Origin of the sequence: Gilliamella apicola (assembly GCF_003202655.1) — a bacterium.
Lineage (GTDB): Bacteria > Pseudomonadota > Gammaproteobacteria > Enterobacterales > Orbaceae > Gilliamella > Gilliamella apicola_R.
In genome coordinates this window covers 1-57,671 of record NZ_QGLR01000006.1, presented here as the reverse complement: position 1 = coordinate 57,671, position 57,671 = coordinate 1, and the positions used below count along the sequence as shown (strand labels likewise).

Sequence of the window (57,671 nt, the reverse complement as noted above, 5' to 3'; positions counted from 1 at the left end):
TTTCGGCTACTTCACAACTGGTTTTGGCTTTAACCCAAGCACTACGCTCTGTTCCTTCTTCGAAAAGGCCTAACTCACCTAAAAATTGATTTTGGTTCAAATAAGACAAAATCATTTCATTACCTTCATCATCTTTGATTAATACCGCTACCGCTCCTTTTAAAATATAATAGAGAGTTTCGGCTTTTTCACCTTGATGTATAAGGGTGCTTTTTGCTGGATATTTATGAATATGGCAATGAGATAAAAACCACTCCAATGTTGTATCTGATTGCTGTTTACCAATCATTATTCCTTCCTCTCCATTCAAATTACTACGCTAACACTATAACAAAGTTACTCAATAAATCATATACTCGATAAAACGATTTTAATCATTATTTTATATATTTAATATCTATTGTCTCGTATAATTCAGACCAAAAAATCGCAGCTGAACCATCCATTAAATGACGTTTTACATCATTAACTTTGTCGGCAAGAGATTTTTCTTGTTCTCCGTAATCTGTACCTTCGCGTAAAACAAAGTATTCTATAAGATTAGTTAATGTATCAGGATCTAGGGTTTGCCAAGGAATAATCATAGTTAGGTTAAACCAGTTAACTTATAATAGTTTGAGGAAGCAAGATGATGATTAGTAGTGTACATTAATGATTAACTAAAAAAAACCACTCAATTGAGTGGTTTTGATTAGTTTCGTTAAAATCATTAACGTGCTTCAACTTGAAGCTGGAATCCTTGGATACCTGCTTTATACGCTCCACCATTGAGAGAGTTATAAACTGAGTTATTAGTTCCTAATTCGATTATTCCCCATTTGTGAGTTGAATCTACACTTACCCCCTGAGTCACGTTTTCTGTAGTATTAGCGGCGATTCCGTCAGCTGTTCCGGTTAATGACCAAGTAAAGGTATATGCTTGTGATTGATCGGTATCTGTCGGGCTAGTTTCCCCTAAGTCTGGATAGGAATTACCAACATTTGCCTCAGAAGCCGTCCACACAACAGCAGCTAACTTATCGCCATATTTTGGAATTAAAGCAGGATCGGTTGTACCTGCAGAAACAGACCTATCAGCTAGGTTCTTATCCCAAATTGGCGTACCTCTAGCATCTAATTTAAAGATACCCATTCTAGTTGCATCTGATTCGATAGGACCGATTGGGTTGTCAGGATCTATTTCACCTGGTCCAGATTCATCTATTGTAGGGACTTCCTTACCACCAATAACAACAGGGGGATTTGTTTGCCAAATATTACTAACCTGCAACCATTTATTTTCTCTTGGAGTACCAAATGGAGTAACTTCTTGAAGTGTAAAACCAATGATGTTTGCACCAGCCATTGCCGATGTGATTTGAAAATAGATATGTCCATCTTCACCAGTGTTCCTAGATTGTGCGTTAACATCGACTTGAACCCAAGATGTGTCTCTGAGCGTTTTTTTATAAACAGTTAATGTGTTTGCTACGCTGTGATCAGTATCGTTATCCATGTCGCCATCGGCATCTTTTAATTTATAAAAAATATGAATATAATTTCCGACTTTTGCGTGCACTGTGTTACCAATAGCTGTGTTTCCAGCTTCATCATTAGTGATACGAACAAACATTTTTCGTTGTTGAGTACCGTCTCGATTATAAATCACGGGTGCATTACCCTGTATCGGTGCATTTGCCACTGCCGGGCTAAAATCAGCATAGGCACTAGTTGCAGCATAGCCAGCTAAAAATATGCCTAGCGCTACTTTTTTAATTGAAAGATTTTTCATGTTTAACTTCCTATTTTCATTAATAAATTAACATGTTGTATTTTTTATAACAACAACATTTTTATGGTGTTTCAGTATCAATCATCTTCGATAATTCAAAGATTAATTTAATTTTTTAGTCGCAATTTGTAACTTAAATCCTTGGTCACCGGCACATGCTGGTGATATTGTTTGTTGGCTCAAATCATAATTTGTAAAAGCACCATCTTGAGCTCCGGCGACAGCAGCGATACTTGTGCCTCTCGTCGCATAACTATTTATATTTTCCGGAATGGTATAATGCGCATCCACCCCCATACTTACATTAAACCACGGCCCCTCAGGTTGTTCAATAAAGCTTGGCAAGGTCGTTGCAACATTACTTGGACAAGCCAAACTATTAGTACCGACAAGTGACCAAAGAACAAATAGATCGATAATTTCCACCGTTTCGGTATCATCGATGAAAGCTTTAACAAAATATTCAGTGCCAACATTCCAACCATCAATACCTGGTTCTAAATTAAGATAAGATCCATTTTGTTTGGCAACTAAGGTGCCATCGGCACGATAAACTTTAATGTAACCTGGTTCACCACCGCCAAAATTAACCGATGCTTTATTAAAAGACGTTCCGTAACCATTTAAATTAATCGAAAAATCAACTAAACCACTAAAGTTTGAAGCGACATCCATGGTATAAGTGTCACCAAGCGCAGTAAATCCATATCCGGTTGCTGCATTTGCGGAAACATTTTCGCCCTTTTTGACTTTTTCAAAAGACTTAACTATGACACAACGGGTCGAGCTAGGACATCTTCTTACATTACCAGACGTACCATCAATTAAAGCTACTTTTTTACCATTACTCGTTGCTGTCCATAAATCAACTACCGAGGATTTAAATGTATTATCTATGCTTGCCATTAGTGATTGGTCACTAAAACCAACATATCCATCGCCAAAGTTACCACTTTGGGTTGGCGTTGAAGGAGTAACCAAACTGGCTAATAGTGTTACATAAGTCAAACCATCAGCGGTATTATCGGTATAAGTTGATGGATTATGTACTTCATCAATTACCCAGACACCTACTTTACGAATATCCAAATTAGGTAACACATCAAAAGAAACTGAATTAGATGTTGCTGTTTTACCTCTAGTATCCTTGACTGTCACCGCTAAAGAATAAACACCGTTAGTGCTAGCTTGCAGTTTATTACCATTTTCATCCAAATATTTAGGTGCAACGATTTTCCAATTTTTGACATCAGCTGGCGGAGTTAACCAGTTAGAACTGGTACATGTCCCTATCGCAGAACATAAAAATCCGCCATTAAGATCGATATCTTGCATACTACCTGACCAAGTTACACTTGATACTCCTTTACCATGACGAACACCGATAGCTAGAGCATTAGTGGACCCCTCAACTAAATGAAGTGATTCCAGACCTAAATCAACAACCATTTGTTTTTCTTTATATTCAAGAACAATATAGTTATTACGATCAACTAAATCATAGCGGCTGCCTTTTAAAGAACGCGTAGCTTGAACCATATTTGGATCTAACTGATCTTTTAATGGTGTTCCAATATGATAGTTCATGGTCAACTCAGCTGATGTCGTTTTTTGACCACCTTGCCCTCGTTTATGTTGGGTTTTAAATGTAAATAAAGGTACAGGTGTATAATCGACGCCAACCGTCAACGCTTTAGGATTTTTTTGCAAATTATCTTTACCAAATAAAGCAACCTTATCACCATAGTATTGTTCATACATAAGTGATCCACCGAAATGAGGATATTGAGGCAAATATCCTTGGAAACGAATATCAAATCCTCTAGCTGCGCGTTCGTAAAAATCATCAAAATCTTTCGAATCTTTCCAATCAGATAATGGATTATAGTAGTTAGCAGATAACTTCATGTAATCAGTCCAAGCCTCAAGACCAAGACCTAAACGGTTATGTGATCGTTGGAAGTCATGATCAAGAAAGACGTTATAACCCAATAACCATTTATTATTGGCAACATCCCAACGTTGACCAATACCAAAGTTACCGATATGTCGATTTTTCTCATGTTCTTGGAATGATAATTGGGTAAATATCAATGTTTTTTCTGTATCGATCCAAGGACTAAATAATTTAACGTTGAGATTGCTCAATTCAGCCTTGTCACTTAAATCAAATTGTAATTGTGCTGTACCAAAGTGCCCTAAAAAATTTTGCGTGGCATCACGTACGGGAACAATAACTTGTGAATTGATACTATTCCTAACATAATTTTCGGCATAATCTTTACCTTTATTTTTCAAATGACCGGCAATACCACCGTTTTCTGCTGAAGTAATGTTTTTCCAATCTTGGGATGCAAGGGTTTGCAAAACGGTAGCCACCTGACTAGCTAATGCATCTTTATCCTTCTTTACATCATAACTATCATCAGAACCTAGTGTTGGTAAATTTGCATATTTATCTTTTTTACCTTTATTTGCAACAATCGCCGGTAGTAAAGGAGAGTTTTCCGGTAAAACTAAACGTTCATCAACTTTGACTATATCTCTTTTATCAAAACGACCAGCATTCATGGCACGTAATTCAGAAATCGAAATATTGCTCAACAATGCAATTTGGTACAAACTCCGTTGTTGGTTATTCACCATTTCACGAACTTTTGTGCCATTTTTCAGCTCAATGATTTTATTGCTATCAATAGCATTTGTTAATTGTTGTTGGGTATCAGTTGCATAAGCAGAATTCCAACTTAATATAGCTATTACAAATGCTGGGATCAAGCCTAAATTATAATTCTTTCTCACCCTAGTCGTTCCTTATATTTCACCAACAAAAAACACCAAGGCACTATATTTATATATATTACCGAAATGTTGATAAAGTTGTTATTATTAACTCTAGTGTTTCAGATATGCGTTTTGGAATATTAAATATTGTTGCATACCCATTAAAATTTCTTTACAAAATAGTTAAATTCCCTCGAATTCTATTACATAAATGTAATTTATCAAAATGTTTTGTTGTTTTTTTTTAATTTTTTTTGTAAAGACGACTTTTTTTTGATATTTATCAATTGTTTATGCTTATGTTTTTTTTATAAAAAATAGAATTATTATTCATTAATTATACAAATATGACTATTTCGTAATGAAAAAATTAGATAATAAGATGATCGTAAACTAGAATGTTCATGAATGAACTTGTTACTTCAAGTTCATTCATGATTATTATATTGTAAAGTTGAAAATCAAAATTAATATTGACCTTCATTGTAAATTTCTAGATTTTCCGATTCTCTATTTGGTGGGATAGTCTTATTTTCTGCTCTATGATGCTCTAAAGCATCAAAATAATTAGCATCAATTCCTTCAGTAATATATTTTCCATCAAAAACAGAGCATTCTAAATGATGAATTTTAGCGTTTTGTTCCCTAATGCAATCAATTAAATCTGAGAGATCTTGAAATATTAGTTTATCTGCGCCAATTGCCGTTGCAATTTGTTCAACAGAACGATTGTAAGCAATGAGTTCACTAGCCACAGGCATGTCAATACCATATACATTAGGGTACCTAATTTCAGGAGCGGCAGAGGCTAAATAGACTTTTTTGGCGCCAACCGAGCGCACCATTTCAAGTATTTTTTCTGATGTTGTTCCGCGAACTATAGAATCATCAACTAAAAGGACATTTTTACCTTCAAATTCAATACGATTGGCATTTAGTTTTCTTCTTACAGAAAGTTTTCGTTCCGCTTGGCCTGGCATAATAAAAGTCCGACCAACATATCGGTTTTTAACAAATCCTTGACGATAAGGTTTATTTAATATTCTGGCAATTTCAAGCGCGGCATCACACGATGTTTCAGGAATAGGAATAACTACATCAATATCAATATCTTTCCATTCTCTAGCAATTTTTTGACCCAGTTTTTGCCCCATTAGTATGCGAGATTGATATACCGAGACACCATTCATTAATGAATCTGGCCGTGCAAAATAGACATATTCAAAGATACAAGGATAATATTGAGGATTATTGGCACACTGTTTGGAGTAAAGTTGTCCATCTTGAGTAATATAGATAGCTTCACCTGGCTCTACATCACGCATAAATTCAAAATCGAGAATATCTAAAGCAACACTTTCTGATGCAACCATATATTCTGTTTTCTGATTATCAATTACTTTTTTACCTATCACTAAAGGACGAATACCAAATGGATCACGAAATGCAACTAGACCATGTCCAATAATCATTGCCACACAAGCATAAGCACCTTTAATAATTTGATGCACTTGATTGATCGCGGTAAAAATATTATCTGCAGTTAATGGATAAGTCGGGAATTTATCAAGTTCACTTGCAAAAATATTAAGTAATACTTCAGAATCAGAGCTAGTGTTAATGTGGCGCCTTGCTAATTCGAATACCTTATCACGTAACTGTTCAGTATTGGTTAAATTACCATTGTGAGCCAGTGCAATACCATACGGTGAATTTACATAAAAAGGCTGCGCTTCAGAAGGACTTGAGCTACCCGCTGTAGGGTAACGAATATGCCCTATTCCTAAATTACCTTGCAAACGCAACATATGCTGTTCTTGAAATACATCTTTAACTAAACCATTTGCTTTACGTAAGCGAAAACGATTTTGTTCATCGATGGTTACAATTCCTGCGGCATCTTGCCCTCGATGCTGCAAAACAGTTAAAGCATCATAAATAGATTGATTAACTGTACTGCATCCTACAATACCAACAACACCACACATACCAAAGTTACCTCAAAATTATTTAACTAAAAATGAAGACGAATGTTGTATAAGGTCAAAAAACCAACGAATAATAATTTGAAAATGTGGAATTAATAGTGATTGCTCCCACTCTAAAGTTTGCGATAACGGTGTAAAGGTATCAACAAAAAAGAGCACAGCCGCCACCACTAAAATACCTCTTATTATACCTAAATAAACACCTAATACCCGATCTGTACCGGATAAACCTGTCTTTTGCACAAATTGACTAATAATATAAGTAATAATAGAACAAACAATTAATGTAGCAACAAATAAAATAGCGATAGCGACAGCAATACGAACAACATCACTTTCAAAATAAGTTAAATAACGAGTAATGTACATGTAAAAACGACTGGCGATAAAGAAAGCTAGTACCCAGCTTATTAAAGATAACGATTCTTTAATAAAACCTCTAACGATACTAATCAGTGCAGATAAAACGATCACACCAATAATCGTATAATCAATCCAATTCATCATAATAACTCCTAGTTTTATATTAATATTTTTATTTAAATCCTATACTTATAAAAAGTAAAATAATTTTTAATTGGTAACAATCACACCTTTCAATTTGGTTAAATTATTTAAGTCACTGATCAACTGTTCAGCTTGCTCTTTTTTAGCATAAGGACCAACTTGTAATTTGATTAATTGATCTGGTCCTGGATTGCTTGGAATAACACTAACGTTATAATTATTTAATCTTAACAAGGCAACTAATTCTTCAATTTTTCTCTTATTTTTCAATGCACCAAGTTGAATCATATATGTTTTATCTGGTTGTTCAGGATTTGTTATAGCATTTGAGGTTGATGGGCTATCATCAATATCATCAATATCATCAATACTTTCGGGTGAAGCTAAAGGGCTGGTATATTGTGATGAATCAGGAGTATATATTTGCTCCGATCCATTATTGAAACTGCCATTAATCACTGACTCATTTTGCGTAATAATCTCTTGATTTTGTTGATTAACTACTTCTGATTGTAAAATCGATGAGGAAGATGGATATAAATTGGATTTGTCAGTAATAATAATTGGTGCAACTATCGCAACGACTAACAAAAAAGTAGCAAAACCAATGAGTTGGTTTCTAACTTTATTCACAGTAATTTTAGTCTTCTTTCGATTAGTTTCCATGCTTACATTTGCCTAGTTGCCTAATTCATTTAAAACGGCAGATACGGTATAAAATGAACCACAAACGACAATAATATCATCTTCTTTTGCATCTTGCATGGCCTTTTGATATGCATCATAAACCGTTTCAAAGGTTGTTATATTTTTTTGTCTATCATTTTGTAAATATTGCGCTAACACCTCTGCATTACATCCACGCTCACCATAAAGTGAAGCACAATACCATTGGTCAGCATTTAATAACGATAAGGTACTTTTAATATCTTTGTCTTTAAGCATACCTATAACAAATCTTACCTTGCCATTATGAGATTGTTTCTTCTTTAAAAATTCAATTTGCTTAGCTAAATAGCTAGCTGCATGAGGATTATGGGCAACATCAACGATTACCATTGGTGATGTTTGTATAGTTTGAAATCTGCCGATTAAACTTGCTTTTTCAAGACCTTCTTTGATTTGATTCTCAGTAATTGGCAATGAAGAGTAGCCTAATGCGGCAATAGCAGTACATGCATTGGCTAAAGGTATATTAGGAATAGGTAACTTATTGTACTTTTTAAGCGGAGATATAAATTGCCATGATGAATTATCAATTTGTTGATAAGACCAATCTTTATTTACAGTATATATAGGACAATTCACGCTGTTAGCAACATCTAAAATAGAGGGTGGTATTTCTGGCTCACCAACAACAGCAATACTTTTCGGTTTAAAAATACCGGCTTTTTCTCGACCAATACTTTCTCTTGTATTTCCCAAATATTCAACATGATCAATACCAATTGTGGTAATAATCGCGATATCAGCATCAATAATATTGGTGGCATCAAGTCTTCCGCCTAAACCAACTTCTAAAATCACCACATCTAATTGAGCATGTTTAAATTGATATAATGCCGCTAATGTCGCATATTCAAAATAGGTTAGAGAGATATCTTGTCTCGCTTTTTCAATTTCAACAAATGCATCAACGGTATCTTGTTCTTTTGACTCTTGATTATTTATTCTAACCCGTTCAGTAAAACGCAATAGATGAGGAGAACTATAAACCCCGACTCGTTTATTAGCAGCAAGTAATATCATCTCAAGCGTGCGACAAGTCGTTCCTTTGCCATTAGTTCCCGCCACTGTGAAAACATAAGGTGCCGGTTGCAAAAGATCAAGCCTATCTGCAACTTGTTTAACTCGGTCAAGTCCTAAATCGATAGTACTAGGATGTAACTGCTCCAAATAACAAAGCCATGTCTCAAGATCAGACATGGCATCAGGGGTTTTAATTTGCATGATTAATTAAATAGTCTCATCATTTACGATATTATCAAAAGGTACAGGGAGTTTCATTAATTTAGCTAATAAACCTGCAATTTTTGGGCGCATATCTCGACGATGAATAATCATATCAATTGCTCCTTTTTCGAGTAAGAATTCGCTACGTTGGAACCCTTCAGGTAATGTTTCCCTTACTGTTTGTTGAATTACTCTAGGACCAGCAAAACCAATTAACGCTTTAGGCTCAGCTATATTGATATCACCAAGCATCGCTAAGCTAGCCGATACTCCCCCCATTGTCGGATCGGTCATAACTGAAATATATGGCAACCCTTCGTCTTGCATTTTGGCTAAGATAGCACTGGTTTTTGCCATTTGCATTAAGGAAAATAATGCTTCTTGCATTCGAGCGCCACCACTAGTTGAAAAACAGATTAACGGGCATTTATCTGCAATGGCCTGTTCAGCTGCTCGTGTAAATAAAGCCCCAACCACAGACGACATGGAACCGCCAATGAAAGCAAACTCAAAACAGGCAACCACAACCGGAATACCCAGTAATGTGCCCTTCATTACTACCATCGCCTCTTTTTCATGGGTCTCTTTTTGAGCCGCGGTTAAACGATCTTTATATTTTTTAGTATCTTTAAACTTTAAAATATCTTTGGGAGCAAGTTCTGAACCAATCTCTACATCCGATCCTTCATCTAAAAAACGATATAAGCGAACACGGGCAGGAATATGCATGTGATGATCACATTTTGGGCAAACTTCTAAATTACGGTCAAGTTCGGCTTGATAAATAACTTGCTCACAATTACTACATTTGGTCCAAACACCTCCTGGAATATTCGCTTTTTTATGATCTGACGATATATTATTTTTACTCAGAATTTTTTCAATCCAGCTCATTATAATTCTCTCATTCGGTACTCTTTTCAATTAACGACACATTGTATAATACTTTGCAATAATTCTTAATAGTTGTTTTTATTTTTATCGCAATTTGCAAAGAAACGTTAAATATATTAGCAATTTTTTTAAAATATTATTGTTTATTACTTATAAAAATTTGATTTAAAACAAAACACCATAGACATGGTTGATTATTTTGATTTAACATTTTTCAATAATAATATATTTAATATGACCTTAAAAAATTATTGGTATATAATTAACTGAGAATCGTTTTCCATTTTTTAGATATAAGGGGTTATCGATGGACAAGGAAAAATCAGCCGCACCATCATTTCAAGATGTACTAGAATACATTCGTTTGTCACGCCGTTTAAATAAGTTAAAACGCGAAATTTCAGATAACGAAAAAAAAATTCGTGACAACCAAAAGCGTGTGTTGTTACTTGAAAATTTAAGTGATTACATTAAACCTGATATGACTTACGAAGAACTACAAGCTATTATTGCTAACATGAAGAGTGATTATGATGATCGTGTTGATGATTATATAATCAAGAATGCTGAAATCTCTAAGGAAAGACGCGAAATCAGCAAAAAAATGCGTGGCTACCGCTCTAATTAATTTATTCGATAGCGCCCTTGTTAGAAAGGGCGTTATTATTTTATAGGCAATAAATTAACCACCAGCAAGTTTAACTTTAAATCCTTTATCTTCTAATAATGATTTAAGTAGTTCGCGTTTATCACCTTGAATTTCAATTTTGCCATCTTTGACTGAACCACCACAACCACAACGTTTTTTAAGATCAGCGGCTAATTGCATCAACGAAGAATCGTCTAAATCAAATCCTTCAATAACGCATACCCCTTTACCTTTACGACCAGCTGTTTGACGGGAAATACGAATTATGCCATCACCTTTAATGCGAGGCTTAACAGCCTGTTTAGGAATAATTCGACCTTGTTCAGTTGAATAAACAATAGCGTTATCAGACATAATTATTAGCTCTTGGTTACATCAAGGGTTGATAAAATAGCTTGCAATGCTTTAGCTGGCTCTTCGGCTTGGGTAATCGGACGACCAATCACCAAATAATCAGAACCGGCTGCTTGTGCACGTTGAGGCGTCATAATACGGCGTTGATCATCTGCGGTTGCTCCTGCTGGGCGAATACCAGGTGTTACTAATTTAAATTCACTGCCAAGTCGTGTCCTAAAGCTTTGTACTTCTTTGGCTGAACAAACAACACCATCAAGTCCACAATTCCTAGCAAGCAATGCTAACCTTGTTGCTTGTTCTAATGGAGATGAATTAATCCCTATTTCTTTAAGATCTGCAGATTCCATGCTAGTTAATACCGTGACAGCAATTAATAGTGGTGCATCTTTTCCATATTGATAAAGCGCATCTTTTGCAGCTTCCATCATACGAACGCCACCACTTGCATGAATATTGGTCATCCAAACACCTAAATCGGCGGCGGCAGCAACTGCCTTCGCGACCGTATTAGGGATATCATGGAATTTAAGATCTAAAAAAATATCAAATCCTTTTTGTTTGGTTTTTTTTATAAATTCAGGACCGGCATGAGTAAATAATTCTTTGCCAATTTTAAGACGGCAATCTTTGGGATCAACCCGATCGATAAAATTCCATGCTGACTGAGTATCAGAAAAATCAACTGCAACAATAATTGGAGATGACATAACTTATTTGTTCCTTTTTAATGATATATTCTATTTTTTCTTTTGAATAAACTCTTCTAAATCAGTATAAAAAATTCTAGCACTTTGTCTATACCCTTGTAGAGTTTGATGCACTAAATCTGGACGGGCTAATCGGTTACTTCGCCATTCTTTAATTGAATGAGGTCCGCCCATAGCCGCTTGCCAATCCCAAAATAATGTTCTTTCTGATTTAGCAACTTGTTTTTGAGTATTCATAATTTTTGCAAAAGATTTAGGAAAACTCTTATCATTAATCATAGTATCTGGCGGCGTCATCAATAAAATGACTGCGTTGGGTAATGATTTACGAATGAGATGAATATTATTCACTAAGTTTTTGCGATAAACATTAACATCTAAGGTTTCGTCAAAACTTTCATTAGTACCGTATTCAAGAATAACTAAATCACTGTTTGACGAAGATAATTCATCTAACCAATCATCACCCCACCTTTGCCATATACTTTGCCTTGCTCCATTAGTCGCAATCGAAGAGACAATAACACCAGGTTGTTGCTCGCGAGTTAACCATATGCCACCAATTTCAATATCACGACTGCCTTTAATGGTAAAAGGCGTTTTGGTAACAAATGAAACAGTTTGCCAAACATCACTTACCGGGAAATAATCAATATCTATTTTTTTATTATTAGCATCATATATCTTTAACAAATTAGGGATATATTTTAAGGTTTTAAAAGTCAACTTTACTTGCCAATTTATACCGTTTAAACCTTTGGGAATTATTTGTAAAGTAGCTGAATCCCTAGCTGGTTTAGCGATAAATCCACCCATGGGAAAATCTAAATTCTTTAATGTTCGACTACTTAATACATCCCAGTTTTTAGATTTCCAATTAACTAATGCGTGACTTTGGCCTTTTATTGCCATAGGTGTAATCCAACCTATGCCTGCATCACCATATTTTTGTTGCATTAATTTTCGAAACTCACCTGTAAAAAAATCAGCTGCTGAATGCGAATCCCCAAACTGAGTAATATTTATAACTTGATTACTGTCTTGATTTAAAGCTAATGATTTTAATCGTTGTGCAAATTGTTTTGCATTTGGATCACCATAGTCAACAACTGTAGATAGTGTACTAGTTTTACTTTCTGCTACACTGCATCCTACCGATAATGTGATAGTCATTATAGTAAGAATATACTTTAAATGTTTAATCACTATCGTCACCCTCTAATTGTTTAAAAATGATTTTTTCCATAATCGCTTTAGCCAAAATTTTTTGCCCTGCGGTAGTGAAATGGACCCCATCATCTACCCTAACTTTTATTTTATCTTTACCTGATTCAATAAAATTACTATATTTTTCATAAGTACAACCTAATAGTTGATTCGTTGATAAAAAATGTTGTTGTGTCTTCTCTAATTCAGATTGATACAGCGTATTTAAATAAATCATTCCTTCATTAAGTTGTCGTTTGCGCATACAAGGGACAGCCAGCCAAAGTACCTGAACATCATGTTCGTAAGCGCTATTTAAAACCATTGCAATACGTAATCGGTATTGTTCTTCCCAAAGCTCAGATTTAAATTTTGCGTATTTAGCATAACCTTTGACCGGGAAATCCCAAGGATCATTTGGTCCCCAAAAAACAACAAGTAACTTTATAGCAGGATCGGCCATCAGATTATCATTAATAGTTTTTGGCCAATTAAAAGCGTTTGGATAAGCAAGACCAGTACTTTGTTTACTTAGATCTAAGCTTTCTACTTTATATTGTTTGAATAACATTTTTTTAACATAAGGTGCAACACCTTGCATTAATGAGTCACCAACGAAAAAAACTTTATCATTTTTAGTTACCACAATCGGTAATGGCTCATGAATCAAGGGTATATCTTGATGATCGATTTTAGGCGATTCACTTTTAACGACGCTACTTTTCTTCTCTGGTAGTGGTGGTATTTCAGCCGCTTTTCTATTTAATTCCGATCTTTTTTGCTTAATAACGTTCAACTGTTCATTAATTTTGTTGTGTTTGATAATTTTTGGGGGGTTATCGCTCCCATCTGATGAACTTATTACGCTGTTTTTTGCCGATTGATTTGTTAATGATTGGTTATCAATAGTATGGTTAACATCACGCTGACCATTAGTCGCATCCTTTGGCGTTAACGAAGTAATTTCTATCAACTCCTGAGAATCTTTTTGCTCCGTCTCTTGAGTAATACTTCCGGTATTAAATATATCTGAATGATAGGTTTGTTGGCAATAAATTAATATCGAATTGTAATAAATTGCAACTAAAGCAATTGCAGTAACCGATAGCAAAACAAAAATATATTTGGATGAAAGTAATGCGTCATCACTTATCAACGCTTTTGATACTTTAGCTTTTGATACTTTAGCTTTAATCTTAGGCTTATGCTCTGTTGATTGTTTTTGTGTACTATTTTTTGATAAATTAACTTGTTGCCCATTTTTTTTAGGCTTATTTCTTCGTCTATTTTTCAATAATATTTTTTTAGATTTCATGTTTATTTTGTTTAATAATTAGAAATTAGCGTAAATAAAATTTGGTACGCCAGAAGGGGCGAAATAGATAGTTAGCCATAAAATAAATATAAATATGATAGGCAAAAAACCTCTATTTGTTCTACTAAGTTGTAAAGTGCACCAATTAGGAATATTTTTACATAGTGGATATACTAAAAATATGACACATATACTTAAAAATGCCTCAGTATAATGTGAATCAATTAAAAAATTCTGACTTAACGCCGTTAAATAATCTAATGCATCAGGCAAACTTTCACAATAAAAAAATAGCCAAGTAAAACAGATATAATGCCAAGTGATGAATCGTGCAATAATTGGAGAGCGTTGAGTAATCCAACCACGTCCGGTATAACGATCTAATACATTAAGAACAACAATTCCAACTCCATGACACGCACCCCAAATAATAAAATTAATGCCTGCTCCATGCCATAAACCTGACAATAACATAGCGCACATAACATTGATTTGCGTGCGAATAAAACCACGCCGGCTACCACCAAGAGGGATATAAATATAATCGCGAATCCAATGAGATAAACTAATATGCCACCGATCCCAAAATTCCCGCAGATTAAAAGCTAAATAAGGAAAGTTGAAATTAATTGGAAGCCGAAAACCTAATAATAAAGCAATTCCCGTCACAAGGTCAGTATAACCAGAAAAATTTAGGTAAATTTGCATGGCATATGCATATAAGCCTACTAATAAATCAAGAGTACTATATTCTAATGGGTTTGAAAAAACAGGGGTTACCCAGTTTTCATTAATTAATCCGCCCAAACAATAAACTTTTAAAACCGCCAACATAATTAATGTAAATGCCCGATACGGTTCTAAAACCTCTCTTGGTTGACTAACCGCAATTTGCGGAAGGAACGTTTTTGCACGATTAATAGGACCAGCAATAATACTTGGAAAAAATGATAAAAATAAGGCAAAATCCCAAAATTTAGCCACCGATAATTCTTTCTTTTTTATTGAAACCAAATAGCTTACCGAATGAAACGTATAAAAAGAAATGCCGATTGGGATAAGAACGGTAATTACTGGTAATAAAATCGATAAATTTAAATAGTTAAGTAATGACTGTAACTCATATCGAAAGAAATCAAAATATTTAAATAACGCTAAATTGATAATTGCTGCACTCAATCCTAAAATCAACCAACATTTAGCATAGCGTTTCGAAGTTGCAATCATTACTGAAAAGAAATATATCGCGCAGGTATAGATAAAAAGGATAACGGCGAACTGTAAACTATAGCTAGCAACAATAAGATAACTTGAAAGCAAAAGTAATGTATTTTGGAGTTTTGGTAATAATCTAAAAGCCCAATATATCGCAAAGAAAACGATAAAAACAAGACCAAATTCAATCGATAAATAACTCACTGCATTCCTTTTTTACGTAAATATATCGTTGTTCTAAAACTTCATTACTCAATAAAGTCTACTTCTGATAGCCAATTAGTTGAGATTGTGCAAGTACATTGTAAACCATCAACTCTTTATTTAACCCTGCCACTGATAGCAATACTTTTCTAGCTTGCGACCACAATTGATAAAGTGAGGTAATCTCATCATGGCTTTTGGTGGCTATGAATCTTACTAATGGAACTTGATCGCGGTTAACAATATATCGGCCAACTTTCTGTTTAGCTTTTAATGCATCACCTAACAAGGCACAAAACCAAGTGATCCGTTCAAGAAAATCTTCATTATTAAATGTTTTTGCTAATTGCCAGAAATTATTTTCGGGCAAAAGTTCTAACAATTTTTCACAAAATAATTTCCGTTGTTGCCATTTTTCTGGTTGCAACAAAATAGCCGCATTTAGTGGTGCATTTTCACTCAATAATAAAGCAGTGGCAAGCTCATTATCACTGTATGAATGACTGTGTTGCTTTTTTAACCAATTAATGGATTCTTCTAATTCTGGTACTGCCAAAAAATAGCTAAAACATCGGCTATGAATTGTAGGTAATAATTGACTATTATGCTCATCACTCAAAATAAAATAGGTGTTTTCTGGTGGTTCTTCTAACGTTTTAAGCAACGCGTTTGCTGCCGCTTCTGTCATTAAAGCCGCATGCTTAATCCAAATTACCTTATTACCACCCTGTTGTGATTTTTCGTAGACTTTTGTTGAAATACTACGTATCTGATCAATACTAATTGATTGTTTGCCCTGCTCATTAGTTATTAGGTAATAATCAGGATGATGTTGAGATAACAACAATTGGCAACTATGGCATTGACCACATGGTTGCAATTGTTGTGAAGATTGACAAATTAATCGATTAACTAATAAGTTAATTAACTCTTCTTCACCACTTCCTTGAATATAGTTGATTAACAGAGCATGATGAGCACGATGATTGACAATCATATCTGCTAATTGTTCAAAAGGTAATTTAAGCCATGGATATGTATTAAAAATCATAAAATTGAAACCTAATTAGTTAACCATGCATTCAATGTTGTTTCAATTTGAGCGGTCACTTCTGCAATTGATTTAGCTGCATCAATCGTAACAATGGTGTTATCTCGCTCGGCTAATTCTAAATAACGTTGACGAATTCGCTCAAAGAAAGCGAGAGATTGTTGTTCAATGCGATCCAATTGCCCTCGTGATCTTGCTCGTTTTAATCCAAGTTCTGGAGAAATATCTAAATAGAGCGTTAAATCTGGTTTAAAATTGCCTAAAACCTGAGTTTGTAAGGTCTCGATAAAAATGCGATCTAACTCTCTGCCACCACCTTGGTAAGCTTGAGTAGATAAATCGTGCCGATCGCCAATCACCCATTTTCCTATTTTCAGTGCAGGCTTAATCACATTCTCAACCAATTGAATACGGGCAGCATACAACATAAGTAATTCAGCTTTATTAGTTAACGGTTCATTATCTAAACCATTTTTAATAATATTGCGCAATGCTTCAGCAATAGGCGTACCGCCAGGTTCGCGGGTAAACTGTAAATCACAAATCTGATGTTGATTCAAAACACGCGCAACGGTATTAATTGCCGTCGTCTTACCTGCGCCTTCTAAACCTTCAATGACAATAAATTTACCTGCCATACTAAATTCCTATATGATTGCTAATGAAATTACGATTAATGTTGCCTATTGTACGCTATTTTTGATAATTATTTTAGCGTCATGCAAAATTACCTATAAAAGTACTTTTTAGGTACTATCATTACTCAATATTTTCTAATAATTGGCTATTTTAATACTGGCAATTAATACCCAAATATTAGTCAATACTCCTATCTACTTAGCTCCCTCGTAATATTGTTCAATATCTTTTTTGCAACAAGTTGTTGAAGATCTTTGTGATATAAAAACAATTTCAACTAATTATAATCAAATCGTTCTTTTGTTATTGAACAAGGAGGCATCCAATGCTAACGGAAAGACAAGTTTTTTTAACTAACCTTTTAATAAAACAAAATGGATACAAAACGGTAAAATATTTTGCTCAATTACTTAATGTTTCAGAAAGAACCGTTCATTCTGACTTAGAACAAATCAGCAATAGTTTATTAAATAAAGGGTTTCAGTTAGATAAAAAATCAGGTAAAGGCATCGCATTAAAAAGAACAGATAAAACAACTACTGATCGAAAAATAAGAACGATTACGTTAGCTAAATTTAGCCGTCGAAAAGAAATTATTGAGTTGATGCTATTTGAAGAAAAAATAGTTACTTTTGAATACCTCTCCACATTATTTTCTGTTAGCAAATCCTCTATTGAGCAAGATCTTAAGTTTGTAAAACAATTATTAACGTCGAATAATAATCTACAAGTGGTTAGTGATGCCGGTGGAACCCGCTTATCTGGTTTAGAAAAAGAAATTCAGAAAGCTTACTTAAATTTTAATTTTTTCGTTTTTGAAGCTAACCTTGGTATTTTAGATGATGGCGATGAAAGACTTGCTATTTTAAGTCACTACTATGGTGAACAAAATGTAAAAACTTGTTTTCGAGTTCTCTATTCACATGTCCGTTTTGATAATAACTTTATTGCTGAACACTACATCTTCAATGTATTAAATATGCTGGTTATTATGGTTTACCGAGCTCAAAAAAACCAACATATTGACGATGCTATTGCGATAAACGATAACTCGCAAATATTCCAAAATAATGCTAAAAGCATTTTAAGTAAAATCTCACTAAGACTTAACTTCACCTTCAGTAATGGCGATATCAATTACTTAGCAAAATACCTACTTTCTAATCGAATCGATGTATTTTCATCAGATAAAAATAATACCTTATTGGTAGACAGAATAATCTCGAATGTTGGTTCCTCATTATTTATTGATTTTCGAACAGATAACAAATTACGGGATTACCTAATACAACACATGCCGCCAATGTTATATCGATTAAGGGAAGGTATTAAAATTAATAATCCATTTGTAACACAAGTTAAGCAAGATTTTCCGGTGTTATTTAATATAATTTGGATTATTGCCAGTAAATGTGAAGATGAATTAGGTGTATTTTTTAATGATGATGAAATTGGTTTTCTCACAATTCATTTTCAATCAGCAATTGAAAGAGCAAAACATAGCAAAAAAATATTAGTCGTTTGCCAAAACGGCATCGCCACCACTGAACTACTAGTCAATAGAATTACCAGTGTATTACCCTCTTTAACCACAATAGAAGTAGCATCTGTTCATGAATTAAATGCTGATGTATTAGCCAATATTGATTTGATTATCTCAACAATAAATTTAGCGATTGACGGTGTCAAAGTTGTTGTCGTTTCTCCATTATTAAGTGAGCAAGATATCCAAAACATTTTTAATATTTATGGTGAACATTTTGTACTAAATGATCATGTTCAAGAACACAAACACTCCTTTTTATACCTTATCCACTATTTGGAAAAAGATACCCTCTTCTTAAACCAAAATTTTAACTCTAAGGAAGAGCTGATAAATGAGATTGGTCAAAAACTTGTAACACAACAGATCGTTATGCCGGATTTTATTCAAGGCATGATCGTAAGAGAAGGATTAGGTGCCACAGAGTTACCTACAGGTGTAGCGATACCTCATGGTAATCCTAAATTTGTCAAACAGACAAGAATAGTCATGGTTACCAATTCTAAAGCTATCAAATGGAACGACAATTTGGTCAAGATGATAATTATGATCTGCATTTCGGAAAAAGATATTAAGAATCTGAAAAAAATCCTCTCTGACATCTATCTGTTAGTAAAGAGCAAATCTCTTATTAATCAATTATGTGAAACACCGAATCATCGTAAGTTTATTCAATTTATAAAAGGGGCACAAGATGAATATCTCAGCAAATAATGTGATCCGTAATGATATGATTTTTTTGAATAAAAAAATAAATTCAAAACAAGAGGCATTACTGTTTTTGACTGAAAAAGCACAGCAAGTAGGCATTATTAATACGCAAAATGAATTTTTAAATAAAGTTTTAGATCGCGAAGCAATCGTATCCACCGCCGTTGGTTATCAAATAGCCATGCCACATGGTAAAAGCACTGTGGTACAACAACCTTTTGTCGGTTTTTTACGAACCACCGAGTTATTTAATTGGTCTGAGCAAGACAATGAAATGGTTAACATGATTTTTCTTATCGGAGTGCCCGAAGAAAACGAAGATAACATTCATTTAAAAGTGATATCCCAATTAAGCAAAAACTTGTTGAACGATTCATTTCGAGAGCAATTAGAAAATCTTCAAAACAATACTCAAATATATTCACTATTGAGTTCAATTAATAAAAATTTATAAAAGGAGTCATCATGAAAATTGTTGCAGTGACAGCTTGTCCAACTGGGATCGCACATACCTATATGTCGCAAGAAGCAATTGAACGCGAATGTAAAAAACGCGGCCATCAAATAAAGGTTGAGACACAAGGTAGTATGGGAACTGAGAATAAATTAAGTCAAGAAGAAATTGATGCTGCGGATGTCGTCATTTTAGCTATCGGCATTGGTATTGATGGCGAGGAACGTTTTGATGAAAAACGTGACAACGGCAAAGTTATTGAAGCAAACCCCAGTTTGGTAATTAAAGATCCGGGTAAATTTGTAGATCAAGCGGAACAATTATAAAGCATAGGAGGCAATCTATGTCAAAAGTTAATCTTATATTAAAAGATATTCAAAAAGCATTTAACACCGGTGTTTCGTTTATGTTGCCGGCAGTTGTAGTTGGCGGGATATTTTTAGCCATAGCCCTATCGAGTGGCGAAGCTGGTCAAAATGGTATGCAGATAACCAACAAATTCATGAAGAATCTGAATGATCTTGGGGTAATTGGTTTCACTATGATGATTCCCCTATTATCTGGTTATATTGCGTACTCATTAGCGGGTAAACCAGGAATTGTACCAGGCATGATATTAGGTTATTTAGCAAATACCCCGGTCGGAGATGAAGCGATAAAAACCGGATTTTTAGGTGCCATGATATTGGGTGTCGCTTCTGGCTACCTTGTTTGTTGGTGTAAAACTTGGAAAGTTCCAGCAACCATCAGAACAATCATGCCAATTTTAATTATACCGATTTTTGTTACCTTCGTATTAGGTATGTTTTACATCTATGTAGTTGCCCAACCAATTGGTTTTGCGATGAATTGGTTGGTTAGTTTTTTAAGTAGCTTACAAGGTAGTAGTGCCATCTTATTAGGATTAATTATCGGGGCAATGACTGCGGTAGACATGGGTGGCCCAATAAATAAAACAGCAACTGCATTCACACTATTTTTAATGGCAGAAGGTATTTATGGACCTAATGGTGCACACCGAATTGCCGTGGCAATCCCGCCATTAGCTATGGCGATATCAGTATTTATTGATCGCAAAAAATATAGTGCTGAGGAGCGTGATCTTGGATTCCCAGCTTTCTTTATGGGACTCATCGGTATTACCGAAGGAGCAATTCCTTTTGCCGCAAGAGACATGAAACGAGTATTACCGGCAATTATCATTGGTAGTGCAGTAGGTGGCGCTTTAGGCATGATGAATGGTGTTGAAACACTTGTTCCTCATGGTGGTTTAATCGTCTTACCGGCAGTAAATGGCAAACTTTGGTTCTTCCTTTCTATGTTTATTGGAGTAGCAATCTCTGTCTTAATTTTACACTTTACCAAACCAAATATAGAGCAAACAGATAGCAACGTTTAAGTTAAATGGAGAAATAAAATGAACAAATTACCGATCAAAAAATTAGTTGATGGTCTATTAAAATTACAAGACACAGGAGAAAGTGCTGTAATTTTAGGTATAGGCCCAATGTCAAAAAACTGTGTACAAGCCGCATTAGAATTATCGAAAGAAGATGACTATCCGATAATGTTTATTGCTAGTCGTAATCAAGTCGATGCCGACGAACTTGGTGGTGGATATGTTAATAATTGGAATCAATTCACATTTGTAAAAGCAGTAAAGGATGTCGCCGCTTCAATCAATTATGATAACTTATGTTATATTTGCCGAGATCATGGCGGTCCATGGCAAAGAGATAAAGAACGAAATGATCATCTTGCTGTTGATGAAGCGATGGAATTAGGTAAAAAATCATATATTGCAGATATCGAGGCAGGTTTTGATTTATTAATGATTGACCCAACTAAAGATCCAATTGAAGTTGGTAAAGTCATCCCACTAGAAACCGTTTTAGAACGAACTGTCGATTTAATTGAGTTTTGTGAACAACAAAGAATCGCTAGAAACTTACCAGAAATTGGCTATGAAGTTGGAACAGAAGAGACAAATGGTGGCTTAACTTCAACAGAAACTTATGAAAAATTTATCCTAAAACTTAAAGAAGAACTAAACAAACGTAATTTGCCAATGCCAACCTTTATTGTCGGCCAAACCGGAACTTTAACCAGAAAAACCGAACAAATTGGTACATTCAACTTTAAAAATGCACTCAGCTTAGCAGTTATGGCTAAACAATATGGAGTGGGATTAAAGGAACATAATGGTGATTACTTCGATGACGTAACATTATTAGAACACATTCCTTCAAATATAGCAGCATCAAATGTAGCGCCACAATATGGTACACAAGAGACACGAGCTTACTTAAATCTAGCTAAGGTTGAACAACGATTAAAAGAGCAAGGTTTAATAGAAAAAGCTTCAGCCGTTAGAGAAGTATTATTAGAGCATGCAATCAAATGTGAACGTTGGAGAAAATGGATGGTTGGCGAGCAAAAGAATTTAACCATTGCCCAAATAACCAGTGATCCTATTTTAGCTGATGAAATACTTGATATCGCAGGTCACTATACTTTCAATGATAATGAAGTCAAAGCAGAAATTGAAAAGATGTATGCTAATTTGAAAAATAATCATATTGATGGTCAACGATATGTGATTGATTACATAAAAAGACCAATACGTGATTATGCTGAATCTTATAACTTAAAAGGTGTAACCTCTCGTATTAGACGAGTGTTAGCATAACTCCACTCAACTATTATAAAAACCAATAAACACACCGCGATTATAGTGGGTTTATAAAATCAATGGTAAAAGTAGGCAGTGTTAAATATTAAGCGTTTTAGTGTGTAAAACACATCATACACACTAAAACATTTTTAATAATTATTTTAGCTCAACTAAAAATTATCCATATATTTCTTATAGTAAATAAAGTTTACCAATCCCCCTCTTTTTAAAGAACATGCTATTACCGTTGGATAATTATTGAAAAAAATATTTAGATATACAGCTAAATTTATAAATCATTTAATCAAAATTATGTAAAACACATTAAGGCGTATAGACCGCTATAGTTCTATAGCTATAGGGAACTCCAACAAATAGATCTAAAGCCTCTCCACCACGCACGGTATATCCCTGTGCCTACAGGGAACTCATATTGACGATTCTTTTCTTTAAATCATTATACGGTATATCCCTGTACCCACAGGGAACGCCTCAGTCATTACGCAATACCCAAAATCATCTGCGGTATATCCCTGTACCCACAGGGAACGCGTGATTATGATGAAAATTTGCTAAAGCTGGTTCGGTATATCCCTGTACCCACAGGGAACGCTCAACAGCATTCTTGCTGTTATAGTTATCAGGCGGTATATCCCTGTACTCACAGGGAACGCGACGATGAAATTGCATATGATGAACAATACAACGGTATATCCCTGTACCCACAGGGAACGCTACAATACGACCCATAGAACAGCGGTTTCGAGCGGTATATCCCTGTACCCACAGGGAACGCATCACTAATGATTATATGCTGGTTATCGAAGGCGGTATATCCCTGTACCTACAGGGAACGCCAAATTCAGCTCCGCTATTTACCCCAGAAACTCGGTATATCCCTGTACCTACAGGGAACGCTTCAAAATATTCAAACTCAACAGTAATTTTACCGGTATATCCCTGTACCTACAGGGAACTCTCGAGTAAATACTGCGGTGCATCGATATCAAACGGTATATCCCTGTACCCACAGGGAACGCCTAAATTGACGCCATTCACTAGCTGAATAAACCGGTATATCCCTGTACCCACAGGGAACGCTGTTAATGATTACCGCGAATTACTGATGTCCGCGGTATATCCCTGTACCCACGCGAGTTTGAAGATGACTCAGTGGCAGATAAATCCGGTATATCCCTGTACCTACAGGGAACGCTAATTCATCAGTTGAATAAACGCCTAAAATGACGGTATATCCCTGTACCTACAGGGAACAGGGAACGCATAGACGCAAAGATAAATTAAAGAATAATATTCGGTATATCCCTGTACCTACAGGGAACGCCCAGTTCAATATTTTTTGTTTTATATTAAACACGGTATATCCCTGTACCTACAGGGAACGCAGAAGTATAGGTTGAGCCGTCTTGTGTTTTAGCGGTATATCCCTGTACCTACAGGGAACGCTTTAAACAGTGTTCACATTCAAACATTGTTAACGGTATATCCCTGTACCTACAGGGAACGCCCATATGGTCTTCTTATACTGAAATTTATGATCGGTATATCCCTGTACCTACAGGGAACGCTTTTGATGAACAGGAATTACAAAACTTGTCTGCGGTATATCCCTGTACCTACAGGGAACGCGTTCGCTTCTTTTTCAATTTGGAAAACAAGACCGGTATATCCCTGTACCTACAGGGAACGCTAAAGGTCTACGATATTCAAAATACCAATAATCCGGTATATCCCTGTACCTACAGGGAACGCTAAAGGTCTACGATATTCAAAATACCAATAATCCGGTATATCCCTGTACCTACAGGGAACGCACGAATATATTTACTGCTGGCAATAAACGCAACGGTATATCCCTGTACCTACAGGGAACGCCTTGCGGTGGAAATGTAAAATCGGTTATATCTCGGTATATCCCTGTACCTACAGGGAACGCTAACGCGGGATTATAATTATCGCTTGCATTATCGGTATATCCCTGTACCTACAGGGAACGCTTCAAGGTAATCCTTTTTTTACGGAGTTCGCACGGTATATCCCTGTACCTACAGGGAACGCCCAATCAACTGACTGTATGGCTTGTTTAATTTCGGTATATCCCTGTACCTACAGGGAACGCAAAATTTAATGGATGAGCAATGAAATGGAATTCGGTATATCCCTGTACCTACAGGGAACGCTACCGCCGTTTGTATTAATTTTTAACATTTCACGGTATATCCCTGTACCTACAGGGAACGCGATAATATCGGTATTTTCGAAAACAATTGTCCCGGTATATCCCTGTACCTACAGGGAACGCTAACAACATTTAAATTAGCACCTTGCATACCTCGGTATATCCCTGTACCTACAGGGAACGCCCACCGGCAATACTGCTCAGCAAGCCCTACGACGGTATATCCCTGTACCTACAGGGAACGCCGGATACAAAGTCATACAAATCGCTAGTTTTTCGGTATATCCCTGTACCTACAGGGAACGCTTAATACAACAACAATTCCACCATTGGTTGTACGGTATATCCCTGTACCTACAGGGAACGCGTTATTATTTTGCAATTCCCCTTTAATGTAAACGGTATATCCCTGTACCTACAGGGAACGCGACTTGCGCAAATCTTGGAATGTCAAAATTGACGGTATATCCCTGTACCTACAGGGAACGCGTACCATTACTTTTATCTAACCCCTGTAAATACGGTATATCCCTGTACCTACAGGGAACGCATTTGTTTCATATTCCTCTTTTCCTTCATATTCGGTATATCCCTGTACCTACAGGGAACGCACCGCAAGGCCCCGCGGTGCGTATGAGCGATTCGGTATATCCCTGTACCTACAGGGAACGCTGACAAAAGCGTTAGGGAAATTTGCGAATAAGCGGTATATCCCTGTACCTACAGGGAACGCCTAGCCGTAATGGTGTTAATTTTTCCTTTAACCGGTATATCCCTGTACCCACAGGGAACTCCGATACGCCATTTAGGAAAACAGGTAATCCGGCGGTATATCCCTGTACCCACAGGGAACTCGAGAATTATGAATGTAGATTCGGGTAACGAAACGGTATATCCCTGTACCCACAGGGAACTCAATATCACGAAAAAATTAGAAAACAAAATGTGCGGTATATCCCTGTACCCACAGGGAACTCCTATTTATCAGAAAGAGTTCGTCGGTGGGACGCGGTATATCCCTGTACCCACAGGGAACTCTCAAATTCATCAATATTTAAAACGCCCTCAACCGGTATATCCCTGTACCCACAGGGAACTCTATCGGCATAAATTGCCTGCTTAGACTGTTCGCGGTATATCCCTGTACCCACAGGGAACTCTCCAGATAAAAACAATTGGATGGATGGAGGTGCGGTATATCCCTGTACCCACAGGGAACTCCATTAACCGTGATTTTATCATCTGAGGTGACGCGGTATATCCCTGTACCCACAGGGAACTCATCAGGTTTGTAACTACCATATTCTATTTTTACGGTATATCCCTGTACCCACAGGGAACTCGTCGTTAACTTTTATCGGTAAATTGCCGTACGCGGTATATCCCTGTACCCACAGGGAACTCTGCCCCTATTGGATTTAAAGATTCAACTGATGCGGTATATCCCTGTACCCACAGGGAACTCTTCACATACATTAATCAAAGAAGTATCAGTATCGGTATATCCCTGTACCCACAGGGAACTCTTTGGATTTAAATCGTTCAAGCGATATATTGACGGTATATCCCTGTACCCACAGGGAACTCTAAATATCGATTGCTATTTTTCTTAACGAATACGGTATATCCCTGTACCCACAGGGAACTCAACGACTGGAAAAGAAACACATTTTTTAAATACGGTATATCCCTGTACCCACAGGGAACTCCAGGCAAAAGCCAGTGAATTGAACGGCAAGAACGGTATATCCCTGTACCCACAGGGAACTCAAACGTTACACGCCAAAAGAAATCGCCAAAGCCGGTATATCCCTGTACCCACAGGGAACTCTTGGGGATAGTAGAAAGATGGCAATCATAGAGCGGTATATCCCTGTACCCACAGGGAACTCTAAAAGATGAAGCGCAGTAATACCATGTCTACCGGTATATCCCTGTACCCACAGGGAACTCAACATTTAATGATAATAAAAATTCAACTAAATCGGTATATCCCTGTACCCACAGGGAACTCACAGGCACGTGGCTAAACTCAACCCAATTCAACGGTATATCCCTGTACCCACAGGGAACTCCTATGATGATTATTCATCACTACAAGAAACTGCGGTATATCCCTGTACCCACAGGGAACTCTTACAATGTAGATGTTGCACATGGTACTGTTAACGGTATATCCCTGTACCCACAGGGAACTCAATAGTTAAACCACTACGACCCATTATATTTGCGGTATATCCCTGTACCCACAGGGAACTCTCTAAATATAGATATTTGTTTTATATAATATTTTTTAGTTAGTTAAAATCTACCAAATTTTTCTAATTTTTAAAGAACATTAACCTATTGATTTTCAATAGGTAAAAAAGAGACCAACCTTAGTCCATCTAAATCTACCGGAACCCTTCTATTTGCGCCATAAGTTTGGAAGTCAAATCCTGACTCAGTATTAGTCGCCCAAGCAAGGACAACATTGCCTTCCTCAGCAAGTTTAGTGATTTGTTGCCATAGCATTTCTCTTATTGGTCTTGATATATCACCGATATAAACCCCGGCTCTAATTTCAAGTAACCAAATTGCTAAACGACCTCGTAACCTAGGCGGGACATTTTCAGTTACTACAACACACATACTCATTTTTAGCGACTCCTAAAGCCACTGTCAGCAAGAGATTGAGGTTCTGGGATAGCTGGTGGTTGGGCATCATCTGGAGCTGGGGGCGGTTCAATTCCACCAGCAGATAAAACTTCTTCGATAAGCGGAATTAATATTGCTAATGTTTTTTGGCTTCTAAAAATTTCACGGCAGGCCACACGAACTTCCCGATCGGGATCAGCTTTGTTTTTTGCAGCTATTTCAAAAGCTTTAGGAACAACGGTATCAAATTTAATAATATCAGCAATATCATAAACAAATGAGAGTGGTTTTCCACTATGCACAAATCCGATTGCTGGAGCATAGCCAGCAGCCAAAACAGCTGCTTCGGTGATGCCATATAAGCAAGACGTGGCAGCACTTATACATTGATTAACCGTATCTCCTTTTTGCCAATCTTTGGGATCGTATTTTCTTCCATGCCATTTAACATGATAACGTTTAGCCAGTAATGAATAAGTTTCACGTACTCGCGATCCTTCAATGCCTCGTAACTGTTCAATAGAGCGACGACTCGGTGCCGGTTCACCAAATCGTAACTCAAACATTTTTTTGACCACTTTTAAACGTAAATCATCATCTAAAGCCAATTTAGCTTGATAAAGTAGTTTATCTGATCTTGCCCCACCTGGTTGACCCGATGAATACATTCTGACGCCAGCTTCACCGACCCAAACGAGCAAAGTGCCAACCGTTGCCGCTAGTTTGATAGCGGCATGAGAAACTCTAGTTCCGGGTTCTAACATTATGCAAGCTATCGAGCCCACTGGAATATGCGTTCTGATGCCGGTTTTATCAATTAATACAAAGGCTCCATCTAGAACGTCAATTTGTCCATATTGCAAAAAAATCATTGACGTTCTATTTTTTAAAGGAATCGGATTAAGGGGAACATAAACCATTATCGCTTATCCTATTGATAATGTTTTAGCAAAAATAAACCACAACCAAATCCTTTACTTTTACCAACTCCTTGATAGATGGTATTTAAAAATAAGTCAACATCCATTACGGTTAACACCCCTTGATAATCAACACTGCTATAAGTAATGGGTTTAAGATTGCTTTTTTTAATAAATTGCTCTTGGGTATAATTAATTACTGTGCAATCCAGTTGTTGTCCATCAGTTGTTGATAATGAAAATCCTCTGGATTCACTCTGTTTAATTAACCAATTTATGGCAGCTTCATTCTGACGAATTTTTATCTCATTATCTAAACCTTGTTGTTTAGCCAGATATTTAGCATTCATCATCACATCACTACGCTTACCATTTTTAAACACCACTGGATTTGCTCGCAGGGAAAAAATCAATTTCATACCAACGGTTAATTTTGGCTGGTATGGTTTAGTTTCTACTAAAAATAGCTCATGATTGGTTAGCGGTGCTATTTCCGATAATAGATAGTATTGATAGCCTTTGCCAATTCTCTCTTCACGAAATAAAAAGCAACGTTTTTCTTGATTAGGAAAGAGTTGCCATAACCATTGATGAATAGCATAAGGCCCAGAATTTTGCATTTTCTGTTGCATAACATAAGGAAGTCGATTTAATTTTAAAGTAACTCGAGAAAAATACATCTATTCACTCCCTTTCAAATGGCCGGAAAACTGCTGACGATCATTAAATTGCCAACGGTGACGGCTTATTGGTTGATCTTGACGACGCTGAATTTTAATTACCTCAAAGTGATCTTCTTGATTGGCCTGTTCCCAATAATATTCATCAGCAATACCTTTTAATAGTTTATCAATAACCGGATCTTGACGATGACACTCTTGATAGTGTTTATCGGCAAAACTAAAAGCCTCACGCAATGTTCCTTGATATAAGATAGGCGATAACGGTAACGATAAAGGTGAGTTTTTTCTTCCTGCGTATAAGGGAAAAACAGGTTTAAGTAATGCTTGCTGAATTTGCTCTAAACTATAAGGTGCATTCTCAGTCTCAGTCATGACTATTTGATAATAAACGTCATTATAATATTCACGCTGTGATAATAACGTCTCTAGTTCAAGAGGGTTTTGTCGTATTTCATCAAAGCGTGTATACCAGACTTGCTTTTTATTAGCCCGAGGAGCTTGGACGGTATGAAAATCTCGAAACCAACTATTGTTAGCAATAAAAGGACGAATCGCAAAATGATAATGCTGATTAAAATGATCAATCTGATCATCATCACGACGAATGCCGAGTGCAGCCGAAACTAATCCCAATAAAGCAGAGCGAGAGGGAATAATATTGCTGTGGCGAATTTCGCCAACAGCAGGTTCGCCCCAAGAGGTAAATGGGGCATAAATCTGAAAAATAAGATGGTTGATCATCTTGTCCGCCCCCCTATTTTTGCGCAACAAAATCTAATGCAGCACTAAGGGTTCCTTCTCCAGTTTCACTATTGAGAACATAGCGACTATCAGCACATTGACCATAAACTTTATCAAATTTATCTCGTTGCTCTTCCAAACGACTAATAGCATCATTTACCATATCTTGACTACGAATTGGATTAAAATAAGCTACCGCTAAAGAGCGCGGTTGTTGACTTCCTTTTTCTATTAAAAGATAGGAAGTATATGCTCGTGAAGCAAAACTATTTTGCATCCCTGTTGGTGCAACTTTGGCGGCTGATTCAGTTAAAGCTTTTAAGGTTTTTTCAACCAATGCTTCATCACCATTTAAATTTTCGAGAAGTAAATCTCGGCTGATACATACATAAGTATAAAACAGCGCCGAAGCAAATCCACGTTCGCCCAAATGCGCTGAACCAGCATCAACATCATTATTATTTAAATCATCAACAGCAGTAAAAAAATCATCCTCAATGGTTACCGTACTTACGCCTAATGCATGAGAAACTTGGCAGGCAGCTTCAATATTAAATGCCGGGCTATCAGCTAACATTCTGCCAAATAAGGCAATATCAATACTACTATTTTCTTTACGTAATAATTTAACTTCATCATCGCTAGGTTCGCGTTTTTCACTAATTAGTACATCAACTAATTGTTTAATTGCTTGCTGTTCATTGCTACTAATATGTACCAATTGTTCAATTTCTAAATTACTCAATGGATCTTTTGGTGATTTCTCATTTTTGACTTTACCAAACTGATTAGCTATTTTAATTGCACTTTCTTTAGCTATTTTTTCAGATATACCATTATCAATCAGTGGTTTGTATACCCAATCTCGAGCAAAACGACGTGAACGAACACCAATATGATCACTTAATGATTGATAAAAACAGTCAGAAGTACGCCACGCTCTTTTTAAGCTTTGTGACGAAATACGCAAACGGTCAGTATTTCCCATTTTAGCGGTTTTTGGTCGACCTAAATCATCACGGTTTAAGTTTGAGGGTGCATAAGCGGTTAATAGATGTAATTGAATAAATGTAGTCATGATGATTATTCCTTAGTATTATTTTTAGTTGAAAAATAGTCCATAGCCCAACGAGTAGAAAAGCGTTTAAGCGGATTAGTATTAGCTGGCCAGTTGTGTTCACGAGCATACCACTCTTGCATCCATAGAAAGATGCCATCAGCAAGGGAAGTTAGATTAACGCCTTTTTCACCGCGCAACTTAACGGCACGAATTAAACGCTGACAAAATTCTTCTGGGGTTTCACTATTAAGAAGACGTTCAAATCGCAATTTAGATAAATAATTACGTTCTCCGCCTTTTACTTTTTCACTCAGTTGCGCAGCAAATGGTGCCTTATCATTATTTAACTCTGCAAAAACAGCCACATTAACCAATATCTGTAATGCATGATAATGAATATCCGTTTGCGCTAATTTACTGTCGTTATTAAGAAGTTTATTAGCTAAAATCGTGTAGCCATCCTGTAGAATTATTAATTCAGACAATGAAACCCGGCGTAATTCAGCACGTAATTTTCGTCCATTGTAATTAATACCATTAAATTTACATTGCCGTTGCTGCAACATAGAAAACCATTCATCGATAATCTTTTTGTGGCTATCATTTAAGATCATCAGCTTTTTTTGGATAGTGTCTGACATGTTGTTCTCCCTACATGCAATCAAGACGTTTTATTAAGTTTAATCTTTTTGATATTTCTAAGTTTGTTAAAATCTTTAAGTAATTTTTCTCTGGTTGTAATTTTTTCGGAACTTATCATCTGTTGATCTGGGTCAGAAAAAGCAGCTTTATCATAGATTTGAGTAATATATTTTAATAAGGTATTTGTCCAATCTAACAACAGATGAAAACGCCCATTCGGATTCTCTTTTTCTTTGATAAGTTGTTTAACAAATTGGTAAAAAGGTATTTCTGTTTCTTTCCAATAAGCAATATCAACTGAACTGGACTGTTTATTGATAGCTGTCAAGGCTTTACGCTGTAATGATAAAACGTCTTTGCTAAATTCTAATGCTTGTTCAATCAGCTCTTTAAGATCGCTGTCAGGATCAGCTAATGCAGGATATACCGGAAAAGTGTGTTCATACCAACAGCGTGCCTTCATATTGTCAAAATCGTATCCAAAGCACCACAAGTGATATTTTTCAGCAGATTTCAATCCTCGATTATAATGAACACCTACCACCTGAGCTGATTGGGTTTCATCATTAGTGCTAACCATGCCTAGCCAATCGCGGTAAATTAACCCACCAGGTTGTCCTTTAATCGCAATGGGTGCATTTGTTTTGCTATCAGTTCGATATGGTGATAAAGGATGGCGCCAGTTTTGGTATTGAACACCATAATTTTTAGTTTGATAATGGCTAATAAGCTCAGACGACTCTTCGCCACAAAGATCACAATGGCCTTGTGTTGTATTTTCAAAATCGAGCTCAATGCGACGAGGCATACCCCAAAATGCTTGACAACAATTAGCTTGTTCAGGAAATACACTTAAATTTTTTGGCGATTCACTGGTTATGGTTTTGTTTAACCATGGGAAGACAGTTTCATCATAGCATTGTGGTTTTTCGTCATCATCCAGTGGCATTACATTTAACCATAATTTTTTCCATAATGGTGTTGAGGTGTTTAACTCTGGCATGATTAAAGTGGTAATTGGTCCACCACCTCGCAAACTTACTCGATGCCCTACCCCACCGGCAGGTGCATTAGTTTGTAAAGTAAACAGAGCTATAACCGCACAATGAGGACAGATAGCGTTAACAAAATCCCGCTTAATAAAATGGTCGGTATTTTTCTTGAGTGCATTTTCACCCGGTGCTTCAACCAATAAACCTGAAATCGGCACTTTATTACCATTTAATGGCGTAAAGTCTTGCATAAACGCCGGTTTAGCTTTACCAAATTGCATTGCCGGTTTAACTTGTTCAAATGCCTTATCAAGCTGCGATTGACTTATCCCCTCATCCCAATAGTCTGACCATTCATATTTATCTTCAGGGGAAAAGGTGGTTTGCAGTAAACCAATAAGGAATTGATAAGCCGCACCTTGAAAATCGGGTCTAAAATAGGCTAAATCAGCAATGGTTTCGTCAACTAACTGGCTGGGTTTAATTTTACTAACATGACCATCAAAATAAACAACAGGAATCCATTCGTGGTCTAACAGTGATAAAGAAGACAATTTATACTCCTTTTTTAGTTTGCAATAAGTAAAATAGAGATTATTTCGCTTATCGGTTTGAGTTTAAATTACTTAAGTCGATATGAAACTGACTTATTGATTTCAAAGTTAAAAACAAACGATCAAATTTCTTGATCATCTATTGCATTTCTTAATTCAATAGTCTATCGATTTTATGGTAATTGCACTTATTTTGTAGAGCATTACATATTGATAATAATCTTTATATTTTGTAATCATGGTACTATTTGTCATTTCAATTCCTTATATTAATAGGGATAAACCAATAGCAAGTGATAATTAAACTTAGTTCCCCACTCTCGTGGGGATTTTTATTCCAAAGTCGGATGGGTAGAAAATTACAATTAGTTTAACAAAGTTCTCTCTTCAAAAATGTGAGCTGAGTTGCTTTTTTTAATTTTTTGTTTTTTATCCACACTCTCTATTATTTGAGTCATCACTATTGCAATGTTATTGCTGTTAAGCCAACGCACTTTCTGCCTAGTGTTATTACCTTAAAAACCGATATTATGCAGAACTTTAATTTGACGGTTTAAATCACTTAAGGTTTATAATACAAAATTAAACATTAATCGCTAAAACGTTAATTACAAAGTAGTGTTACTCACATTGAGAAAGTTATGATTAAGAAAAATAATGATAATTATCCAGCAAATAATAATCTAAGTATTAAAAACGGAAATCAATCCGAACTCACACCTTTACCGGCAAAACAGCGGTTATTTTTATCAATCATTGATAAATTAACCGCTTTTTCCATGATTTGGGTCAGTATGGTTTTGATGTATGGGGTTATTTGCATGTACACGAATGCCATGGGGCAAGATGAGTTTTATCGTTTTATCTTTTTTTTACAAAGCCCTTTAGCTGTTATCATCAATGTTATTGCATTATTACTGGCTTTGTTTCACTCGATTAATTGGTTTAGGCTGATAGCTAAAGTTGTTTTTAAGCAAACTACGCATAAAAGGGGGCAGGTATACTTATTAATTATTGGCCTCTGTGTTGTAACGCTTTTACTTTCCTATTGCTTACTATTATCGATTATTAAATAAGTGGTGTTTGATTAATGAAAAACCAAAAAACTCAACCAATAGCCTCTGATTCAAAAGTGGCAAAAGGATTATTTGCTTTAGGTGGACTTTGGGCAGCTATTTTTGCGCCAGTAGTGTTAATCATTATTGCGTTTATTATTCCTTTTGGTGACGCAATAACCCGTTCTTCCATTCTTAAACTCGCTAATACTCAATTAGGTAAACTATTTTTATGTTTAATGATTTCACTACCGATTTGGTATGGATTGCAACAGATTCTAACTTTGCTTCATCAATTCAACATACACCCCAAGCGAGAAAAACTACTTACTTACGGTTTAGCATTAGCATGGACTGCCCATGCAATTTATATTTTATTTGTAAGATAAAACGAGAATGATGATAATTCATTGGCGTTATCCAGTACACTTTTGATAACGCCATTTTAAGATTGATTAATAATAGGTAATTTGTCGAATAATATTGGTTTGTTTGTTTTTTCTATTTTGTTTTGCTTGTGTTGCACTAAGCCAATCATTTTTTTCATTAAAGGTTAAAAATTGCGTTATATAATTCGATGTATCTTTACCTACCATTGAATAGGTAGATTGAATTACATTTAAGCGATTGTTTGTATCAAATTGGTAAGAAAAATCACTTTCATTTCTGGTGTTATTACTGTATTGGGTTGATACTTTCGCTAATTGATGGTTCTGATAACTAAATGCGTAAATCGAAGCTCCTTTTTGCTCTGTTCCGATCACATCTCCATTAGCATTCAACTCATTTAACCGCCATTGAACATCTTTAATAACCAAACAATTGTTGTTATCAAACTGATAACTGTCGTTCTCAATAAAGGTAAAATCGGGTGCCTTTTTTATCTGTTCTGAGGCGACAATTCGACCTTGTTCATCCATTTTGAATTGAATCTTACCATTGGTTTTATCTTCAATATCTTCAATTACATTTTGCCAACCAGACTCATTTTTTTGCAGATGCTCAAAATAAAGTTTTTCATTTTTATCAGAATAAAGGTCGTAATGGCTTTCAATAATTAAGCCATTGGGATCGTAATTTAAACTATGTTTGGCAATTGAACGAATAGCACCGGTATCCGATGTAATTGTCGAGGTTCTAACTTCTTGTTTTATACCTTTAGCTTGAGAATCAATAAAATCTAATATTTTGAAAATATAATTATTGGCGGCAACCTTGTTTTGCTCAGGATCGTCAGAACATGTCAACGCCATAACATTTATTGAAATAAATGATAAACATGAGGCGGTTAAAAGTCGGAATATTGTCTTTTGCATAATTAACCTGTTAAATCGTTTACTAAATTAATTTTTTAATTATGGCTTATATTTCTGCCATAACCTTATACCTTTATTTTTTACGCATTAATAATGCGTCTTCCCAATTGATCTTTTGATCTTCTTTTTGTTTAGATTCTGTTTTTTGTGTTTTTTCAAGAATATTAGCATGAATCAAGGTTTTAGTTGACTTTCTTGGTGGTTTATCTAAAAACGACAGTAAATCTTTGGTATATTCGGTTTCAGGCGTATAGTAGATTTTTTCACGTAAACCTTGCTCAACAACTTTACCTTCTTTCATAACAATAATTTTATGACAGAAAGAGTAAACCAACGCTAGATCATGACTAATAAACAGATAACTAAGGTGATGTTTCTCTTGTAATGATTTAAGCAGATTAATTATCTGTTTTTGAATAGTATGATCTAATGACGAAGTTGGTTCATCTAAAATTAATAATTCTGGTTGTAGAATTAGAGCTCTTGCGATGGCGATTCTTTGTCGTTGTCCGCCAGAAAACTCATTCGGGTAACGAAAACGCATTTGCGGATCTAAACCGACCTCTTGCATAATATCAATCACCGCTTGTTCTCGCTCGGTTTTAGTCAGTTTTTTATGAGTCTCTAGACCTTCACTGATAATTTGTTCCACATTAAAGCGTGGGTTAAGTGATGAATATGGATCTTGAAACACAACTTGAATTCGGCTACGAAATGGTAATAATTTTTTGGCGGATAAATTCTGTATAGAATGACTATCGAAGCAAATATCACCTTGTGATTTAATTAAACGTAAAATTGCAAGTGCTGTGGTACTTTTACCTGAACCGGATTCACCAACAATACCAACTGTTTCACCTTGATGAACGGTAAAGCTAATGTTATCAATAATTTTTTTCTTTTTACTTCTAAACAATCTTTTTTGTGCGACAACTTCGACATTGAGATGATTAACACTAAGCAATATACCTGGCATATCCGGTAAAGGAACCGGCTCACCGCTAGGTTGAGAACTCAACAATGTTTGGGTATATTCTTGTTGCGGACGCAAGAATATACGCTGTTTATTATTGAATTCAACAATTTGGCCATTTTGCATAACCGCCACTTTATCCGCCAGTTTTTTAACAATGCCCAAATTATGTGAGATAAATAACATACTCATATTCAGCTCTTTTTTGAGTTCTTTGAGTAGATCAATAATTTGTGCTTGGACAGAAACATCTAAAGCGGTGGTTGGTTCATCTGCAATTAATAATTTAGGGTGAGTTAAAATGGCCATAGCAATCATCACCCGTTGTCTTTCACCACCAGATAACTGATGAGGGTAAGCGGAGAGTTTGCTTTTAGGATCTTTGATACCAACACGATCAAGGTATTGTAAAATTTCGCTACGAGCAACATTGCGTCGCATACCTCGATGTAGTGATAATACTTCATACAGTTGTTTTTCAACTGTATGCAATGGATTAAGTGATACCATTGGCTCTTGGAATATCATGCTAATCTGGTTACCGCGTATTTTACGTAACTCTTTCTCCGAGGCATGTAGTAACGATTTATCCTCAAAAATAATATCGCCAGATGGATAGATTACCTGCTCTCTTGGTAATAGCCTTAATATCGATAGCGCGGTAACACTTTTACCGGACCCAGATTCACCAACTAATGCAACCGTTTCTTGTTCGTTGATATCGAAACTAATATTTTCCACAACTTGACTTTGTAAGTGTTGACCGGTTTTAAAGGCTATATTTAAATCAACAATAGATAGTAAAGGAGAACTCATTTATATACTCCTTTGTTTGGATCAAATGCATCTCTAATTGCTTCACCAATAAAAATTAACAGTGACAATAATATAGAAATAACTAAGAAGGAACTAATACCTAACCAAGGTGCTTGTAAATTATTTTTTCCTTGTAGTAACAATCGACCCAAGGATGGCGAATCAATTGGTAAACCGAATCCTAGAAAATCTAGCGCTGTTAGCGTTGAAATAGAACCACAAAGAATAAATGGTAAAAATGTTAATGTCGCAATCATCGCATTGGGTAACATGTGACGAAGTATAATTTTACTATCGCTTACCCCCATCGCTTTGGCCGCTCGAATATAATCAAAGTTACGGGTGCGTAAAAACTCTGCTCGGACAACACCAACTAACGCCATCCAACCAAATAACACTGTAATTGCCAATAACCACCAAAAATTAAGTGGTAAGATACTGGCAAGGAGAATAATCACAAACAGCTCGGGTAATCCACTCCAAATCTCAATAAATCGTTGCCCCAACAAGTCAACTTTACCACCATAATAACCTTGAATTGCACCGATTAACACCCCAATAATTGAAGTGAAGAAGGTCAGAAAAAGAGCAAAAAACATCGATATTCTAAAACCGTATGCAATATTGGCTAATACATCAAAACCAGCATCGGTGGTACCTAACAGATGGGTTTTAGATGGCGGAGTAGGAAAAGTGCTAGATGTATCATGTATCAAAGTATTATAGGTATAATGGAATGGTGGCCAAACTATCCAACCATCATCTTTAATCTTGTTCTGCACGGCAGGATCTAAATAATTAGTTTGCGTTTGAAACTCGCCGCCAAATTCGGTTTCAGGATAGAAATTAAAGATTGGTAAGTAATAGTTATTTTGATATTTAATCAATATTGGCCGATCATTAAAGATAAAATCAGAGAACAGGCTGATTATAAATAATATTAAAAATAGCCATAACGAAAAATATCCACGTCGATTGCGTTTAAATCGTTGCCAACGTAGCTGATTAATTGAGTAGTGCGTAGTCATCAATTGCGAGCCTCAAAGTCAATGCGTGGATCGATTATCATATAAGATAAATCTGATAAGAGTTTGGTGATAAGTCCTATCAAGGTAAATATATATAATGTGCCAAAAATTATAGGATAATCACGCTGAATAATCGCTTCATAACCTAAAAGCCCTAATCCCTTAAGTGAAAAAATGGCCTCAATCAGGACCGAGCCAGTAAATAAAATTCCAACAAATGCAGCAGGAAAACCCGATACAATAAGCAAGGTGGCATTACGGAAAACATGTTTATAGAGAATTTGCCTTTCACTTAACCCTTTCGCTCTAGCTGTAACTACATATTGTTTACGAATTTCATCTAAAAATGAGTTTTTGGTTAACATAGTTAATGTGGCAAAACCACTCACCACCATGGCAATCGTTGGTAAGCAAATATGCCAAGCATAATCTTTCACTTTGCCCCAAAAATCTAACTGTTCAAAATTATTGGAAATCAACCCTCGAAGTGGGAAAATATCCCAATAACTACCGCCAGCAAACAGAACAATTAATAACACGGCTAATAAAAAGGCCGGTATTGCATAACCGATAATAATTAACGTACTTGACCAAAAATCAAATCTTGAACCGTCTTTAACCGCTTTACGAATCCCTAATGGGATGGAGATTAAATAAACAATTAATGTACTCCATAACCCTAATGAAATAGAGACTGGTAAACTTTTGGCAATTAGACTTAATACCGATTCACTTTTAAAAAAACTGTTACCAAAATCAAATTGAATATATTGTCGCAACGTATTGATATAGCGTTCCCAAATCGGTTTATCAAAACCATATTGTTTCTCTATCATTGCCACAATTTCTGGATCTAGACCACGCGCCCCACGATAATTTGATTCTTTTCTTTGTTCTTTCAATATTGTTGGGCTACTTTCACTGCCTGGTAACAATACCTGCCCAGCCTCTGGTCCATTTTCTATCATGGCTAAAGCTTGGTCAACCGGCCCACCGGGGGCAATTTGCACGATAAAAAAGTTGATCGTCAAAATGATTAGCAAGGTTGGAATAATCAGCAATAATCGACGGATAATATAATTGAGCATATTAGTGTTCTCTATTCTTTGACAAGCTAGCCGCTTTATCTGCATCATACCACCAGCTATCAATGCCTATTGCATAACTTGGCTGTATGGCTGGCTGACCAAATTTATTCCAATATGCATAATAGGTTTTACTGTTATACCACATTGGAATCATCGGATATTCTTGGGTCAAAATGCGATCGAGTGCCCGTCCAAGTGGTATTAATTCACTTTGATTGCCAACATTTTTCACTATTTGAGCAATAATCGAATCAATCGCCTGATTATGTAGTCCGGAACCATTATATGAAGAATTTAAATATTCGCTCCCCCATAAAATCATTAAATCGGAAGAGGGATAATTTACCGCACTATAATTACGAGGCATCATATCATAATCACGTTCACGCATCCTGCGAGTTAATTGCGCATAATCTAATGAAGTTATTTTCATTGTAATACCTAAACGCGCTAAATTTTGTTGAAAAGGTATCGCATATTTGATGTCTTCACCAAGATAAGTTAATAGCTCAAATTCAAAAGGTTGCTGGTTTTGGGCATTAATCAGTTTTCCGTCTTTAATAATCCAACCGGCTTCTTGCAATAATTTAGCGGCGGTTAATAAGTTATTGCGATTAAACCCTTGTCCATCACTTTTCGCAACCGTATAGGCTTCATCAAACGCTTGCTCGGGAATAATATCTTTATAAGGTATTAACCATTTGAGCTCTTGCTCACTCGGTTTATCTTTTGCTGCATAAATAGTATTTTCAAAAAAGCTAGTTGGTCTTTTATAACTATCATAATAAAATGCGTGATTTAACCATTCAAAATCAAACGCTAAGGTTATTGCTTGTCTAACTCTAACATCTTTAAAAAAATCTTTTTGCAAATTAAACGCTAACCATCTAGTATTTACCGCGGTTTCCACGTTTTTTTCTTGTTTTATAATATCTTTTGCGTCAAAATATTTTCCTTGATATTGCGTAAACCAGTTTTTCGGTTGCCCTTCACCGCGAAAATCGTATTCCCCTGCTTTAAATGCCTCTAAAGCAATACTCGTATCCATATAATAATCAATACGTTTTTCATCAAAATTATCTAAGCCTTTATTAACAGGTAAATCCTTTGCCCAATAATCAGGATTACGCTTATAAACGACATACTGCCCCATTTTATAATCACTAATATAATAAGGGCCACTACCAACAGGCGGGGTACTTAATGGCTCAGAGAAATTATGATTTTGCCAAAAATGCTTAGGAATAACCCGCATACTACCGACAAAAGAGAGTAATTTTTCACGATCGCTTTCCGGTAATTCCACTCTAACCCGATAGTCATCTATCGCTTTAACATTTACCCCTTTGTTATAAACTCGATATTGTGAAACACCTTCAGTCATAAATTTATGAAAAGTAAATTCCACATCATGGGCAGTTATTGGCTTACCATCTTGAAAACGGGCATTTGGATTAATAAAAACTTCAGCCCAACGATAACTATCTGAATAAGTAATTGAAGTTGCTATCAGTGGATAAAAGCTGGAAATATCATCAGCGGTTGAGGTAAAAAGTGAATCATATAACGAATCCGAATAATGTTCCGGTGCGCCACGACTAGCAAAACGGTTAAAATTATCAAAAGTACCTATTTCATGTAGTTTGATAATTCCACCTTTGGGAGCATTAGGATTAACGTATTCTAGATGGTCAAAATTTTCAGGATATTTTGGATCACCTAGCAACGAAAAAATAGTTTTATGGTAAATATGTTCGACTGGTTGACTAGGTTCAATGCTTTCAATCGGTTGAACGGTGTCAGTGGTTAACCTAGACTTTACTGTTGCTTCTCTAGGAAACATAATATTCGGTTGTTTTTTGGCATAAACAGTCATTGAAGTCATGAATAATCCACCCAAGCAGCTTGAGATGAATAATTTTTTCATATTTATTTTTCTTTGACTGTTCATCCTAGTTTAGTTCCTGTTTTATCATTAAACTATCAATCTGCGATTTTACTTGATTTATTAGAAAAAATTAAATTATCTAAAATATTGAAAATAACATATTGAGAGTTAACTATTTTGCCAAACTTCAATCGAATGAGCAAAACCTAATTAATAAACTTAATAAGAATCCTGAATTATAACATTAATAGTTATCAATATTTATTCTAAGATTTATTTTTTTAAAAAATAACCAAATATTTTATAGTGATGAATTTGAATTGGGAGGATTAATTGTAAAAAAATTGAGATGATTTTTTGTATAAAAATTTAGCAATTTAGTCGATATTCTTTTATTATTTTACCTTCAATGGCGATGCTCAGCTTAATATTTCTGACTATTAGCGGTTAAAAATAAGGATATCCATTTTAATGAATCAATCATTTTATCAATATTGGGGAAAGTGCCAACAAAGTGATACTTCAGAGAAGTATCATCTTCTGGCTTATCATAATTTAGATGTCGCGGCTTGTGGCTATTTTATTGTTAAAAATAATTATTTCAATTCCGCTGAATTATTTGAACAACTTGGTTTCTCATCCAATGAAATTGAAAAAGCTGCCCTTTGGTTTGCCTATTTTTTAGCTTGGCATGATATTGGTAAGTTCGCCAATGGATTTCAGCAATTATTTCAACATAATAATCCCAAACTGGTCGCTCCTGATCCCTCTAAAGGTTATTTCAGTCGGCATGACTCACTTGGACACTGGTTATGGAAAGAATATCTAATTGAAAAATCTGAAATTCAATTAGAGCAGTACAATAATAATATTAAAGATATATATGATATCTGGTTATTAATTATGACTGGTCATCATGGAAAACCACCAATATTAGAGGCTAAAGGAAAATTATCATTCAACGCACACGATAAACAAGCATCACTAGACTATATTAAAGCGATTAATCAACTATTTATTGTCGATGCTAAATTAACCTGTTATCCGACCAACTTTTTTGACAAAACCTTTCGTAAAAATCTTACTAAACTAAGTTGGTTATTAGCTGCCATAACAGTTATCAGCGATTGGTTAGGTTCCAATGAGCAATTTTTCCCTTTTTGTTCAAAATCAATGGAGTTATCAGAGTATTGGGCAAACTATGCACTCGCCAATGCTGAAAAAGCCGTAGCAACTTTACCTAAAAGGTCCTCGATTACTCCTTTTAAAGGTATTAAAAACCTGTTTCCATTTATAGAAAAGCCGACACCACTACAACAACAAGCACTATCCTGCCAATTAACCAATATTGGACCTGAATTATTTATTATGGAGGATGTCACCGGTGCCGGTAAAACCGAAGCATCCATGATTTTGGCTCATCGATTAATGGCTGCCGGGAAAGCACACGGTATTTACATCGGTATGCCTACGCAAGCAACCGCTAATGGTATCTATCAACGAACAGCAAAGGTCTACGGCCAATTGTATCAAGCCGACAGCCATCCATCACTGGTTTTGGCTCATGGTGCAAGTTACATGAATCCGAATTTTACTCAAACAATAATTAATTTAGATAATATTAGTCAGCAAAAATATCTTAACAATGATAATTCAGCCAGTAGCGAGTGCAATGAATGGTTTGTCGATACTCGTAAAAAGTCATTACTGGCGGAAGTTGGGGTTGGTACGTTGGATCAAGCATTGATGGCTGTAATGCCGTTTAAACATCAATCGCTGCGATTATTAGGGTTGCGTCATAAATTACTTATTTTAGATGAAGTTCATGCTTATGATAGTTATATGGTAAAACTATTAGAATCATTATTGCATTATCATGCATCGCAAGGTGGCAGTGCAATTATTCTTACCGCGACTTTACCATTTTTTCTGCGCGAAAAATTGCTTAACGCCTTCTATAGTGGATTAACATCAACACCATCATCTTTAACAGTTAATACAGATTTACCCTTTCCTTTATTTACTCAACTAAATCAAAAAAGCTTAGTCGAACACGCAATAGCAACAAGGGATGAAGTAAAGCGACAAGTTAAGATTGACTGGATTGATAATATCAATTCCGGTATAGAAAAAATAAAGAAGGCAATTGAGCAAGGGAAAATTATTTGTTGGATAAAAAATAGTGTGGCTGATGCCATTAGTTTATATCAACAAATAAAACAAAATTTGCATCTTGATACTAAGCAAATTTTGCTATTTCATAGTCGTTTTGCTTATTGTGATCGTTTGGCTATCGAGCAAAAAACTATCGAATGGGCGGGAAAAACTTCAAATAACACCATTCGCTCGGCAAAAATCATAATTGCGACTCAAGTCATTGAGCAATCATTAGATCTTGATTTTGACGAAATGATTAGTGACATTGCACCTATTGATCTATTGATTCAACGTGCTGGGCGTTTACAACGACATGTGCGAGATAAACACGGAAATATCAAATCAGCCACTCACCAGAATCAACCACGTGATGAGCGAAATCCACCTATATTGACCGTATTTGCGCCAACATGGCAGGATGATCCAAGCGAAGATTGGCTAGATAATCCAGAATTTCGCAATACTAAATATGTTTACGCTAATCATGCCTATTTATGGTTTACCCAACGGGTTTTACGTGAAAGAGGTGTTATAACAATGCCTGAAGAGGCGAGACTACTTATAGAAGCTGTTTATCGCCATGATCTTGAACCACCAGAAGGTTTACAAGAAGCCTTTTATAAAGCATTAGGAGAACAACTAGGACAAAGTTCACAAGCTAAAAGTATTATATTGAATTTTAATAAATGCTATAGCCGTGAACAGTTCAATGGTGAATGGGATAAGGAAATTGAAGTTTCAACCCGTTTATCAAAAGATAATATTGATCTTTATCTAGCATATCAACAAGATGGAAAAGTTATTCCTTACTGTAGTAGTAACGAATACGCATGGGAACAAAGCCATGTTACAATTAGTGCATCTAAATGGGCTAGAGTTAAAAAAGCCGTCCGACAACTTGATGAACAGCCTCTAGAAAAATTGAGACAACAAATTCATAGACCAAATGCCATTATTGTGTTAATTGAGCCAGAAAAAGAGCCCTCTTTTTATTCTAAGGAACTAGGCTTTTATCTAAATTAATTTAATTCAAAGTTAAATATTAATAATTTTAACTAACAATAAGTTGAGTGAATTTTATACAGAAAAATCGGTAAAAAATTGCTCCCTTATATTTCAATTATAAAACAAATGGTTATAATTAGAGTGTTCCCTATACACATAGGGATAAACCGTATTGAGGTATAGCTCGTTGCATGATGGCTAAGTGTTCCCTATACACATAGGGATAAACCGTTTGGTAATTTTAACATTTCCATAATTCTCTTGTGTTCCCTATACACATAGGGATAAACCGGTTATTCACTTTTTTATAGAAGGTACAATCTGGTGTTCCCTATACACATAGGGATAAACCGTAATCCATCAGCATTTAGTTTAGCACCATCAGGTGTTCCCTATACACATAGGGATAAACCGCGCACCTAAGTAGCGGTGATGACCATCAATAAGTGTTCCCTATACACATAGGGATAAACCGTGGTGGCGATTACTGATTACTCTGCAAGACGCGTGTTCCCTATACACATAGGGATAAACCGGGTGGGGTAAAAGTTAATATTGGCCAGAAGGCGTGTTCCCTATACACATAGGGATAAACCGGTTTGGCTGGACAAAAGAGCAGTTTATTAATGGTGTTCCCTATACACATAGGGATAAACCGGCACGTCATCATGATCAGCATCAGTTCGAGCAGTGTTCCCTATACACATAGGGATAAACCGCTTTCACTCCAAACATTTAACTCGCTATTATAGTGTTCCCTATACACATAGGGATAAACCGCTCACTCATAGAATTCGACAAACGAATGTAAAGTGTTCCCTATACACATAGGGATAAACCGTTTAAACGATGTGGGTCAGCATTTTTCTTCCTGTGTTCCCTATACACATAGGGATAAACCGTAATCTTCTTGTACGAATTGATTTTGAGTAAAGTGTTCCCTATACACATAGGGATAAACCGCAACACCAACATTAATCGTTCAAAAACAATTAGTGTTCCCTATACACATAGGGATAAACCGTAATGTCCCAAAGTCGCCGCGAGCTTTGGTGCGTGTTCCCTATACACATAGGGATAAACCGCACAATATCATAATTATTATAATTTCCAATATGTGTTCCCTATACACATAGGGATAAACCGCCGGCGTTTTAGAACCTGCACAAACTGTAATAGTGTTCCCTATACACATAGGGATAAACCGATTCATAGCACATGAATGCCTGAAAGTATGGGGTGTTCCAACTCATCAGCTTGCAACTTCAAGGTTTATTTTAGATGTTCACTTGCGGGTATATAACATAAGCATTACCGTTTGGAATCTGTTGGTAGATTCCATACTTTATAGAAAACCGGTAGCCATCTGTTTTTTAAACTATTCTGCGGTTAAATCACAACTCACACCTTAATCATTAAAAAGAAAAAAGATCATATGGGCAACCATCTTCATACACAAATTTCATCTGATCATTAATTGGTCTCATATCAGCTGCACCGGGGACTTTATCAAAATTCTCTCTTAAATAACGATATAATACCCCGATTTTCTTTTTCTCTTCAGCAGTTAATTCATCGATTAAATCTTTATTTTGAGTTAAAAAATAGCGATTATTTTTTCGAAAATAATAAAAACAACCAATATTTTTAAATAAACTCCAAGCATCTAGTGCATCTTCCTTTAGTGAACTTAAGTATAATTTAAAATATTTGACCAACTCTTGATAGGGATTTACTCTTTTTTCAAGATAGAACATCATTCCCATAAAATTCATGATATAACTATGATATCCCATATTAAATTCCTCTGGCGAAAAATAATCTCCCTCGCCTTTCAAATAGGCAGTAATTTCATTATTATTTACTGCTTGTTCAAAATCACCTTTCATGGGAACTCCTCCTTGGTAAAGTGATAGTACTGAGGATTTTTACGACAAAAAAGTATCTCTAATATGCTTATCAGATTGCAAGTTCTAGATATATTTTAGATGTTCACTTGCGGGTATATAACATAACCATTACCGTTTGGAATTTGTAATTAGATTCAATACTTTATAGCCAAAGCGGTAACGCTCTATTTTTTTAAACTATTCTCCGGTTAAATCACAACTCACACTTTAATTATTAAAAAGAAAATAGATCATATCGGCAACCATTTTTACGAGTAAACCCAAATTGTTTCTCTATAGGGAACATTTGTGCAGCACCTGGGACTTTATCAAAATTTTCTTTTAAATAACGATATAATACCCCAATTTTCTTTTTCTCTTCCGCGGTTAATTCATCGATTAAATCTTCATTTTGCGTAAAAAAATAGCAATTATCTTTACGAAGATTATAATAACAAGCAATATTTCTAAATAAACTCCAGGCATCTAGAACATCTTCTTTAAGTGAACTTAAGTATAGTTTAAAATATTTAATCAACAGCTGATAGGGGTGTTCTTTATCTTCAAGATATCCCATCATCCCCATAAAATTCATGATATGACTATGATATCCCATATTAAATTCCTCTGTTGCAAAATAATCACCTTCACCTTTCAAATAGGCAATAATTTCATTATTGTTTACTGCTTGTTCAAAATCACCTTTCATGGGAACTCCTCCTTGGTTTGATACCATTGGTAAAGATATTTCAGGAAACATACTTTTAGATATAGACATAAATTTAATATTAGCTTAGCGGGAGAGTTTAATCATCTCTAATAATTAAAAAATGGCGAGTTTTTTGAATAATAAAAAGTATCTGGTGATACCTTCATCACCTTACAAGCTTTAGATATATGGTGAATATTTCTCAGTTTAATTTTATAAGTTTACTGATAACTTATGTTCACTTGCGGGTATAAAACATAAGCATTACCGTTTGGAATTTGTAATTAGATTCAATACATTATAGCCAAAGCGGTAACGCTCTGTTTTTTTTAAACTATTCTCCGGTTAAATCACAACTCACACCTTAATTATTAAAAAGAAAATAGATCATATGGGCAACCTTTTTTAAGAGTAAATTCAAATTGTTTATCTATAGGATACATTTGTGCGGCACCCGGGACTTTATCAAAATTTTCTTTTAAATAACGACATAGTATCCCAATTTTCTTTTTCTCTTCCGCAGTTAATTGATCGATTAAGTAATCATTTTGAGTCAAAAAAAAGGAATTATCGCTTCGAAGAGTATAAAAACAAGCAATATTTCTAAATAAACTCCAGGCATCTAAAACATCTTCCTTAAGTGTACTTAAGTATAGTTTAAAATATTTGACCAACAACTGATAGGGATGTTCTTGCTTTTCAAGATAGGACATCATTCCGATAAAATTAAGTATTTCATTATGATATCCCATACTAAATTCTTCTGGCGAAAAATAGTCGCCTTCTCCTTTAAAATAGGCTGTAATTTCATTGTTGTTTACTGCTTGTTCAAATTTACCCATTATGGTCACCTCTCCTTGGTAACGCTCTGTTTTTTTTATAACTATTCTCCGGTTAAATCGCAACTCACACTTTAATTATTAAAAAGTCAAAAGATTATATGGACAACCATATTTAATTTCTATTTTCATCTGTTTTTCAATAGGGAACATTTGTGCTGAACCCGGAACTTTATCAAAGTTATCTCTTAAATAACGACATAATACCCCAATTTTCTTTTTCTCTTCCGCGGTTAATTCATCCATTAAATCTTCATTTTCAGTTAAAAAAAAGCGATTTTTTTTTCGAAGATAATAATAACAACCAATATTGTTAAATAAACTCCAAGCATCTAGAGGATCTTCCTTAAGTGAACTTAAGTATAATCTAAAATATTTGACCAACTCTTGATAGGGATGTTCTTGTTTTTTAAGATATCCCATCATTCCCATAAAATTAATCATCTCATTATGATATCCCATATTAAATTCTTCTGGTGTAAAATAGTCACCCTCTCCTTTTAAATAAGCAGTAATTTCATTATTACTTATTGCTTGTTCAAAATCACCCTTCATGGGAACTCCTCCTTGGTAAAGTGATAGTACTGAGGATTTTTATGACAAAAAAGTATCTCTAATATGCTTATCAGCTTGCAAGTTCTAGATATATTTTAGATGTTCACTTGCGGGTCTAAAACATAAACATTACCGTTTGGAATTTGTAATTAGATTCAATACTTTATAGCCAAAGCGGTAACGCTCTATTTTTTTAAACTATTCTCCGGTTAAATCGGAACTTGTATACCTAATAATTAAAAAGAAAGAAAGTCATATGGACAATTCCGTTTTTTTAACCCTTTTATCTGCACATCAAAGGGGTTCATTTCGGCTGCATCCGGAACTTTATCAAAATTTTCCCTTAAATAACGATATAGTACCCCAATTTTCTTTTTCTCTTCCACGGTTAATTCATCAATTAAATCTTCATTTTCAGTCAAAAAAAAGTAATTCTCTTTTCGAAGATAATAATAACAACTAATACTATTAAATAAACTCCAAGCGTCTAGAGCATCTTCCTTCAGTAAACTTAAGTATAATTTAAAATATTTGATCAACAGTTGATAGGGATGTTCTTTCTTACTAAGATATCCTATCATTCCCATCCAATTATCAATATCGTTGTGATTCCCCCTAATCATTTCCCATGGCGAAAAATAGTCACCCTCGCCTTTCAAATAGGCACTAACTTCATTATTATTTATCGCTTGTTCAAAATCACCCTTCATGGGAACTCCTCCTTGGTAAAGTGATAGTACTGAGGATTTTTACGACAAAAAAGTATCCCTTAATATGCTTATCAGCTTGCAAGTTCTATATATATTTTAGATGTTCACTTGCGGGTATATAACATAACCATTACCGTTTGGAATTTGTTATTAGATTTAATACTTTATAGCCAAACCGGTAACGCTCTATTTTTTTAAACTATTCTCCGGTTAAATCGCTACTCACACTTTAATTATTAAAAACAAAATAGATCATATCGGCAACCATTTTTACGAGTAAACCCAAATTGCTTCTCTATAGGGAACATGTTTGCTGCATCTGGGACTTTATCAAAGTTATCTCTTAAATAACGATATAATATCCCAATTTTCTTTTTCTCTTCCGCGGTTAATTCATCGATTAAGTAATCATTTTGAGTTAAAAAATAGGAATTATCTTGTCGAAGAGTATAAAAACAAGCAATATTATTAAATAAACTCCAAGCATCTAGAGGATCTTCCTTAAGAGTACTTAAGTATAATCTAAAACATTTAACCAACAGCTGATAGGGATGTTCTTGCTTTTTAAGATATCCCATCATTCCCATAAAGTTAATCATCTCATTATGATATCCCATACACCCTTCCTCTGGTGAAAAATAGTCACCTTCACCTTTAAGAAAGGCACTAATTTCGTTATTATCTATTGCTTGTTCAAAATCACCCTTCATGGGAACTCCTCCTTGGTTTGATACCATTGGTAAAGATATTTCAGGAAACATACATTTAGATATAAATTTAATATTAGCTTAGCGGGGGAATTTAATCATCACTAATAATTAAAAATTGGCGAGTTTTTTGAATAATAAAAAGTATCTGGTGATACCTTCATCACCTTGCAAACTTTAGCTATATGGTGAATATTTTTCAGTTTAATTTTATAAGTTTACTGATAACTTATGTTCACTTGCGGGTATATAACATAACCATTACCATTTGGAATTTGTTATTAAATTCAATACTTTATAGCCAAAGCGGTAACGCTCTATTTTTTTAAACTATTCTCCGGTTAAATCACAACTCACGCCTTAATCATTAAAAAGTCAAAAGATTATATGGACAACCATATTTAATCTCTATTTTCATCTGTTTTTCAATAGGGAACATTTGTGCTGAACCCGGAACTTTTTCAAAGTTATCTCTTAAATAACGACATAATACCCCGATTTTCTTTTTCTCTTCCGCGGTTAATTCATCCATTAAATCTTCATTTTCAGTTAAAAAATAGCGATTTTTTTTTCGAAGATAATAATAACAACCAAGATTATTAAATAAACCCCAGGCATCTAGAACATCTTCCTTAAGTGAACTTAAGTATAATCTAAAATATTTGACCAACTCTTGGTAGGGATGTTCTTGCTTTTCAAGATACCCCAACATTCCCGTAAAATTAATGATATGATTATGATATCCCATATTACCTTCCTCTGGGGCAAAATAGTCACCTTCACCGTTTAAATAGGCAGTAATTTCATTATTATTTATTGCTTGTTCAAAATCACCTTTCATGGGAACTCCTCCTTGGTAAAGTGATAGTGCTGAGGATTTTTATGACAAAAAAGTATCCCTTAATATGCTTATCAGCTTGCAAGTTCTAGATATATTTTAGATGTTCACTTGCGGGTATAAAACATAAACATTACCGTTTGGAATTTGTAATTAGATTCAATACATTATAGCCAAAGCGGTAACGCTCTATTTTTTTAAACTATTCTCCGGTTAAATCACAACTCACAACTTAACCATTAAAAAGTCAAAAGTTATAAAGAAAAAAGATCATATGAGCAACCATCTTCATACACAAATTTCATCTGATCATTAATTGGTCTCATATCAGCTGCACCGGGGACTTTATCAAAATTCTCTCTTAAATAACGATATAATACCCCGATTTTCTTTTTCTCTTCAGCAATTAATTCATCGATTAAATCTTTATTTTGAGTTAAAAAATAGCGATTATTTTTTCGAAAATAATAAAAACAATTAATATTTTTAAATAAACTCCAAGCATCTAGAACATCTTCCTTAAGTGAACTTAAGTATAATTTAAAATATTTGACCAACTCTTGATAGGGATTTACTCTTTTTTCAAGATAGAACATCATTCCCATAAAATTCATGATATAACTATGATATCCCATATTAAATTCCTCTGGCGAAAAATAATCTCCCTCGCCTTTCAAATAGGCACTAACTTCATTATTATTTATCGCTTGTTCAAAATCACCTTTCATGGGAACTCCTCCTTGGTTTGATACCATTGGTAAAGATATTTCAGGAAACATACATTTAGATATAGATATAGATATAGATATAGATATAAATTTAATATTAGCTTAGCGGGGGAATTTAATCATCACTAATAATTAAAAATTGGCGAGTTTTTTGAATAATAAAAAGTATCTGGTGATACCTTCATCACCTTGCAAACTTTAGATGTATGGTGAATATTGCAGGTTAATTTTATAAGTTTACTGATAATTTATGTTCACTTGCGGGTATATAACATAACCATTACCGTTTGGAATTTGTTATTAGATTCAATACATTATAGCCAAACCGGTAACGCTCTGTTTTTTTTAAACTATTCTCCGGTTAAATCGCAACTCACACCTTAATCATTAAAAAGTCAAAAGATTATATGGACAACCATATTTAATTTCTATTTTCATCTGTTTTTCAATAGGGAACATTTGTGCTGAACCCGGAACTTTATCAAAGTTATCTCTTAAATAACGACATAATACCCCGATTTTCTTTTTCTCTTCCGCGGTTAATTCATCCATTAAATCTTCATTTTCAGTTAAAAAAAAGCGATTTTTTTTTCGAAGATAATAATAACAACCAATATTGTTAAATAAACTCCAAGCATCTAGAGGATCTTCCTTAAGTGAACTTAAGTATAATCTAAAATATTTGACCAACAGTTGATAAGGATTTTCCTTTTCTCTTAGATAAGCTATCATTCTGTTAAAATTAATTATCTCATTATGATATCCCATATTACCTTCCTCTGGCGAAAAATAGTCGCCTTCTCCTTTCAAATAGGCAATAATTTCATTATTATTTACTGCTTGTTCAAAATCACCTTTCATGGGAACTCCTCCTTGGTAAAGTGATAGTACTGAGGATTTTTATGACAAAAAAGTATCCCTTAATATGCTTATCAGCTTGCAAGTTCTAGGTTTATTTTAGATGTTCACTTGCGGGTATATAACATAACCATTACCGTTTGGAATTTGTTATTAGATTTAATACTTTATAGCCAAAGCGGTAACGCTCTGTTTTTTTTAACTATTCTCCGGTTAAATCGCAACTCACGCCTTAATCATTAAAAAGTCAAAAGTCATAAAGAAAAAAGATCATATGGAAAACCATTTGCTTTTACTATTTTTATCTGCTCATCAAATGGTCTCATATTGGCTGAATCAGGAACTTTATCAAAGTTATCTTTTAAATAACGGCATAATACCCCAATTTTCTTTTTCTCTTCCGCAGTTAATTCACTAATTAAATCGTCATGTTGAGTTAAAAAATAGCTGTTATCTTTTTGAAGACAATAAAAACAATCAAGATTAATAAATAAACCCCAAGCATCTAGAACATCTTCCTTTAGTGAACTTAAATATAATTTAAAATATTTGACCAGAAGTTGATAGGAATTTTCTCCCTTTTCAAGATTAGCCATCATTCCCATCCAATTAGTCATATAACTATGATTTCCCCAACAAAATTCATTTGGCGAGAAATAGTCACCTTCACCTTTAAAAAAGGCACTAATTTCATTATTTTTTACTGCTTGTTCAAAATCACCTTTCATGGGAACTCCTCCTTGGTAAAGTGATAGTGCTGAGGATTTTTATGACAAAAAAGTATCCCTTAATATGCTTATCAGCTTGCAAGTTCTAGATATATTTTAGATATTCACTTGCGGGTATATAACATAACCATTACCGTTTGGAATTTGTAATTAGATTCAATACATTATAGTCAAAGCGGTAACGCTCTGTTTTTTTTAAACTATTCTCCGGTTAAATCGCAACTCACACCTTAATCATTAAAAAGTCAAAAGATTATATGGACAACCATATTTAATTCCTATTTTCATCTGTTTTTCAATAGGGAACATTTGTGCTGCACCCGGAACTTTATCAAAGTTATCTCTTACATAACGACATAATACCCCAATTTTCTTTTTCTCTTCCGCGGTTAATTCATCGATTAAATCTTCATCTTGAGTTAAAAAATAGGAATTATCACTTCGAAGAATATAAAAACAAGTAATGTTTCTAAATAAACTCCAAGCATCTAGAACATCTTCCTTAAGTGAACTTAAGTATAATCTAAAATATTTGACCAGCTCTTGATAAGGATGTTCTTGCTTTTTAAGATACCCCAACATTCCCATAAAATTAATCATATGACTATGATATCCCATGTTCGATTCCTCTGGGGCAAAATAGTCACCTTCACCGTTTAAATAGGCAGTAATTTCATTATTTTTTACTGCTTCGTCAAAATAACCCTTCATGGGAACTCCTCCTTGGTTTGATACCATTGGTAAAGATATTTCAGGAAACATACATTTAGATATAGATATAAATTTAATATTAGCTTAGCGGGGGAATTTAATCATCACTAATAATTAAAAATTGGTGAGTTTTTTGGATAATAAAAAGTATCTGGTGATACCTTCATCACCTTGCAAGCTTTAGATATATGGTGAATATTTTTCAGTTTAATTTTATAAGTTTACTGATAACTTATGTTCACTTGCGGGTATAAAACATAAGCATTACCTTTTGGAATTTGTTATTAGATTTAATACTTTATAGCCAAAGCGGTAACGCTCTATTTTTTTAAACTATTCTCCGGTTAAATCGCAACTCACAACTTAATCATTAAAAAGTCAAAAGATTATATGGACAAGCATCTTCCATTTCCAATTTCATCTGTTTTTCAATAGGGTACATTTGTGCTGAACCCGGAACTTTATCAAAGTTATCTCTTACATAACGACATAATACCCCGATTTTCTTTTTCTCTTCCGCAGTTAATTCACTAATTAAATCTTCATCTTGGGTTAAAAAATAGGAATTGTCTTTTCGAAGATCATAATAACAACCAATATTGTTAAATAAACTCCAGGCATCTAGAGCATCTTCCTTAAGTGAACTTAAGTATAATCTAAAATATTTGACCAACTCTTGATAGGGATGTTCTTGCTTCTCAAGATACCCCAACATTCCCATAAAATTAATTATCTCATTATGATATCCCATATTACCTTCCTCTGGCGAAAAATAGTCACCCTCACCTTTCAAATAGGCTGTAATTTCATTATTACTTATTGCTTGTTCAAAATCACTCTTCATGGGAACTCCTCCTTGGTAAAGTGATAGTGCTGAGGATTTTTATGACAAAAAAGTATCTCTAATATGCTTATCAGCTTGCAACTTCTAGGTTTATTTTAGATGTTCACTTGCGGGTATATAACATAACCATTACCGTTTGGAATCTGTTGGTAGATTCCATACTTTATAGAAAACCGGTAGCCATCTGTTTTTTTTAAATTATTCCGGTTAAATCGCAACTCACACTTTAATTATTAAAAAGAAAATAGATCATATCGGCAACCATTTTTACGAGTAAACCCAAATTGTTTCTTTATAGGGAACATTTGCGCTGAACCCGGGACTTTATCAAAATTTTCTTTTAAATAACGATATAATACCCCAATTTTCTTTTTCTCTTCCGCTGTTAATTCATCGATTAAATCTTCATTTTCAGTTAAAAAAAAGCGATTTTTTTTTCGAAGATAATAATAACAAGCAATATTGTTAAATAAACTCCAGGCATCTAGAGCATCTTCCTTAAGTGAATTAAGGTATAACCTAAAATATTTAACCAACAGCTGATAGGGATGTTCTTTATTTTCAAGATAGGACATCATTCCGATAAAATTAAGTATCTCATTATGATATCCCATATTACCCTCCTCTGGCGAAAAATAGTCACCTTCTCCTTTAAAATAGGCTGTAATTTCATTGTTGTTTACTGCTTGTTCAAATTTACCCATTATGGTCACCTCTCCTTGGTAACGCTCTGTTTTTTTTAAACTATTCTCCGGTTAAATCGCCACTCACACCTTAATCATTAAAAAGTCAAAAGATTATATGGACAACCATATTTAATTTCCATTTTCATTTGTTTTTTAATAGGGTACATTTGTGCTGAACCCGGAACTTTATCAAAGTTATCTCTTACATAACGACATAATACCCCAATTTTCTTTTTCTCTTCCGCAGTCAATTCATCCATTAAATCTTCATTTTGCGTTAAAAAATAGGAATTATCTTGTCGAAGAGTATAATAACAACCAATATTTTTAAATAAATTCCAGCCATCTAGAGCATCTTCCTTAAGTGAACTTAAGTATAATCTAAAATATTTAACCAACAGTTGATAGGGATGTTCTTGCCTTTTAAGATACCCCAACATTCCCATAAAATTAATCATATGATTATGATATCCCATACACCCTTCCTCTGGGGCAAAATAGTCACCCTCACCGTTTAAATAGGCAGTAATTTCATTATTTTTTACTGCTTCATCAAAATAACCCTTCATGGGAACTCCTCCTTGGTTTGATACCATTGGTAAAGATATTTCAGGAAACATACATTTAGATATAGATATAAATTTAATATTAGCTTAGCGGTGGAATTTAATCATCACTAATAATTAAAAATTGGCGAGTTTTTTGAATAATAAAAAGTATCTGGTGATACCTTCATCACCTTGCAAGCTTTAGCTATATGGTGAATATTTCTTCAGTTTAATTTTATAAGTTTACTGATAACTTATGTTCACTTGCGGGTATATAACATAACCATTACCATTTGGAATTTGTAATTAGATTCAACACTTTATAGCCAAACCGGTAAAGCTCTGTTTTTTTTTTAAACTATTCCCCGGTTAAATCGCAACTCACACTTTAATTATTAAAAAGAAAATAGATCATATCGGCAACCATTTTTACGAGTAAACCCAAATTGTTTCTTTATAGGGAACATTTGCGCTGAACCCGGGACTTTATCAAAATTTTCTTTTAAATAACGATATAATACCCCAATTTTCTTTTTCTCTTCCGCGGTTAATTCATCGATTAAATCTTCATTTTCAGTTAAAAAAAAGCGATTTTTTTTTCGAAGATAATAATAACAAGCAATATTGTTAAATAAACTCCAGGCATCTAGGGGATCTTCCTTAAGTGAACTTAAGTATAATCTAAAATATTTAACCAACAGTTGATAAGGATTTTCCTTTTCTCTTAGATAAGCTATCATTCTGTTAAAATTAAGTATCTCATTATGATATCCCATATTACCTTCCTCTGGCGAAAAATAGTCACCTTCTCCTTTAAAATAGGCTGTAATTTCATTGTTGTTTACTGCTTCTTCAAAATCACCCTTCATTATAACTCCTCCCATTTTTCAAAGTATTTTAATAATTTTTTAATCGAACCATTATGTATAATTTTCTCCGATCCCCTTAAAATGGCTTCTCTAATACCACCACTGGTCCAACCGCCCGGCAACCATTTGTCATTAGCCCCAACTTCTTTACCGGTGGACATTCCAAACTTAAAGCGAATATCGTTTGGTTTAATATGAACGACATATATTCGCGCACCTTCAATATCCTTTGGATTCAATCCTAATCGTTCGCACAATATTCGCCTATCATTACCGGCTGCTCTATATTCGGCAAGGATTTTTTCCATATCCGATCTTAAAGCCACAAACTTATCTGGTGCTAAAGTTTTGTGTCCCATTTCAAGATCTCTAACAAGCCAATCATCAACCACAATAAAACTGGCACCTTCTTGCTCAAATAAAGCCAGATGTGCATCTACATATTCTTTTGACAAGTATTCAAGGACATTAGCTGGTCGTTGATCTTTTTCTAACCCAGCAATTTCCCTAGCTTTTTTCTCGCTTAATGGAGGTCGATTTTGTTTGCCACACCCCGGTATATTTTTAAACCCAAGCGGATCTACCCAATTGACCGGATTCTGACAGTATTGATAAAAATTGAGACCACCAATCAGCTTTATCGGGTCTTGGGTTATATACCGCCCGACAAAGGGGTCGTAGTAACGATTTAGATTGTAGTGTAGACCTGTCTCTTCATCGTAGTATTGTCCCTGAAAGCGCAGCGGGTTATCAGGAATAGCACGATTGCCAACTTCATGGTAGGTTTCATCAATAATTTGCCCATAGCCATTATACTGGCATTCATATAATGTTTCACCAAATCCATCGGTTAACCCTATCGGCGTGCCGAGTTGATCGTTTTGGTACCAGTAGAGTTGGGTTTTGCCTTGTTGGGCATTGCCCTGTACTAACGCCAGTGGCCGGAAAGAGTCCTGCTCATAGAGGTAACTTTGCCAGTGCTTGTCATTGTCGGTTTCGGCAATCAGTTTATGACCTTGCCAGATAAATTCCGTGGTTTTGCCATTAACCGTTTTACTGGTACGGCGGTTAAACG

General features: G+C 34.9%; 52 protein-coding genes, 1 pseudogene and 3 CRISPR repeat arrays (1 of these 56 running past the window's edge). Of the genes and pseudogenes, 9 read left to right on the top strand and 44 right to left on the bottom strand.

From position 1 onward, the window contains the following. The 9 genes from crp to accD all read right to left on the bottom strand — a co-directional run. Positions 1-292, bottom strand: partial view of a cAMP-activated global transcriptional regulator CRP gene (gene crp / locus DKK70_RS02580; RefSeq protein WP_034884167.1) — the 5' portion only. The gene continues 341 nt to the left of window position 1, outside the view; 292 of the gene's 633 nt are visible here — the first part of the coding sequence; the start codon lies at positions 290-292; its stop codon lies beyond the left edge, outside the window. Between the two features lie 85 nt (positions 293-377). Then, complete coding sequence (locus DKK70_RS02575) at positions 378-584, bottom strand: YheU family protein (RefSeq protein ID WP_110432608.1); 207 nt, start codon at positions 582-584, stop codon at positions 378-380. 125 nt (positions 585-709) lie between these two features. Continuing rightward, positions 710-1,771, bottom strand: a complete 1,062-nt coding sequence (locus DKK70_RS02570; RefSeq protein ID WP_110432607.1) for a hypothetical protein — start codon at positions 1,769-1,771, stop codon at positions 710-712. A 102-nt stretch (positions 1,772-1,873) separates the two neighbouring features. Beyond that, positions 1,874-4,573, bottom strand: coding sequence for an inverse autotransporter beta domain-containing protein (locus DKK70_RS02565; protein WP_219999662.1), 2,700 nt, complete (start codon positions 4,571-4,573; stop codon positions 1,874-1,876). A gap of 449 nt (positions 4,574-5,022) precedes the next feature. Further along, positions 5,023-6,543, bottom strand: a complete 1,521-nt coding sequence (gene purF / locus DKK70_RS02560) for an amidophosphoribosyltransferase (RefSeq protein ID WP_110432606.1) — start codon at positions 6,541-6,543, stop codon at positions 5,023-5,025. An 18-nt stretch (positions 6,544-6,561) separates the two neighbouring features. Further along, positions 6,562-7,047 carry a CvpA family protein gene (locus DKK70_RS02555; protein ID WP_110432652.1) on the bottom strand — a complete coding sequence of 162 codons (486 nt, stop codon included), beginning with the start codon at positions 7,045-7,047 and terminating at the stop codon, positions 6,562-6,564. 69 nt (positions 7,048-7,116) lie between these two features. After that, entirely contained in the window at positions 7,117-7,683 is a 567-nt protein-coding gene (locus tag DKK70_RS02550) for an SPOR domain-containing protein (RefSeq protein ID WP_181415893.1), read from the bottom strand. A 45-nt stretch (positions 7,684-7,728) separates the two neighbouring features. After that, a complete protein-coding gene (gene folC, locus DKK70_RS02545) occupies positions 7,729-9,003 on the bottom strand; it encodes a bifunctional tetrahydrofolate synthase/dihydrofolate synthase (RefSeq protein WP_110432604.1) in 1,275 nt (424 codons plus the stop codon). A gap of 3 nt (positions 9,004-9,006) precedes the next feature. Beyond that, positions 9,007-9,897, bottom strand: a complete 891-nt coding sequence (gene accD / locus DKK70_RS02540) for an acetyl-CoA carboxylase, carboxyltransferase subunit beta (protein WP_110422627.1) — start codon at positions 9,895-9,897, stop codon at positions 9,007-9,009. 307 nt (positions 9,898-10,204) lie between these two features. On the opposite strand from accD, the gene tmaR reads away from it, so the two are divergent. Further along, positions 10,205-10,525 (top strand): PTS system regulator TmaR, encoded by a 321-nt coding sequence (tmaR, locus tag DKK70_RS02535; RefSeq protein ID WP_034884162.1) that lies wholly within the window; start codon positions 10,205-10,207, stop codon positions 10,523-10,525. A gap of 54 nt (positions 10,526-10,579) precedes the next feature. Here the strand turns inward: tmaR and yciH are convergent, their stop codons facing one another. From yciH to tmk, 7 genes are read right to left on the bottom strand one after another with little or no spacing between them, the layout of a single operon-like run. Next, positions 10,580-10,900 (bottom strand): stress response translation initiation inhibitor YciH, encoded by a 321-nt coding sequence (gene yciH / locus DKK70_RS02530; RefSeq protein WP_110432603.1) that lies wholly within the window; start codon positions 10,898-10,900, stop codon positions 10,580-10,582. 5 nt (positions 10,901-10,905) lie between these two features. Then, positions 10,906-11,610 carry an orotidine-5'-phosphate decarboxylase gene (pyrF, locus tag DKK70_RS02525; protein WP_110432602.1) on the bottom strand — a complete coding sequence of 235 codons (705 nt, stop codon included), beginning with the start codon at positions 11,608-11,610 and terminating at the stop codon, positions 10,906-10,908. Positions 11,611-11,640: 30 nt separating this feature from the next. Next, on the bottom strand, positions 11,641-12,783 hold the full coding sequence (locus DKK70_RS02520) for a GDSL-type esterase/lipase family protein (RefSeq protein WP_181415892.1): 1,143 nt from the start codon (positions 12,781-12,783) through the stop codon (positions 11,641-11,643). A 25-nt stretch (positions 12,784-12,808) separates the two neighbouring features. Further along, entirely contained in the window at positions 12,809-14,131 is a 1,323-nt protein-coding gene (locus DKK70_RS02515; protein WP_110432600.1) for an SGNH/GDSL hydrolase family protein, read from the bottom strand. Positions 14,132-14,149: 18 nt separating this feature from the next. Then, the gene (locus DKK70_RS02510; protein ID WP_110432599.1) at positions 14,150-15,550 is read right to left on the bottom strand and encodes an MBOAT family O-acyltransferase; all 1,401 of its coding nucleotides are present in this window, start codon (positions 15,548-15,550) and stop codon (positions 14,150-14,152) included. Between the two features lie 58 nt (positions 15,551-15,608). Next, a complete protein-coding gene (gene holB / locus DKK70_RS02505) occupies positions 15,609-16,601 on the bottom strand; it encodes a DNA polymerase III subunit delta' (protein ID WP_110432598.1) in 993 nt (330 codons plus the stop codon). Between the two features lie 11 nt (positions 16,602-16,612). Beyond that, a complete protein-coding gene (gene tmk / locus DKK70_RS02500; RefSeq protein ID WP_110432597.1) occupies positions 16,613-17,239 on the bottom strand; it encodes a dTMP kinase in 627 nt (208 codons plus the stop codon). A gap of 326 nt (positions 17,240-17,565) precedes the next feature. Between tmk and DKK70_RS02495 the strand changes: the two genes are divergently transcribed. From DKK70_RS02495 to DKK70_RS02475, 5 genes are read left to right on the top strand one after another with little or no spacing between them, the layout of a single operon-like run. Next, positions 17,566-19,497: a BglG family transcription antiterminator gene (locus DKK70_RS02495; protein ID WP_110432596.1), complete on the top strand. Its 1,932-nt coding sequence runs from the start codon at positions 17,566-17,568 to the stop codon at positions 19,495-19,497. Beyond that, on the top strand, positions 19,478-19,948 hold the full coding sequence (locus tag DKK70_RS02490; protein WP_110432595.1) for a fructose PTS transporter subunit IIA: 471 nt from the start codon (positions 19,478-19,480) through the stop codon (positions 19,946-19,948). The genes DKK70_RS02495 and DKK70_RS02490 overlap by 20 nt, the downstream gene beginning before the upstream one ends. 11 nt (positions 19,949-19,959) lie before the next feature. Further along, a complete protein-coding gene (locus DKK70_RS02485; RefSeq protein ID WP_110422618.1) occupies positions 19,960-20,274 on the top strand; it encodes a PTS fructose transporter subunit IIB in 315 nt (104 codons plus the stop codon). A gap of 17 nt (positions 20,275-20,291) precedes the next feature. Next, positions 20,292-21,347, top strand: coding sequence for a PTS fructose transporter subunit IIC (locus tag DKK70_RS02480; protein ID WP_110432594.1), 1,056 nt, complete (start codon positions 20,292-20,294; stop codon positions 21,345-21,347). A gap of 18 nt (positions 21,348-21,365) precedes the next feature. Continuing rightward, positions 21,366-22,637 carry a class II D-tagatose-bisphosphate aldolase non-catalytic subunit gene (locus DKK70_RS02475; protein WP_110432593.1) on the top strand — a complete coding sequence of 424 codons (1,272 nt, stop codon included), beginning with the start codon at positions 21,366-21,368 and terminating at the stop codon, positions 22,635-22,637. A 386-nt stretch (positions 22,638-23,023) separates the two neighbouring features. Next, positions 23,024-23,723: direct repeats of the CRISPR family, unit length 29 nt; unit sequence CGGTATATCCCTGTACCTACAGGGAACGC. 85 nt (positions 23,724-23,808) lie between these two features. Next, a CRISPR array of direct repeats spans positions 23,809-27,081; the repeat unit is 29 nt; unit sequence CGGTATATCCCTGTACCTACAGGGAACGC. A gap of 84 nt (positions 27,082-27,165) precedes the next feature. Here DKK70_RS02475 and cas2e read toward each other — a convergent pair. From cas2e to casA, 7 genes are read right to left on the bottom strand one after another with little or no spacing between them, the layout of a single operon-like run. Then, entirely contained in the window at positions 27,166-27,459 is a 294-nt protein-coding gene (cas2e, locus tag DKK70_RS02470; protein ID WP_065577731.1) for a type I-E CRISPR-associated endoribonuclease Cas2e, read from the bottom strand. A 2-nt stretch (positions 27,460-27,461) separates the two neighbouring features. Beyond that, positions 27,462-28,379, bottom strand: coding sequence for a type I-E CRISPR-associated endonuclease Cas1e (cas1e, locus tag DKK70_RS02465; RefSeq protein ID WP_086361100.1), 918 nt, complete (start codon positions 28,377-28,379; stop codon positions 27,462-27,464). Between the two features lie 11 nt (positions 28,380-28,390). Further along, complete coding sequence (gene cas6e / locus DKK70_RS02460) at positions 28,391-29,059, bottom strand: type I-E CRISPR-associated protein Cas6/Cse3/CasE (RefSeq protein WP_110432592.1); 669 nt, start codon at positions 29,057-29,059, stop codon at positions 28,391-28,393. Continuing rightward, positions 29,060-29,803, bottom strand: a complete 744-nt coding sequence (gene cas5e, locus DKK70_RS02455; RefSeq protein WP_110432591.1) for a type I-E CRISPR-associated protein Cas5/CasD — start codon at positions 29,801-29,803, stop codon at positions 29,060-29,062. It lies immediately after the preceding gene. Positions 29,804-29,816: 13 nt separating this feature from the next. After that, positions 29,817-30,881: a type I-E CRISPR-associated protein Cas7/Cse4/CasC gene (gene cas7e / locus DKK70_RS02450; protein WP_065577734.1), complete on the bottom strand. Its 1,065-nt coding sequence runs from the start codon at positions 30,879-30,881 to the stop codon at positions 29,817-29,819. Positions 30,882-30,886: 5 nt separating this feature from the next. Beyond that, complete coding sequence (gene casB, locus DKK70_RS02445) at positions 30,887-31,504, bottom strand: type I-E CRISPR-associated protein Cse2/CasB (RefSeq protein ID WP_110432590.1); 618 nt, start codon at positions 31,502-31,504, stop codon at positions 30,887-30,889. A gap of 20 nt (positions 31,505-31,524) precedes the next feature. Next, the gene (casA, locus tag DKK70_RS02440) at positions 31,525-33,051 is read right to left on the bottom strand and encodes a type I-E CRISPR-associated protein Cse1/CasA (protein ID WP_110432589.1); all 1,527 of its coding nucleotides are present in this window, start codon (positions 33,049-33,051) and stop codon (positions 31,525-31,527) included. 641 nt (positions 33,052-33,692) lie between these two features. Here casA and DKK70_RS02435 point away from each other — a divergent pair. Both DKK70_RS02435 and frdD read left to right on the top strand, forming a co-directional pair. Beyond that, entirely contained in the window at positions 33,693-34,127 is a 435-nt protein-coding gene (locus DKK70_RS02435; RefSeq protein WP_110422608.1) for a hypothetical protein, read from the top strand. A 14-nt stretch (positions 34,128-34,141) separates the two neighbouring features. Further along, positions 34,142-34,495 carry a fumarate reductase subunit FrdD gene (frdD, locus tag DKK70_RS02430; protein WP_110432588.1) on the top strand — a complete coding sequence of 118 codons (354 nt, stop codon included), beginning with the start codon at positions 34,142-34,144 and terminating at the stop codon, positions 34,493-34,495. Positions 34,496-34,561: 66 nt separating this feature from the next. Here frdD and DKK70_RS02425 read toward each other — a convergent pair whose 3' ends face one another. The 5 genes and pseudogenes from DKK70_RS02425 to DKK70_RS02405 all read right to left on the bottom strand — a co-directional run bounded on the left by DKK70_RS02425 (position 34,562) and on the right by DKK70_RS02405 (position 41,254). After that, a complete protein-coding gene (locus tag DKK70_RS02425; RefSeq protein ID WP_110432587.1) occupies positions 34,562-35,422 on the bottom strand; it encodes a hypothetical protein in 861 nt (286 codons plus the stop codon). 205 nt (positions 35,423-35,627) lie between these two features. Further along, a pseudogene (yejF, locus tag DKK70_RS02420) lies at positions 35,628-37,211 on the bottom strand (microcin C ABC transporter ATP-binding protein YejF); the annotation flags it as partial. Continuing rightward, entirely contained in the window at positions 37,208-38,239 is a 1,032-nt protein-coding gene (locus tag DKK70_RS02415; RefSeq protein ID WP_110422604.1) for an ABC transporter permease, read from the bottom strand. The pseudogene yejF and the gene DKK70_RS02415, both read right to left, overlap by 4 nt. Beyond that, entirely contained in the window at positions 38,239-39,327 is a 1,089-nt protein-coding gene (locus tag DKK70_RS02410) for a microcin C ABC transporter permease YejB (RefSeq protein ID WP_110432585.1), read from the bottom strand. Before DKK70_RS02410 ends, DKK70_RS02415 begins: the two co-directional genes overlap by 1 nt. A 1-nt stretch (position 39,328) precedes the next feature. Then, positions 39,329-41,254 (bottom strand): extracellular solute-binding protein, encoded by a 1,926-nt coding sequence (locus DKK70_RS02405; RefSeq protein WP_219999659.1) that lies wholly within the window; start codon positions 41,252-41,254, stop codon positions 39,329-39,331. Between the two features lie 432 nt (positions 41,255-41,686). On the opposite strand from DKK70_RS02405, the gene cas3 reads away from it, so the two are divergent. Continuing rightward, positions 41,687-44,395 carry a CRISPR-associated helicase Cas3' gene (gene cas3, locus DKK70_RS02400; protein WP_219999658.1) on the top strand — a complete coding sequence of 903 codons (2,709 nt, stop codon included), beginning with the start codon at positions 41,687-41,689 and terminating at the stop codon, positions 44,393-44,395. A 123-nt stretch (positions 44,396-44,518) separates the two neighbouring features. Continuing rightward, positions 44,519-45,584: direct repeats of the CRISPR family, unit length 29 nt; unit sequence GTGTTCCCTATACACATAGGGATAAACCG. Positions 45,585-45,792: 208 nt separating this feature from the next. Here cas3 and DKK70_RS02395 read toward each other — a convergent pair. The 16 genes from DKK70_RS02395 to DKK70_RS02320 form a co-directional block, all read right to left on the bottom strand. Beyond that, positions 45,793-46,266 (bottom strand): hypothetical protein, encoded by a 474-nt coding sequence (locus DKK70_RS02395; RefSeq protein ID WP_110432583.1) that lies wholly within the window; start codon positions 46,264-46,266, stop codon positions 45,793-45,795. 235 nt (positions 46,267-46,501) lie between these two features. Next, positions 46,502-46,975 (bottom strand): hypothetical protein, encoded by a 474-nt coding sequence (locus DKK70_RS02390; protein WP_110432582.1) that lies wholly within the window; start codon positions 46,973-46,975, stop codon positions 46,502-46,504. 371 nt (positions 46,976-47,346) lie between these two features. Next, entirely contained in the window at positions 47,347-47,817 is a 471-nt protein-coding gene (locus DKK70_RS02385; RefSeq protein ID WP_110432581.1) for a hypothetical protein, read from the bottom strand. A 78-nt stretch (positions 47,818-47,895) separates the two neighbouring features. Further along, complete coding sequence (locus tag DKK70_RS02380) at positions 47,896-48,369, bottom strand: hypothetical protein (RefSeq protein ID WP_110432580.1); 474 nt, start codon at positions 48,367-48,369, stop codon at positions 47,896-47,898. Positions 48,370-48,605: 236 nt separating this feature from the next. Next, on the bottom strand, positions 48,606-49,079 hold the full coding sequence (locus DKK70_RS02375) for a hypothetical protein (RefSeq protein WP_110432579.1): 474 nt from the start codon (positions 49,077-49,079) through the stop codon (positions 48,606-48,608). A gap of 236 nt (positions 49,080-49,315) precedes the next feature. Further along, positions 49,316-49,789 carry a hypothetical protein gene (locus DKK70_RS02370; RefSeq protein ID WP_110432578.1) on the bottom strand — a complete coding sequence of 158 codons (474 nt, stop codon included), beginning with the start codon at positions 49,787-49,789 and terminating at the stop codon, positions 49,316-49,318. Between the two features lie 364 nt (positions 49,790-50,153). Then, positions 50,154-50,627, bottom strand: a complete 474-nt coding sequence (locus tag DKK70_RS02365; protein ID WP_110432577.1) for a hypothetical protein — start codon at positions 50,625-50,627, stop codon at positions 50,154-50,156. Positions 50,628-50,878: 251 nt separating this feature from the next. Next, positions 50,879-51,352 carry a hypothetical protein gene (locus DKK70_RS02360; protein WP_110432576.1) on the bottom strand — a complete coding sequence of 158 codons (474 nt, stop codon included), beginning with the start codon at positions 51,350-51,352 and terminating at the stop codon, positions 50,879-50,881. A 387-nt stretch (positions 51,353-51,739) separates the two neighbouring features. Then, positions 51,740-52,213: a hypothetical protein gene (locus DKK70_RS02355; protein WP_110432575.1), complete on the bottom strand. Its 474-nt coding sequence runs from the start codon at positions 52,211-52,213 to the stop codon at positions 51,740-51,742. A gap of 251 nt (positions 52,214-52,464) precedes the next feature. Beyond that, positions 52,465-52,938: a hypothetical protein gene (locus DKK70_RS02350; RefSeq protein ID WP_110432574.1), complete on the bottom strand. Its 474-nt coding sequence runs from the start codon at positions 52,936-52,938 to the stop codon at positions 52,465-52,467. Positions 52,939-53,175: 237 nt separating this feature from the next. Further along, entirely contained in the window at positions 53,176-53,649 is a 474-nt protein-coding gene (locus DKK70_RS02345; protein ID WP_110432573.1) for a hypothetical protein, read from the bottom strand. 370 nt (positions 53,650-54,019) lie between these two features. Then, positions 54,020-54,493, bottom strand: a complete 474-nt coding sequence (locus DKK70_RS02340; RefSeq protein WP_110432572.1) for a hypothetical protein — start codon at positions 54,491-54,493, stop codon at positions 54,020-54,022. Positions 54,494-54,726: 233 nt separating this feature from the next. Continuing rightward, complete coding sequence (locus DKK70_RS02335) at positions 54,727-55,197, bottom strand: hypothetical protein (RefSeq protein WP_110432571.1); 471 nt, start codon at positions 55,195-55,197, stop codon at positions 54,727-54,729. A gap of 77 nt (positions 55,198-55,274) precedes the next feature. After that, complete coding sequence (locus tag DKK70_RS02330) at positions 55,275-55,748, bottom strand: hypothetical protein (RefSeq protein ID WP_110432570.1); 474 nt, start codon at positions 55,746-55,748, stop codon at positions 55,275-55,277. Between the two features lie 374 nt (positions 55,749-56,122). Then, positions 56,123-56,596, bottom strand: a complete 474-nt coding sequence (locus DKK70_RS02325) for a hypothetical protein (protein ID WP_110432569.1) — start codon at positions 56,594-56,596, stop codon at positions 56,123-56,125. Continuing rightward, positions 56,596-57,671 (bottom strand): RHS repeat domain-containing protein (locus DKK70_RS02320; RefSeq protein ID WP_181415891.1); only part of this gene is annotated, 1,076 nt, incomplete at its 5' end. The genes DKK70_RS02325 and DKK70_RS02320, both read right to left, overlap by 1 nt.

Excerpts from the sequence above, each read along its gene's own strand:
- DKK70_RS02380 (WP_110432580.1), bottom strand. The coding sequence starts at position 48,369 with ATGAAGGGTGATTTTGAACAAGCAATAAGTAATAATGAAATTACTGCT.
- DKK70_RS02410 (WP_110432585.1), bottom strand. The coding sequence starts at position 39,327 with ATGCTCAATTATATTATCCGTCGATTATTGCTGATTATTCCAACCTTG.
- purF (WP_110432606.1), bottom strand. The coding sequence starts at position 6,543 with ATGTGTGGTGTTGTTGGTATTGTAGGATGCAGTACAGTTAATCAATCT.
- cas5e (WP_110432591.1), bottom strand. The coding sequence starts at position 29,803 with ATGATCAACCATCTTATTTTTCAGATTTATGCCCCATTTACCTCTTGG.
- DKK70_RS02395 (WP_110432583.1), bottom strand. The coding sequence starts at position 46,266 with ATGAAAGGTGATTTTGAACAAGCAGTAAATAATAATGAAATTACTGCC.
- DKK70_RS02570 (WP_110432607.1), bottom strand. The coding sequence starts at position 1,771 with ATGAAAAATCTTTCAATTAAAAAAGTAGCGCTAGGCATATTTTTAGCT.
- DKK70_RS02475 (WP_110432593.1), top strand. The coding sequence starts at position 21,366 with ATGAACAAATTACCGATCAAAAAATTAGTTGATGGTCTATTAAAATTA.
- DKK70_RS02425 (WP_110432587.1), bottom strand. The coding sequence starts at position 35,422 with ATGCAAAAGACAATATTCCGACTTTTAACCGCCTCATGTTTATCATTT.
- frdD (WP_110432588.1), top strand. The coding sequence starts at position 34,142 with ATGAAAAACCAAAAAACTCAACCAATAGCCTCTGATTCAAAAGTGGCA.
- DKK70_RS02375 (WP_110432579.1), bottom strand. The coding sequence starts at position 49,079 with ATGAAGGGTGATTTTGAACAAGCGATAAATAATAATGAAGTTAGTGCC.
- DKK70_RS02435 (WP_110422608.1), top strand. The coding sequence starts at position 33,693 with ATGATTAAGAAAAATAATGATAATTATCCAGCAAATAATAATCTAAGT.
- cas3 (WP_219999658.1), top strand. The coding sequence starts at position 41,687 with ATGAATCAATCATTTTATCAATATTGGGGAAAGTGCCAACAAAGTGAT.
- DKK70_RS02495 (WP_110432596.1), top strand. The coding sequence starts at position 17,566 with ATGCTAACGGAAAGACAAGTTTTTTTAACTAACCTTTTAATAAAACAA.
- DKK70_RS02485 (WP_110422618.1), top strand. The coding sequence starts at position 19,960 with ATGAAAATTGTTGCAGTGACAGCTTGTCCAACTGGGATCGCACATACC.
- accD (WP_110422627.1), bottom strand. The coding sequence starts at position 9,897 with ATGAGCTGGATTGAAAAAATTCTGAGTAAAAATAATATATCGTCAGAT.
- cas1e (WP_086361100.1), bottom strand. The coding sequence starts at position 28,379 with ATGGTTTATGTTCCCCTTAATCCGATTCCTTTAAAAAATAGAACGTCA.
- DKK70_RS02350 (WP_110432574.1), bottom strand. The coding sequence starts at position 52,938 with ATGAAAGGTGATTTTGAACAAGCAGTAAAAAATAATGAAATTAGTGCC.
- casB (WP_110432590.1), bottom strand. The coding sequence starts at position 31,504 with ATGTCAGACACTATCCAAAAAAAGCTGATGATCTTAAATGATAGCCAC.
- yciH (WP_110432603.1), bottom strand. The coding sequence starts at position 10,900 with ATGTCTGATAACGCTATTGTTTATTCAACTGAACAAGGTCGAATTATT.
- DKK70_RS02325 (WP_110432569.1), bottom strand. The coding sequence starts at position 56,596 with ATGAAGGGTGATTTTGAAGAAGCAGTAAACAACAATGAAATTACAGCC.
- cas2e (WP_065577731.1), bottom strand. The coding sequence starts at position 27,459 with ATGAGTATGTGTGTTGTAGTAACTGAAAATGTCCCGCCTAGGTTACGA.
- pyrF (WP_110432602.1), bottom strand. The coding sequence starts at position 11,610 with ATGTCATCTCCAATTATTGTTGCAGTTGATTTTTCTGATACTCAGTCA.
- DKK70_RS02490 (WP_110432595.1), top strand. The coding sequence starts at position 19,478 with ATGAATATCTCAGCAAATAATGTGATCCGTAATGATATGATTTTTTTG.
- DKK70_RS02355 (WP_110432575.1), bottom strand. The coding sequence starts at position 52,213 with ATGAAAGGTGATTTTGAACAAGCAGTAAATAATAATGAAATTATTGCC.
- cas6e (WP_110432592.1), bottom strand. The coding sequence starts at position 29,059 with ATGTATTTTTCTCGAGTTACTTTAAAATTAAATCGACTTCCTTATGTT.
- DKK70_RS02385 (WP_110432581.1), bottom strand. The coding sequence starts at position 47,817 with ATGGGTAAATTTGAACAAGCAGTAAACAACAATGAAATTACAGCCTAT.
- DKK70_RS02390 (WP_110432582.1), bottom strand. The coding sequence starts at position 46,975 with ATGAAAGGTGATTTTGAACAAGCAGTAAACAATAATGAAATTATTGCC.
- tmk (WP_110432597.1), bottom strand. The coding sequence starts at position 17,239 with ATGGCAGGTAAATTTATTGTCATTGAAGGTTTAGAAGGCGCAGGTAAG.
- DKK70_RS02405 (WP_219999659.1), bottom strand. The coding sequence starts at position 41,254 with ATGAAAAAATTATTCATCTCAAGCTGCTTGGGTGGATTATTCATGACT.
- cas7e (WP_065577734.1), bottom strand. The coding sequence starts at position 30,881 with ATGACTACATTTATTCAATTACATCTATTAACCGCTTATGCACCCTCA.
- DKK70_RS02345 (WP_110432573.1), bottom strand. The coding sequence starts at position 53,649 with ATGAAGGGTTATTTTGACGAAGCAGTAAAAAATAATGAAATTACTGCC.
- DKK70_RS02515 (WP_110432600.1), bottom strand. The coding sequence starts at position 14,131 with ATGAAATCTAAAAAAATATTATTGAAAAATAGACGAAGAAATAAGCCT.
- DKK70_RS02480 (WP_110432594.1), top strand. The coding sequence starts at position 20,292 with ATGTCAAAAGTTAATCTTATATTAAAAGATATTCAAAAAGCATTTAAC.
- DKK70_RS02575 (WP_110432608.1), bottom strand. The coding sequence starts at position 584 with ATGATTATTCCTTGGCAAACCCTAGATCCTGATACATTAACTAATCTT.
- DKK70_RS02415 (WP_110422604.1), bottom strand. The coding sequence starts at position 38,239 with ATGACTACGCACTACTCAATTAATCAGCTACGTTGGCAACGATTTAAA.
- DKK70_RS02365 (WP_110432577.1), bottom strand. The coding sequence starts at position 50,627 with ATGAAAGGTGATTTTGAACAAGCAATAAATAATAATGAAATTACTGCC.
- DKK70_RS02520 (WP_181415892.1), bottom strand. The coding sequence starts at position 12,783 with ATGACTATCACATTATCGGTAGGATGCAGTGTAGCAGAAAGTAAAACT.
- DKK70_RS02555 (WP_110432652.1), bottom strand. The coding sequence starts at position 7,047 with ATGAATTGGATTGATTATACGATTATTGGTGTGATCGTTTTATCTGCA.
- holB (WP_110432598.1), bottom strand. The coding sequence starts at position 16,601 with ATGATTTTTAATACATATCCATGGCTTAAATTACCTTTTGAACAATTA.
- DKK70_RS02335 (WP_110432571.1), bottom strand. The coding sequence starts at position 55,197 with ATGGGTAAATTTGAACAAGCAGTAAACAACAATGAAATTACAGCCTAT.
- DKK70_RS02370 (WP_110432578.1), bottom strand. The coding sequence starts at position 49,789 with ATGAAGGGTGATTTTGAACAAGCAATAGATAATAACGAAATTAGTGCC.
- DKK70_RS02330 (WP_110432570.1), bottom strand. The coding sequence starts at position 55,748 with ATGAAGGGTTATTTTGATGAAGCAGTAAAAAATAATGAAATTACTGCC.
- DKK70_RS02340 (WP_110432572.1), bottom strand. The coding sequence starts at position 54,493 with ATGAAGAGTGATTTTGAACAAGCAATAAGTAATAATGAAATTACAGCC.
- tmaR (WP_034884162.1), top strand. The coding sequence starts at position 10,205 with ATGGACAAGGAAAAATCAGCCGCACCATCATTTCAAGATGTACTAGAA.
- DKK70_RS02360 (WP_110432576.1), bottom strand. The coding sequence starts at position 51,352 with ATGAAAGGTGATTTTGAACAAGCGATAAATAATAATGAAGTTAGTGCC.